The organism is Mesorhizobium sp. WSM4844, from assembly GCF_055811775.1.
The window spans coordinates 242,860-287,696 of record NZ_JBVVQB010000002.1 but is presented as its reverse complement, the minus strand read 5'-3'; the positions used below and the strand labels follow the sequence as shown (position 1 = coordinate 287,696).

Annotated in this window: 43 protein-coding genes (1 of these 43 running past the window's edge); 19 read left to right on the top strand and 24 right to left on the bottom strand. The window is 64.5% G+C overall.

Features of this window, described 5'->3' with window-relative positions; genetic code table 11:
- Positions 1 to 91: 91 nt before the first annotated feature.
- On the bottom strand, positions 92 to 328 hold the full coding sequence (locus tag AC0L2A_RS03520) for a hypothetical protein (RefSeq protein WP_091592244.1): 237 nt from the start codon (positions 326 to 328) through the stop codon (positions 92 to 94).
- Positions 329 to 492: 164 nt separating this feature from the next.
- Between AC0L2A_RS03520 and gcvA the strand changes: the two genes are divergently transcribed.
- Positions 493 to 1,428, top strand: a complete 936-nt coding sequence (gene gcvA / locus AC0L2A_RS03515; RefSeq protein WP_287218903.1) for a transcriptional regulator GcvA — start codon at positions 493 to 495, stop codon at positions 1,426 to 1,428.
- Between the two features lie 60 nt (positions 1,429 to 1,488).
- Here the strand turns inward: gcvA and AC0L2A_RS03510 are convergent, their stop codons facing one another.
- The 6 genes from AC0L2A_RS03510 to tsaD form a co-directional block, all read right to left on the bottom strand.
- Positions 1,489 to 1,911, bottom strand: a complete 423-nt coding sequence (locus AC0L2A_RS03510) for a DUF1761 domain-containing protein (protein WP_027154813.1) — start codon at positions 1,909 to 1,911, stop codon at positions 1,489 to 1,491.
- Between the two features lie 133 nt (positions 1,912 to 2,044).
- Entirely contained in the window at positions 2,045 to 2,644 is a 600-nt protein-coding gene (locus AC0L2A_RS03505; RefSeq protein ID WP_473607538.1) for a class I SAM-dependent methyltransferase, read from the bottom strand.
- A 53-nt stretch (positions 2,645 to 2,697) separates the two neighbouring features.
- Entirely contained in the window at positions 2,698 to 3,123 is a 426-nt protein-coding gene (locus AC0L2A_RS03500; protein ID WP_027154811.1) for an EVE domain-containing protein, read from the bottom strand.
- A 123-nt stretch (positions 3,124 to 3,246) separates the two neighbouring features.
- Positions 3,247 to 3,543, bottom strand: coding sequence for a YciI-like protein (locus AC0L2A_RS03495; RefSeq protein ID WP_473607528.1), 297 nt, complete (start codon positions 3,541 to 3,543; stop codon positions 3,247 to 3,249).
- Between the two features lie 25 nt (positions 3,544 to 3,568).
- Positions 3,569 to 4,579, bottom strand: a complete 1,011-nt coding sequence (locus AC0L2A_RS03490) for an NAD(P)H-dependent glycerol-3-phosphate dehydrogenase (protein WP_473607526.1) — start codon at positions 4,577 to 4,579, stop codon at positions 3,569 to 3,571.
- A complete protein-coding gene (gene tsaD, locus AC0L2A_RS03485; RefSeq protein ID WP_473607537.1) occupies positions 4,576 to 5,661 on the bottom strand; it encodes a tRNA (adenosine(37)-N6)-threonylcarbamoyltransferase complex transferase subunit TsaD in 1,086 nt (361 codons plus the stop codon). Before tsaD ends, AC0L2A_RS03490 begins: the two co-directional genes overlap by 4 nt.
- A gap of 232 nt (positions 5,662 to 5,893) precedes the next feature.
- Here tsaD and hemC point away from each other — a divergent pair, with 232 nt between their 5' ends.
- From hemC to AC0L2A_RS03455, 6 genes are all read left to right on the top strand, one after another.
- Positions 5,894 to 6,820: a hydroxymethylbilane synthase gene (gene hemC / locus AC0L2A_RS03480; RefSeq protein ID WP_473607525.1), complete on the top strand. Its 927-nt coding sequence runs from the start codon at positions 5,894 to 5,896 to the stop codon at positions 6,818 to 6,820.
- Between the two features lies 1 nt (position 6,821).
- Entirely contained in the window at positions 6,822 to 7,538 is a 717-nt protein-coding gene (locus tag AC0L2A_RS03475; RefSeq protein ID WP_473607524.1) for a uroporphyrinogen-III synthase, read from the top strand.
- A 91-nt stretch (positions 7,539 to 7,629) separates the two neighbouring features.
- Positions 7,630 to 9,123, top strand: a complete 1,494-nt coding sequence (locus AC0L2A_RS03470) for a COG4223 family protein (protein ID WP_473607522.1) — start codon at positions 7,630 to 7,632, stop codon at positions 9,121 to 9,123.
- A gap of 10 nt (positions 9,124 to 9,133) precedes the next feature.
- Positions 9,134 to 10,735 carry a heme biosynthesis HemY N-terminal domain-containing protein gene (locus tag AC0L2A_RS03465; RefSeq protein WP_473607521.1) on the top strand — a complete coding sequence of 534 codons (1,602 nt, stop codon included), beginning with the start codon at positions 9,134 to 9,136 and terminating at the stop codon, positions 10,733 to 10,735.
- Between the two features lie 65 nt (positions 10,736 to 10,800).
- Entirely contained in the window at positions 10,801 to 11,280 is a 480-nt protein-coding gene (locus AC0L2A_RS03460; RefSeq protein WP_473607520.1) for a tellurite resistance TerB family protein, read from the top strand.
- A gap of 12 nt (positions 11,281 to 11,292) precedes the next feature.
- Positions 11,293 to 12,009, top strand: coding sequence for a glutamine amidotransferase (locus AC0L2A_RS03455; RefSeq protein WP_473607518.1), 717 nt, complete (start codon positions 11,293 to 11,295; stop codon positions 12,007 to 12,009).
- A 37-nt stretch (positions 12,010 to 12,046) separates the two neighbouring features.
- Here AC0L2A_RS03455 and AC0L2A_RS03450 read toward each other — a convergent pair whose 3' ends face one another.
- From AC0L2A_RS03450 to AC0L2A_RS03425, 6 genes are all read right to left on the bottom strand, one after another.
- Positions 12,047 to 13,288: an MFS transporter gene (locus AC0L2A_RS03450; protein ID WP_473607517.1), complete on the bottom strand. Its 1,242-nt coding sequence runs from the start codon at positions 13,286 to 13,288 to the stop codon at positions 12,047 to 12,049.
- A 302-nt stretch (positions 13,289 to 13,590) separates the two neighbouring features.
- Positions 13,591 to 14,052, bottom strand: coding sequence for a Ros/MucR family transcriptional regulator (locus tag AC0L2A_RS03445; protein WP_023800548.1), 462 nt, complete (start codon positions 14,050 to 14,052; stop codon positions 13,591 to 13,593).
- 147 nt (positions 14,053 to 14,199) lie between these two features.
- Positions 14,200 to 14,904 (bottom strand): ROK family protein, encoded by a 705-nt coding sequence (locus tag AC0L2A_RS03440; RefSeq protein WP_473607516.1) that lies wholly within the window; start codon positions 14,902 to 14,904, stop codon positions 14,200 to 14,202.
- Between the two features lie 16 nt (positions 14,905 to 14,920).
- A complete protein-coding gene (gene zwf / locus AC0L2A_RS03435) occupies positions 14,921 to 16,297 on the bottom strand; it encodes a glucose-6-phosphate dehydrogenase (RefSeq protein ID WP_473607515.1) in 1,377 nt (458 codons plus the stop codon).
- A 16-nt stretch (positions 16,298 to 16,313) separates the two neighbouring features.
- The gene (gene gnd, locus AC0L2A_RS03430; protein ID WP_287225025.1) at positions 16,314 to 17,330 is read right to left on the bottom strand and encodes a phosphogluconate dehydrogenase (NAD(+)-dependent, decarboxylating); all 1,017 of its coding nucleotides are present in this window, start codon (positions 17,328 to 17,330) and stop codon (positions 16,314 to 16,316) included.
- Positions 17,331 to 17,450: 120 nt separating this feature from the next.
- Entirely contained in the window at positions 17,451 to 19,847 is a 2,397-nt protein-coding gene (locus AC0L2A_RS03425) for a glucan 1,4-alpha-glucosidase (protein ID WP_473607513.1), read from the bottom strand.
- 200 nt (positions 19,848 to 20,047) lie between these two features.
- On the opposite strand from AC0L2A_RS03425, the gene AC0L2A_RS03420 reads away from it, so the two are divergent.
- Genes AC0L2A_RS03420 through AC0L2A_RS03405 form a run of 4 tightly spaced genes read left to right on the top strand, consistent with a single transcriptional unit; the run spans position 20,048 to position 24,565 of the window.
- Entirely contained in the window at positions 20,048 to 21,061 is a 1,014-nt protein-coding gene (locus AC0L2A_RS03420) for a substrate-binding domain-containing protein (protein ID WP_473607512.1), read from the top strand.
- Between the two features lie 49 nt (positions 21,062 to 21,110).
- Complete coding sequence (locus AC0L2A_RS03415) at positions 21,111 to 22,631, top strand: ATP-binding cassette domain-containing protein (protein ID WP_473607511.1); 1,521 nt, start codon at positions 21,111 to 21,113, stop codon at positions 22,629 to 22,631.
- A 1-nt stretch (position 22,632) separates the two neighbouring features.
- Positions 22,633 to 23,613, top strand: a complete 981-nt coding sequence (locus AC0L2A_RS03410; protein ID WP_287059004.1) for an ABC transporter permease — start codon at positions 22,633 to 22,635, stop codon at positions 23,611 to 23,613.
- Positions 23,614 to 23,617: 4 nt separating this feature from the next.
- Entirely contained in the window at positions 23,618 to 24,565 is a 948-nt protein-coding gene (locus AC0L2A_RS03405; RefSeq protein ID WP_473607509.1) for an ABC transporter permease, read from the top strand.
- A gap of 37 nt (positions 24,566 to 24,602) precedes the next feature.
- On the opposite strand, the gene AC0L2A_RS03400 is transcribed toward AC0L2A_RS03405, so the two are convergent.
- From AC0L2A_RS03400 to AC0L2A_RS03365, 8 genes are all read right to left on the bottom strand, one after another.
- Complete coding sequence (locus AC0L2A_RS03400; protein ID WP_473607508.1) at positions 24,603 to 26,111, bottom strand: aldehyde dehydrogenase family protein; 1,509 nt, start codon at positions 26,109 to 26,111, stop codon at positions 24,603 to 24,605.
- 161 nt (positions 26,112 to 26,272) lie between these two features.
- Positions 26,273 to 26,617, bottom strand: a complete 345-nt coding sequence (locus tag AC0L2A_RS03395) for a cupin domain-containing protein (protein WP_023800538.1) — start codon at positions 26,615 to 26,617, stop codon at positions 26,273 to 26,275.
- A 24-nt stretch (positions 26,618 to 26,641) separates the two neighbouring features.
- A complete protein-coding gene (locus AC0L2A_RS03390; protein ID WP_473607536.1) occupies positions 26,642 to 26,992 on the bottom strand; it encodes a cupin domain-containing protein in 351 nt (116 codons plus the stop codon).
- Positions 26,993 to 27,074: 82 nt separating this feature from the next.
- Positions 27,075 to 28,349, bottom strand: a complete 1,275-nt coding sequence (locus AC0L2A_RS03385; protein ID WP_473607507.1) for a glycosyltransferase — start codon at positions 28,347 to 28,349, stop codon at positions 27,075 to 27,077.
- Positions 28,350 to 28,365: 16 nt separating this feature from the next.
- Positions 28,366 to 29,439 (bottom strand): ABC transporter ATP-binding protein, encoded by a 1,074-nt coding sequence (locus tag AC0L2A_RS03380; protein ID WP_473607505.1) that lies wholly within the window; start codon positions 29,437 to 29,439, stop codon positions 28,366 to 28,368.
- Positions 29,436 to 30,230 carry an ABC transporter permease gene (locus AC0L2A_RS03375; protein WP_128168656.1) on the bottom strand — a complete coding sequence of 265 codons (795 nt, stop codon included), beginning with the start codon at positions 30,228 to 30,230 and terminating at the stop codon, positions 29,436 to 29,438. Before AC0L2A_RS03375 ends, AC0L2A_RS03380 begins: the two co-directional genes overlap by 4 nt.
- Entirely contained in the window at positions 30,223 to 31,065 is an 843-nt protein-coding gene (locus AC0L2A_RS03370; RefSeq protein ID WP_036269997.1) for an ABC transporter permease, read from the bottom strand. Before AC0L2A_RS03370 ends, AC0L2A_RS03375 begins: the two co-directional genes overlap by 8 nt.
- Before the next feature lie 365 nt (positions 31,066 to 31,430).
- Positions 31,431 to 32,495, bottom strand: coding sequence for a polyamine ABC transporter substrate-binding protein (locus AC0L2A_RS03365; RefSeq protein ID WP_473517131.1), 1,065 nt, complete (start codon positions 32,493 to 32,495; stop codon positions 31,431 to 31,433).
- Between the two features lie 239 nt (positions 32,496 to 32,734).
- On the opposite strand from AC0L2A_RS03365, the gene AC0L2A_RS03360 reads away from it, so the two are divergent.
- From AC0L2A_RS03360 to AC0L2A_RS03325, 8 genes are all read left to right on the top strand, one after another.
- Positions 32,735 to 33,673, top strand: a complete 939-nt coding sequence (locus AC0L2A_RS03360; RefSeq protein ID WP_473607504.1) for a GntR family transcriptional regulator — start codon at positions 32,735 to 32,737, stop codon at positions 33,671 to 33,673.
- Positions 33,674 to 33,690: 17 nt separating this feature from the next.
- On the top strand, positions 33,691 to 34,974 hold the full coding sequence (locus AC0L2A_RS03355) for a glycosyltransferase (protein WP_473607502.1): 1,284 nt from the start codon (positions 33,691 to 33,693) through the stop codon (positions 34,972 to 34,974).
- Positions 34,975 to 35,011: 37 nt separating this feature from the next.
- Entirely contained in the window at positions 35,012 to 36,364 is a 1,353-nt protein-coding gene (locus AC0L2A_RS03350; RefSeq protein ID WP_473607501.1) for a glutamine synthetase family protein, read from the top strand.
- Between the two features lie 2 nt (positions 36,365 to 36,366).
- The gene (locus AC0L2A_RS03345; RefSeq protein WP_473607500.1) at positions 36,367 to 37,668 is read left to right on the top strand and encodes an NAD(P)/FAD-dependent oxidoreductase; all 1,302 of its coding nucleotides are present in this window, start codon (positions 36,367 to 36,369) and stop codon (positions 37,666 to 37,668) included.
- 163 nt (positions 37,669 to 37,831) lie between these two features.
- Positions 37,832 to 38,863, top strand: a complete 1,032-nt coding sequence (locus tag AC0L2A_RS03340; RefSeq protein WP_473607498.1) for a BMP family protein — start codon at positions 37,832 to 37,834, stop codon at positions 38,861 to 38,863.
- A 102-nt stretch (positions 38,864 to 38,965) separates the two neighbouring features.
- A complete protein-coding gene (locus tag AC0L2A_RS03335; RefSeq protein WP_473607497.1) occupies positions 38,966 to 40,477 on the top strand; it encodes an ABC transporter ATP-binding protein in 1,512 nt (503 codons plus the stop codon).
- Positions 40,477 to 41,529 (top strand): ABC transporter permease, encoded by a 1,053-nt coding sequence (locus tag AC0L2A_RS03330; RefSeq protein WP_473607495.1) that lies wholly within the window; start codon positions 40,477 to 40,479, stop codon positions 41,527 to 41,529. The genes AC0L2A_RS03335 and AC0L2A_RS03330 overlap by 1 nt, the downstream gene beginning before the upstream one ends.
- Positions 41,529 to 42,473: an ABC transporter permease gene (locus AC0L2A_RS03325; RefSeq protein ID WP_023800524.1), complete on the top strand. Its 945-nt coding sequence runs from the start codon at positions 41,529 to 41,531 to the stop codon at positions 42,471 to 42,473. Before AC0L2A_RS03330 ends, AC0L2A_RS03325 begins: the two co-directional genes overlap by 1 nt.
- Positions 42,474 to 42,493: 20 nt before the next feature.
- Here the strand turns inward: AC0L2A_RS03325 and AC0L2A_RS03320 are convergent, their stop codons facing one another.
- The 3 genes from AC0L2A_RS03320 to AC0L2A_RS03310 all read right to left on the bottom strand — a co-directional run.
- The gene (locus tag AC0L2A_RS03320) at positions 42,494 to 42,814 is read right to left on the bottom strand and encodes a hypothetical protein (RefSeq protein ID WP_091592307.1); all 321 of its coding nucleotides are present in this window, start codon (positions 42,812 to 42,814) and stop codon (positions 42,494 to 42,496) included.
- Positions 42,815 to 42,818: 4 nt separating this feature from the next.
- On the bottom strand, positions 42,819 to 43,127 hold the full coding sequence (locus tag AC0L2A_RS03315) for a YggT family protein (RefSeq protein ID WP_473607494.1): 309 nt from the start codon (positions 43,125 to 43,127) through the stop codon (positions 42,819 to 42,821).
- Between the two features lie 108 nt (positions 43,128 to 43,235).
- Positions 43,236 to 44,837, bottom strand: partial view of a sodium:solute symporter family protein gene (locus tag AC0L2A_RS03310; RefSeq protein WP_473607493.1) — the 3' portion only. Its footprint extends 264 nt past the window's final position; only the last 1,602 of its 1,866 coding nucleotides appear in the window; its start codon lies beyond the right edge, outside the window; it ends in the stop codon at positions 43,236 to 43,238.

Here is a 44,837-nt window from a genome sequence, read left to right as displayed (position 1 = left end):
GCCCTACTGCCCTACTGCCCTACTGCCCTACTGCCCTACTGCCCTACTGCCCTACTGCCCTACTCCCCTACTCCCCTACTCCCCTACTCCCCTACGTCCGCGGCCTCTGCCAGCCGATGTCGAGCAGACCCAACCGGCCGAGTTCCCGGTCCATCGCGCGCGCGACATCCTTGCGTTCGGCGCCGATGTCGCGCAATTGCCGGTCCGGAAGGTCGTCGACGTTCTCGGGCGGGAGGTTGACCGCCATTTTTGCATGGCGGAACCAATCAGACACCGCGCGCAGCCAGGCCGGGCGGATGGTAACAGGACTCAAGACGATGTGAGACATGGTGCAATCCGGCTTCTCCGGACATCAAGTCCGGTTTGATGTTTGTTCGATGGTCACATCATGACGGATTGAAATTAAAACGAGAAACGAGTAGTTTTCTCTGCATCTTCAAGTTTTGTTTGAGGATTGAAAATGCTCGACCGGCCTCTCCTCGTCCTATTCTGATGGCGCGCCTGCTGCCAGGAACCCGTGCACTGAGGACGCTGGAAGCAGCCGCCCGGCACCTCAATTTCACCCGCGCCGCGGACGAACTTGGCCTGACCCCGGCCGCGGTCAGCCACCAGATCAAGGAAATCGAGGATCAGCTCGGCATCGTGCTGTTCACGCGCACCAGCCGCACCATCCGGCTGACCGAGGCGGGCGCGGTGCTGTTCGAGGCCTCGACCGACGCGCTCGACCTGCTTGGCCGCGCCGTCTCACGGGCGCACAAGCTGGCGCGTGGAACGGCGTTGCTGAAAGTGACACTCGACGCCCAGTTTGCGACAAAATGGCTGATGCGACGCGTCGATGATTTTCGCAAGCAGCGACCGGGCATCGAGCTCCGCTTCGACATTGCCTCTGAATTGCGCGATTTCGACCTGGACGACGTCGATGTCGGCATCCGTTTCGGCGCGGGAAAATATCCCGGCCTTTGCACCCACCGGCTGTTCGACAACATCATCATCCCTGTGTGCAGCCCCAGCCTGCTGGCCTCCGGCCCGCCGCTGCGCGAGCCACGCGATCTCTTCCATCACACGCTCGCCCACATCGAGTGGGCGCGACAGGGCGTGACCTGGCCAAACTGGCGGATGTGGATGGCGGCGGCCGGCGTCGACGATTTCGACGACAGCCGGACGATCGTGTTCGGCACCTCGACCGACGCCGTTCAGGCCGCGCTCGACGGCAATGCCGTTGCGCTCGCCGATTTTGCCATGGTGGCGAGTGACCTTTCCGAGGGCCGGCTGATCCGGCCCTTCGAACTTGGCATCAAGGTTCCGCCGGACTTCGCCTACTTCCTGGTCTATCCCGTCGCATCCGCCAACGACCCCAGGATCGTGGCGTTCAGGGATTGGCTCCTCAACGAAGTTCACAACCCGCAGCCGGAGCCGACGCTTGGATGAGCTTCAGGTCGCCCTGAGTGATCAGCCGGCAGTCGTCGACCTATTTTCATGGCGGCAGCGTCAGCCCGCGACATCCGCCGCGCCGAACCAGCCGATCACCGCGCCGATGATAAGCAGCACGCCGAGCCAGTGGCCGCAGTCGATGATGGTCAGGTCCCAGTCGAACCCTTGGTAGCGATGATTGACGGATAGCGTCGTGGCGACGAATCCGAACCAGAGAACGAAGCCGAAGACGAGCCCGGCAACGAGGCTCGGTTCGCCACCGGTCATCGCTGCGACGATCAGAGACATGACGAGCGCCATGACAATTTCCGCGACGAAGCTGATTACGAAGGGCAGCGGCGATTTACTCATGGTCGCCGGATCAAGCCTGGTGGCCTTTAGCCACGGCTTGCTCAGGCCCATGTACCAGGCAGCGCCGAACAACCACGCCACCACCGCGGCGACGATCACCGCCAGCCAGTTCACTGCTGAAAAATCCATGATTTCCTCCCCGGAAGCATGTCGCTCAAAAGCATGCCTCCGGGCCCGAGCCGGGGGTGCCCAGCGGTTTTGGGACAACGGCATGCGTATTCTCAAAATCGAAGCGTGATGGAACGCCTGTTCGGCGATGCCGTCAAGAAAACCGCCAGACGGTGGTGCGTTTGACCAGCGCGTCTTCCAGCGCCCGGGTTACCGACACCTCGTAGACGGCGAGCGGCTCCAGTCCAGCTTTCGGCAGATAGGAGCGGCCGGGATCGCTGACGAGGATGTCGGCGCCACGCGCCTTGAGCGTCGCGAACCATGGCTTCAGCCGGTCGGCGAAGGATTTGTCGTAGAAGACGTCACCGGCCAGGACCACATCCCAGCCCGCATCGGTTCCGATGCAGTCGGTGCCAAGAAACATTATCCCGACGCCATTGGCCTCGGCGTTGAGGCGGATCGCGGTCGCGCAGAACGGGTCGATGTCGGCGGCGATCACCTCTGCCGCGCCGGCCTTCACCGCCGCAATGGCGACAAGGCCGGAACCGGAGGCAAAGTCGAGCACGCGCTTGCCCTGCACATCAGACGGATTGTCGAGGATGTAGCGGGCAAGGCCCTGGCCGCCGGCCCAGGCGAAGGCCCAGAAAGGCGGCTGCAGACCGATTTCGGCCAGTTCGTCCTCTGTCCGCTGCCACAGATCATGCGCCTCGTCGGCCAGATGCAGCAGCATCTCCGGCACATGCGGCGGTGCCATCAGCGCCGTGTTGTCGAGGATGAAGTTTCTCGCGCTATTTGGCGTCAGCGCCGTCACGGCGCCGGCGTCAGGTCGCCCATGCGGCAGACCTCTTTCCATTCGGCCGGCGTCACCGGCTGCACGGAAAGCCGTCCGAGTCGGACCAGCGCCATCTCGGCAAGCTTGGGGTTGGCCTTGACCTGCTCCAGCGTCACCGGCTTCGGCACATCCTTGACGGCGCGGATATCGACACATTCCCAGCGCGGATCGTCTGTGGTGGTGTCCTGATGGGCCAGCGCGCAGACCTCGACGATGCCGACCACGTCGAGCCCGTCGTTGGAATGGTAGAAGAAGCCGAGATCGCCGATCTGCATCGCCTTCATGTTGTTGCGCGCCGCATAGTTGCGCACGCCGTCCCATTGCGTGCCGGCCTTGCCCTTCGCCTTGAGGTCCTCGAAGGAGAAGACCGAGGGTTCGGATTTGAACAGCCAGTAGTTCATTTTTTGCTCCTCCGCGGCTGGAGATCAGCTACAGCGCCGCGCATCTTTCAGAAGCGCAAAGGACGCTGTAGCACTTTGATTTTGCGCATGATCCTTTCCGAAAATCGATTCCGATTTTCGGAGTCATGCATTCACCGGCTTGTTGAAGGTCCAATTCCAATGCCGAATTTCGACGCTTTCGAACAGCCCTGCCCTGGCAAAGGGGTCTGCCGCCGATAGCGCTTCTGCCGCCTCCAGATCGGGCGCCTCAACCACGACGAGGCTGCCGTTCGGCTTGCCGTCGGCGTCGAGGAACGGACCGGCGAAGGCCAGCTTGTTCTCGCCGTTCAGTCCCTCCAAAAAGGCAACATGCTCGGGCCGCGTATCGAGCCGCACCTGCAGGCTTCCAGGCTTATCCTTGCAAATCAGCGCAAACAGCATCTTTCCATCTCCGGATTGTTCAACATTACACGTCGGTTTCGGTCTTCAGCGGCCTTGTCATCAGCGCCGACACAGCCTGGCGGATGGTGATCGTACCGTCCAGTATGGCGGCGACGGCGGTGATGATCGGCGCGTCGATGTTGCGCTCGGTGGCGATGCGGGCTGCGATCGCCGCCGTCGGCACCCCTTCGGCCAGGGGCAGCCCGGCAAGAGGCTTGCCTTGCCCCAGCGCGAGTCCGTAGGCGAAATTGCGCGACTGGGCGGACGAGCAGGTGAGCAACAGGTCGCCGAGACCGGAAAGTCCCATCAGCGTTTCCGGCCTCGCGCCGAAGGCGGCGCCGATGCGGCGCAATTCGACAAAGCCGCGCGTCACCATGGCGGCCTGGGCGCTGGCGCCGAGCTCGGCGCCGGTGACCGCACCGGCGGCAATGGCGAAGACGTTCTTCAGCGCGCCGCCGATCTCGACGCCGATGAGGTCGTCGCTCGAATAGCAGCGCAAATTCTGCGCCGAAAAGCGCGCGGCCAGGTCGGCCGCCAGACCCTCATTGCCGGCGGCGACCACCACGGCCGTCGGCAGCCCCCTGGCGACGTCAGTGGCGAAGCTCGGCCCGGACAGGGCGGCGACCGGATTTTCACGCAGGATCTCTCCAGCGATCGCCGACAGCAATGCGCCGGTGTCGCGCTCGATGCCCTTGGCGCAGAGGACCAGCGGGACGTCTTTCGGCATATGGGCTTTCGCGGTGGCCAGCATGGCGCGCAGCGACTGCGCCGGCGCCACCGCCAGCACGCAGTCGGCGCCGTCGAGCGCAGCCTCGATATCACTCGTTGCCACGATGCCGGCCTGGAGCGCGATGCCAGGCAGATAGCGCGGATTTTCGCCACGGTCGATCGCGGCGACGGTCTCCAAGTCGCGCGCATAGAGGCGGACGAAATGGCCGGCGCGCAACATGGCCAGCGCCAGCGCCGTGCCCCAGGCACCGCCGCCGAGCACGGCAACGCGCCAGCCGCTTGGTACCTTGTGCCCGCTGCCGCTCATGCCTTGGCTCCGCGCCGGCCCGAGCCGACCATCGGAGCCGAGATGCTGTCCAGCGGCCAGCGCGAACGCGGCACGAAATCAGCGGTGTTTTCACCCGATATGCCGGCGCGCAGCCGCTCGATGCCGGCCCAGGCGATCATCGCCGCATTGTCGGTGCAGAGCTTGAGCGGCGGCGCGACGAAGGCAAAGCCGGCCTTCTCGCACAGGGCTTCGAGTGTGGTCTTGATCGTCCGGTTGGCGGCGACACCGCCTGCAACGACGAGCGCAGGCTTCAGCTCGCTCGGAAACTCCTGGCGGAAACGGTTCAGCGCCCTCGAAACACGGTCATCCAGCGCATCCGCAACCGCCGCCTGGAAGGAGGCGCAGATGTCGGCGACGTCCTGGTCGCTCAAAGGGGCAATGGCCGTCGCTGCCTGGCGCACGGCGGTCTTCAGCCCGGAAAAGGAAAAATCGGGCTGCGCCGAGCCCTTCATCGGCCGCGGGAAGGCGAAGCGCGCGGCGTCGCCGGTCGCCGCCGCCTTCTCGACATTCGGCCCGCCTGGATAGGGCAGGCCGAGCATCTTGGCCGTCTTATCAAAAGCTTCGCCGAGCGCATCGTCGATGGTCGTCGCCCAGCGCTGGTAGTCGCCAACGCCGCGCACCGCGACGATCTGCGTGTGGCCGCCGGACACCAGCAGCAACAGATAGGGAAAGTCGAGCCCGTCGGTCAGCCGCGCGGTCAGCGCATGGCCTTCGAGGTGGTTGATGGCAATCACCGGCTTGTTCGCCGCGGCTGCGATCGCCTTGGCCGTCATCAGTCCGACGATCAGACCGCCGACGAGGCCGGGGCCGGCGGTCGCAGCGATCGCGTCGATATCGGCGAGATCGACGCCTGAATCGGCAAGCGCGGCCTCGATGATGCCGTCCAGCGCCTCGACATGGGCGCGCGCGGCGATTTCCGGGACGACGCCGCCGAAGGCGGCATGCTCTTCGATCTGGCTGAGCACGATATCGGACAGGATTTTCGGCGCGCCGCCGCCGTCCAGCGCTACCACGCTGGCGGCGGTCTCGTCACAACTCGTCTCAATGCCCAGAACGCGGATCAATTCGTTGCCATCCCTGGAGATTGTGCAACCAGGCTTTCCCCGTTAGGAGAAAGCCCAAGGTCTGTTGATATTCAGGTGATGCCGGCCTGCAAATGGCGGGTTCCTGCGCTTCCGGTGCTCACGTACTCAAAGTACGCTCCGCTCCGGTTCTCGGAAACCACCATTTTCGGCTCGGCCTGACCTGAATCTCAACAGACCTCTATCTGCCGGTTATCACGGACAGCGCGCCATGCAAACAACCTTGAAAATCGGAACACGCGGCAGCCCGCTGGCGCTGGCGCAGGCGCATGAAACGCAGGCGCGGCTGATGGCCGCTCACGGCATGCCGGTTGAGGCATTCGAGGTGGTCGTCATCTCGACCAGCGGCGATCGCATCCAGGACCGGCCGCTGTCGGAAGCCGGCGGCAAGGGGCTGTTCACCAAGGAAATCGAGGAGGCGCTGCTGGCGCGCCGCATCGACATCGCCGTGCATTCGTCAAAGGACATGCCGACGGTGTTGCCCGACGGGCTGGAACTGTCTGCCTTCCTGCCGCGCGAGGATGCCCGCGACGCCTTCGTCGGCAAGGCGGCCAAAACGATCGCCGGATTGCCGCACGGCGCGAAGGTCGGTTCGTCGTCGCTCCGGCGTCAGGCGCTGATCCGGCGGATGCGGCCGGATCTCGACGTGGTGATGTTCCGCGGCAATGTGCAGACGCGGCTGCGCAAGCTCGACGAGGGCGTCGCCGACGGCACCATCCTTGCCTATGCCGGGCTGAAGCGGCTCGGGCTCGAAGATGTCATCACCGACCTGATGCCGCTCGACAGCTTTCCGCCGGCGCCGGGGCAAGGCGCGATCTGCATCGAAAGCCGCATCGGTGACCTCGATGTGGAAAGGATGCTGACGGCAGTCCATGACGTGCCGACCGGGCAGGCGCTGGCCTGCGAACGGGCTTTCCTGGCGGCGCTCGACGGTTCCTGCCGCACGCCGATTGCCGGCCATGCGACGATATCGGACGAAACGGTGTTCTTCGGCGGGCTGATCATCTCGCCGGACGGCGCGCAATCCCATGAGGTCAAGGCGGAAGGCCCGGCGCAGGATGCCGCGCGCATCGGCGACGAAGCTGCCAGGACCGTGCGGGCCAAGGCCGGCGAAAAATTCTTCGACGGCTGGGCCTGACATGCGTCGCGTCCTGGTGACGAGGCCGGAGCCGGGCGCCTCGCGCACGGCACAGCGGCTCGAGGGCCTGGGTTTTAAGCCGATCCTGCTGCCGCTGACCGAAACGGTGGCGCTGCCGGTTGATCCGGACAGGGTCGCAGCCAATGCCGCGGCCGTTGCCGTCACCAGCGCCAATGCCGTGCGCCATGCGCCGAAAGAAATCAGCGCGGCGCTCGCCGGTTTGCCTTGCCATGCCGTCGGCAGACGGACAGCGCAGGCCGCCCGTGCGGCCGGGGTTCTGTCGGTCAGCGAAGGGCCGGGCGATGCCGAGGCGCTGGCGGATGCGCTGGCCGGCGATTACGCCGGACAAACCATCGTCTATTTGTGCGGGCGGGTGCGTTATTCGGGTTTCGAGCAGCGGCTGCAGTCGGCAGGCGTTCAGGTTCGCGCCGTCGAGACCTATGACACTGTCGCGCTGGATTATTCCGATGGGGCCGTTCTTGCGCGCTTGTCCGGCCTGCCGGTCGAGGCAGTGCTGCTCTATTCGGCCAAGGCCGCCACAGCGCTGCAGGCACTGGCTGGGCGGCCGGCGCTGCGTGAGCTGTTTAAAAAGACATGTTTTTTTGCGCTGTCCGGACGTATCGCCGCAGCCTTGGAGACTGTTGCCTCAGAACAGCTCCGCGTTGCGCCGGAGCCCAGCGAGGAGGCGCTGCTGGAGCTTTTGCGGACGTCGCCTTGACCCCGTGTCATCACGCCGCCCCTTTTCACCGCTTGGTGATGTGCTAGACCCTTTCTGAACCATCCCGAAGCGAAATTTGCGGAGCCCAAGCATGGTCAAGACGCCGAAGATGCGGCATTCGAAAAGCCGTCGCGAGCCGGTGACCATCGAGCTCGAGCCCGGCGCTGTCTCGCGCGTTGCCGAAGAGGATGCCGCCAACGGGCGGACCGACGAGGCGAAGGCGGAGGAGGCGGCAAGCGCGTCGCAGCCGGAAGCGCCTGAAGAACCCGTCCATGCCGACCAGACCGACATCGAGCCGTGGGAACATGCCGAAGCGGCCCCGCCGCCCGGCTCGGAACAGCCGGCAGAGGGTGGCGCCAAAGCTCCTGAAGGGCCCAAACCGACTTATCCGGCCGGCTCGGAGGCATCGGCGAAGCGGGCCTTCGACTACAGTTTCGACGACGCATCGGCCAAGGACGCTTCGGCCAAGGCGGGCGCCGCTGACGCGGCGAAGGAAACCCAGACAGAGACTGAAGATATGGCAGCACAGCCGAAGCGTGGCGGCATCAACGGCATCGCCGCCGGCATTATCGGCGGCGTCATCGCGCTGGCTGCCGCCGGAGGGCTGCAGTATGCCGGCCTGCTCGGCGCGCCAGGGGCTGGCGATTTGTCCTCGGGCGGCGTGTCGCTCGATGGCGTCAATAGCGAAATCGCTGCGCTGAAGAGCGAGATTGCCGGGCTCAAGGATACAGCCGGCAACAATGACGCCTCGGCCAAGGTGGACGGGCTGTCGTCAGCGCTGGATCAGGTCAAGACGGATGTTGCGGCGCTGAAAACGGCCATCGAGCAGGGCGGAGCAGGCGACACCGCCGGGCTTGCAGCCCTCGGCGATAAAGTCAGGCAGATCGAGACGGCGGTTGCGGCGCTTGGCCAGACCGGCAACACGGCGCCGGTCGATCTCGGACCGCTCAACGAAAAGCTGGCCGGGCTCGACGCGGCGGTGAAATCCGCCGGCGAGACGGCGAAGGCACAGGACGGCCGGCTTGCGGCGCTGGAACAGTCGGTGTCGCAGCTTTCCGGCAAGGTCGAGGCACAGGCCGGGCAGCCCAAGGTTGCGCTCGCCATCGCCGCATCGGCGCTGAAGGCAGCACTCGACCGTGGTGCGCCATTCGCCGCCGAACTCGAAACCTTTTCGGCGATTTCGCCGGATGCTCCAGAGATCGCAGCCTTGCGTGCCTACGCCGAAAAGGGCGTTCCGACCCGGTCAGAGATCGCAACCGAAATGCCTGCCGCCGCCAATGCCATGGTCGCTGCCTCCGAGCCCGTCGACCAGAATGCCGGCTTCCTGCAAAACCTGCTGTCGAGCGCGCAATCGCTGGTCAGGGTCAGGCCGATCGGTGCAGTCGAAGGCGCTGGCGCTCCGGAAATCGTCGCCCGCATGGAGGTGGCGGTCAATCAGGGCGATTACGCCAAGGCGCTCAGCGAATACGATACACTGCCCGAGTCGGTGAAGGCCGCCGGCGCCGAATTTGCCGGCAAACTGAAGGCGCGAATCGAGGTCGAGAAGCAGGTCGACGCACTGATCGCCAGTGCGATGAAGGCGTGAGGACAACCCGATGATTCGCATTCTGCTTTTCCTCGTCGTGGTTTTCGCGCTCGCGCTGGGTTTCGGCTGGCTGGCCGACCGGCCGGGCGAGATGGTCGTCACCTTCAGCGGCTACCAATACCAGGTCAGCCTGATGGTGGCGGCGGTGGCGGTCGTTGCCGTGGTTGCCGCGGTGATGATCGCCTGGTGGCTGCTCAAGGCGCTGTGGAACAGCCCCTACACGATCTCGCGCTATTTCCGCGTGCGCCGTCGCGATCGTGGCTATCAGGCGCTGTCGACCGGCATGATTGCCGCCGGCGCCGGTGACGGAGCGCTCGCCCGCAAGAAGACCAAGGAGGCGGCAAAGCTGATCCGCTCCGACCAGGAGCCGCTGATCCAATTGCTGGAGGCGCAAGCCTCGCTGCTCGAAGGCGACCATGAGGGTGCCCGCGAAAAGTTCGAGACCATGCTCGACGATCCCGAAATGCGGCTGCTAGGCCTGCGCGGGCTTTATCTCGAGGCCGAACGCCTCGGCGACCGCAACGCGGCGCGGCACTACGCCGGCCGCGCCGCGGCGATGGCGCCGCAGTTAGCCTGGGCCGCCGAATCGACGCTGGAAGACCTGACCGGGCGCGGCAACTGGGACGGCGCGCTGAAACTGGTCGAGGCGCAGAAATCGACGCGGCAGATCGAGCGCGATGCCGCCAACCGGCGTCGCGCCGTGCTGCTCACCGCCAAGGCGCAGGCGCTGATCGACAGCGATCCCAATGCCGCCAAAACCGCTGCTCTGGAGGCCAACCGGCTGCGGCCGGATTTCGCGCCGGCGGCGGGGATCGCAGCCAAACTGCTGTTCAGACAAAATGATGTGCGCAAGGGCGCGAAGATCCTCGAAACGGCGTGGAAAGCCGAGCCGCATCCAGAGATCGCCGAGCTTTACACCCACGCCCGGCCAGGCGATGCCGTGCTCGACCGGCTGAACCGGGCGAAGAAGCTGCAGGAGATGAAGAAGAACCACGCCGAATCGTCGCTGGCGGTGGCGCGCGCCGCGCTCGACGCGCAGGACTTTTCAACCGCCCGCAAAGAGGCCGAGGCGGCTATCCGCATGGATCGCCGCGAAGGCGCCTATCTGCTTCTGGCCGACATCGAGGAGGCCGAGACCGGCGATCAGGGCAAGGTGCGGCAGCTTTTGTCCAAGGCAGTGCGTGCACCGCGCGATCCGGCCTGGGTCGCCGACGGCGTCGTTTCCGCACGCTGGGCGCCGGTGTCGCCGATCACCGGCAAGCTCGACGCCTTCGAGTGGCGTGCGCCGATGGAGCGGCTCGGCCAACTCATCGACAGTGACGAGGATGCGCCGGACGCCGCGGTGCCGACAATTGCAGCGCCAACGAAGCCGGAAAAGGAAAATGTGATCGAGCTGAACCCCGCTGGTTCGGCCGAAAGACCGACCGCCGTGGCGGCATCGGAAACTGACGAAGACGATGTTGCGCCGGTCACCGCCACGGCGTCTGCCGCAGTGCCGCCGGATGGCGACGCTGCCGAACCGGCGGAGGAAATGGCTCGGCTGCCCGACGATCCCGGCGTCGATCCGGACGACGAAGAGCAAAAATCACCACGCAGGTTTCGATTGTTTTGATTTGGCTTGAGCTTGAAAAGTTTGGCTGAGCTTGAAAGTTTTGGCGGATGGGAAGTAGGAATCACATGTTCGAACGCGTTCTGTCGTTTCTGAAGGACCTGCCGGGAGACGGCCGCGCCCGCAACAACGCCGATGATCCGCGCGTTGCCGCATCCGCCCTTCTCTACCATGTGATGAGTGCCGACGGCGTGCGTCAGGATGCCGAATGGGAGCGGTTCAAGGCGGTGCTGGCGGAAAGCTATTCGATCAGCGGCGACGAGCTCGACGCGCTTGCCGCTGCCGGCGAGCGGGCCGACAATGAGGCGATCGACCTCTACGCCTTCACCAGCGTTTTGAAGCGTCAGCTCGATCCGGACGCGCGAAAAGCCTTCATCGGCCTGATGTGGGAAATCGTCTATGCCGATGGCGAATTGCACGAGCTCGAGGACAATATCGTCTGGCGCGTCGCCGAGCTGATGGATGTCGAACGCCACGACCGCGTCGAGGCACGCCGCAAGGCGGCCGCCGAAGTGCCGGGCGCGGCTGGAATATCGAGCGACGAATAGACGGGATTCCGCATGCCATCCACGCCGAGGCCGAGACCAAAAATCCTGATCGTGCTGCATCAGGAGAGTTCGAGCCCCGGGCGCGTCGGCCACATGCTTATCGAAGAAGGCTTCGACCTCGATCTCCGCTGCCCGCCGCTCGGCGACGCCTTGCCGGAAACACTGGACGGTCATGCCGGAACCGTGGTGTTCGGCGGACCGATGAGCGCCAATGACGAGGACGACTTCGTCCGCCGTGAGACCGACTGGCTGAAAATTCCGCTCAGGGAGAACCGGCCGTTGCTCGGCATCTGCCTCGGCGCGCAGATGCTGGTCAACCATCTTGGCGGCAAGGTCGAGGGTCATGGCGAGGGGCTGGTCGAGATCGGCTGGTATCCGCTGACAGCGACCGAGGACGGCAAGAAGCTGATGCGCTGGCCCGAGATGGTCTATCAGTTTCACCGCGAGGGCTTTTCGCTGCCGAAGGACGCGACGCTGCTGGCGACGGCCGAAACCTATCCAAACCAAGCCTTTCGTTATGGCGACAATGCCTGGGGCATCCAGTTCCATGGCGAATTGACAAGGGCGATGATGCAGCGCTGGGTCGTTCGCGGCGCGCATCGCTTCGAGTTGCCCGGCGCGCAGCCCGGTCGCGATCATCTCGGCGGCCGGCTGATCTGGGACATGCATCTCAAGCGCTGGCTCGGCGAATTCCTGCAGACGATCTTCGGCAAGCCGGGGCTGTCCTGATCTGATCTAGTTTTGCCCGGATCTGTGCGCCCTGGGATCAGTTTCGCCCGTTGAGATGGCGCACCTTGCGCAGCTGCGGGAACAGCACCGCCCACAGCCCGGCGACAACGACTGCGCCGACGCCGCCGATCACCACCGCGGGCACGGTGCCGATCAATGCCGCCATGGTGCCGGCGCGGAATTCGCCGAGCTCGTTGGAGGCGCCGACGAAAACCTGATTGACGGCGTTGACGCGGCCGCGAACCTTGTCCGGCGTCCACAGCTGGATCAGCGTCTCTCTGATGTAGACGCTGAACATGTCGGCGGCGCCGAGCAAGGCGAGCGCTGCGATCGACAGCCAGGTGATGGTGGAAAGGCCGAACAGCACCGTGAAGGCGCCGAACAGCGCGACGAAGCCGAGCATGACCACGCCGGCATGGTTGCGGATCGGATGTCCGGCCAGCCAGATGGCAACGCAGATGGCGCCGATGCCCGGCGCCGAACGCAACAGTCCCAGGCCCCAAGGGCCGAGTACGAGGATGTCGCGCGCATAGACCGGCAGCAGCGCCGTGGCGCCGGACAAAAGCACGGCGAATAAATCGAGCGAAATGGCGCCGAGCACGATCTTCTCGCTCCAGATATAGCCGAAGCCGGCAAACAGGGTCTGCATCGTCGGCCTGTCGGTCTCGCTGCGCTGGGCAGGCTTTGGGATGGTGAAGACCAGCACCGCGGCGACAAACATCAGAACGGCAGCGGTGCCGTATGCCGCTTGCGCCGAGAGCCCGTAGAGCAGGCCGCCGGCGACCGGTCCGACGATGGTCGCCGTCTGCCAGGCGGACGAATTCCAGGCGATCGCGTTGCCGAAATCCTCCGGCGGCACGAGGTTGGCGAACAGCGACGCTGCTGCCGGTCCGAAGAAGGCGCGCGCGATGCCGAACATGGCGAGCACGCCGAAGATCAATCCCGGTCCGCTAAGGCCGCGCAGCGTCAGCAGCAGCAGGGCCAGCGCGCAGATCGCCTCCAGCAGCACCATCAGCGCCATGATCAGACGGCGGCCGAAACGGTCAGCGACCACCCCGGTGATCAGCACCAGCAGCAGCGAAGGCAGGAACTGGGCAATGCCGACAAGGCCGAGATCGAACGGATCGCGGGTCAGGTCGTAGACCTGCCAGCCGACGGCGACGGATACGATCTGGGTGGCGAATGTGGCGAGGAAGCGTGCCGCCCAATAGCTCAGGAAGGGTTTGTGCCGGAAGGCGGCATAGCGCCGGTCGGGCGGTGCGTGAGGTTCGGGTGTCATGGATCAGGCCCCGTGGCAAGGAAGTCGGCCGGCGGGGCACTTCCACGAGGGCGCTGGTCCGACCGCAGCGCTTTTAACGCAGTTCGGTGCGAGGCGCGCGTAAAAATCGGCTCTGGATCAAGGATTTCCGGCTACCATGCTAATTGCACAGCGAGGCGGAGGCGGAGGGTTATTTTGGCGCGCAGGTCGAGTTCTCCCGCGCCGCCCCCTCTGTCCTGCCGGACATCTCCCCCTCAAGGGGGGAGATTGGACGTCGCGGCGGCTTTCGCCAATCTCGAGCGTGAAAGGCGGCTTCGAGCGCGTCAGACCGTGGCCTTTGGCTTCCTGGTCTTCTTGACCGGCGCCGGCGGGGCGGCCTTGCGGCCAAGGCCGATCGCCTTCGCCAACTGCGAGCGCGAGGCCGCATAGGTCGGGGCGACCATCGGATAGTCAGCCGGCAAGCCCCATTTGGCGCGGTAGGCATCCGGCGTCAGTCCGAAATGAACGCCGATATGGCGTTTCAGGGATTTGAACTTCTTGCCGTCTTCGAGGCAGATGATGTAATCCGGCGTCACCGATTTCTTGGGATTGACCGCCGGGATCAGCGGTGCTGCGACCGGAACGGCGGGCTGGCCGAGCCCACCTATCGACGCGCTGACGCTGGCGATGAGATCGCCGAGGCCGGAAGCGGGCAAGCGGTTCTTCTCGACGTAAGCGGACACGATGTGAGCGGTCAGCTCGAGAAGGTCGATGTCCTTGCGGGCTTTGTTGCTGTCGTCGGTCAATCTATTTTCTCCGTTAGTGGGGTCGCAGAATTCCTAGTCGGCAAATCTGCATAACGCAATGACGCCGCACCACGCTACACATTATTTTGAATAACAATACTAACGGCCGGGCCAGATCAACAGGTTTGGCCTCGAACCGCTATAATATCAGACAATCAGGGATTTGTCGCGCCACAGTCGAAATCCCCCTTCGAAGGCGCGTGTGTTGTCGCCACGCTCGCAACCGGCAGGCAATTCGTCGAGTTTGTCGACATTGCCGCCGCCGATGATCACATAGTCAGGCTGAAGGGCGGCGCGCAGCCGCTCGACGACGTCGAAAACGTGTTTGCGCCATTTCTTCTTGCCGCGCTTTTCAAGGCCGCGTTCGCCAACATAGTCCTCGAAGCTGCTGCCCTTCTTGTAGGGAAGATGCGCGAGTTCCATCGGCTGGGCGACGTTGTCGAGGATCATCGCAGCACCGAGTCCGGTTCCGAGACCCAGGAACAGCATGCGCCCGCCTTCATAGCTGCCGACGGCCTGCATCAGCGCGTCGTTGACCAGCTTCACCGGCTTCCCGAACTGCGTTGCGAAGTCAAATCCGACCCAACCCTTGCCGAGATTGGCGGGGTCGGCCAGTGGCCTGTTGTGGTGCACCGGGCCGGGATAACCGATCGAGACGACATCGTAGGGCAAGCCATCGGCGAGCGTCTGCACGACGGCGATCATTTGCTGCGGCGTCAGGCCAGGCCCGGAATCGGCTCTGCGCTCCTCGCCGCCGGCGCTGGTGAGGATCTTGACATGGGAGCCGCCGATATCGATCGCAAGCACGATCTTTTCGCTGTCCGGTGCTTGCTTTTTCGCCGCCTTGGCCATTGCGTCGCCTCCGAGTTCATTTCGCCGGGTTGATCCAGCCGTTCGGCGGTCCGAACCCGGCCATCGCCTCGGCGGGCCCCCATGCTCCCGGCTCATAGAGGTGTGGCGGTGTGGTGTCGCCGAGCACCGGGCCGACGATCCGCCAGGCAAGCTCGCTGGCATCCTGGCGAGTGAACAACTGGCCGTTGCCGTTCATGGCGTCGCCGATCAGCCGCTCATAGGGCGGCATGTCGCCCTTGCTGTCGTCGAGCGCGGTGAGTTCGACCTGCTCGCCGATCATGTCGTCACCAGCGGCCTTGCGCTGGGCGCCGATCGAGATCGCCACCTGCGGGTCGATGCGGAAACGGACGTGATTCGCATCTCCGGGTTTGATCGGGTCGAAGACGTCGAGCGGCGGCCGCTTCAGCCGCACGATGACCTCGGTGGCGTGCACCGGCATGCATTTGCCGGCGCGGATGAAGAAGGGCACGTCCCGCCAACGCCAGGTGTCGACGAGGAAACGCACCGCCGCGAAGGTCTCGACCGGCGAATTCGGCGCGACGCCCGGCTCGCTGAGATAGCCTTTGAACTGGCCGCGCACGACATCGTCACTGGTCAGCGTCCGGATCGCCCGCAGCACCTGCACCTTCTCGTCGATCAGATCGTCGGCCGAGCGGCCAACGGGCGGCTCCATGGCCAGCAGCAGCAGGATGTTGAGCAGATGGTTCTCGATGACGTCGCGGATGCAGCCGACCTCGTCGTAGAAGCGGCCGCGGCCTTCGACGCCGAAATCCTCGGCCATGGTGATCTGCACGCTCTCGACGAAATTGCGGTTCCAGATCGGCTCGAGAAAGGAATTGGCGAAGCGGAAATAGAGCAGGTTCTGGATCGCCTCCTTGCCGAGATAATGGTCGATGCGAAAGATCGACTGCTCGTCGAACACCAGGTGAAGGACCCGGTTCAGCCAGCGCGCCGATTGCAGATCGTGACCGAACGGCTTTTCCACCATCAGGCGCGCGCCCTGGGCTGCGCCCGACTGTTCCAGGCCCTGGATGACCGTCTCGAACATGGTCGGCGGCACCGCCAGATAGTGCAGCGGGTGCTGCGCGGTCCCGAGCGCGCTTTTCAGCTTCTCGAATGTCGCGGCGCTGCGGTAGTCGCCGCTGACATAGCGAAGCAGCGAGGCAAGTTTCGCGAATATCTTCTCGTCGACCTTGCCGATGGCCTTGACGATGCCGTCGTGGGCCCGCGCCTGCAACTGCTTCAGGTCCCAGGCGTCGAAAGCGACGCCGATCACCGGTTCGGTGAGCGTTCCCTTGGCGACCATGGCGTAAAGTGCCGGGAAGATTTTTTTGTGGGCGAGGTCGCCGGTCGCCCCGAAAAGCACCAGCGTGTCGGACCGTTCCTGGTTCATGAGCGTGTCTTCCCCGTCACGAGCCGGTCTTCGGCTTTTCGACATGGCCGCCAAAGGCATAGCGCATGGCGGACAGCAGCTTGTCGGCGAATTCGGATTCGCCTTGCGAGGCGAACCGGTCGAACAGGGCCGAGGACAGAACCGGCGCCGGCACGCCGGTGTCGATCGCCGCCTTCAGCGTCCAGCGGCCTTCGCCGGAATCCGAAACCCGTCCGCCGAACTGCGTCAGCCCCGAATCGGCCTTCAATACGCCCGCCGTGAGGTCGAGCAGCCAGGAGCCGATGACGCTGCCATGCCGCCAGACTTCGGCTACCTCGGCGGTATCGATGTCGAACTGGTAATATTGCGGGTTTTCCAATGGACTGGTTTCGGCGTCGGCCGTCCGCTGTCGCTTGCCGGCATTCGCCGACTTCAGGATGTTCATGCCCTCGGCATAGGCGGCCATGACGCCGTATTCGATGCCGTTGTGGACCATCTTGACGAAATGGCCGGCGCCGCTCGGTCCGCAGTGGAGATAGCCGAACGGGGCGGTTCCGGCATCCTTGCCGGGGGCGGGTACCCCGGCATCGGCGCCTGGAGCTAGGGTGGCGAAGACCGGGTCGAGATGCTGGACCGCGCTGTCGGGGCCGCCGATCATCAGGCAATAGCCGCGCTCGAGGCCCCAGACGCCGCCGCTGGTGCCGACATCGACATAGTTCAAGCCTTTCAATGCCAGGCGCGCGGCATGGTCGACAGCCTCGTGATAATAGGAATTGCCGCCGTCGACGATGATGTCGCCCGGCTCCATCAGGTCGGCCACCTGATCGACGATCCGGCTGGTGATCGCCGCCGGCAGCATCAGCCAGGCGCTGCGCGGCTTGGTCAGCTTGCCGACGAAATCCTCCATCGAAGCGGCTCCGATCGCGCCAGCCGACACAAGGGCTTCAACGCTGGCCGGGTTGATGTCGTAGACCACGCATTCATGGCCATCGCGCAGCAGGCGCCGCACCATGTTGGCGCCCATCCTGCCCAGTCCCATCATTCCGATCTGCATGTTTTTCGTCCTGCTTCTTGAGGGATAGAAGATCTACTGGCTCTATTGTTGGAGCATGATCTTTTCCGAAAACCGGTTTCCACTTTTTGCTAACGCGGACCTTCGGTTCGGGATCATGCTCTAGTCCGGCTTGTCGATACCGACGGAAAAGTCGACATTCTCCCAACGGCCGGCATCGGGCCAGAAAAAAGTAAAGACGATCATATTGCCCGGCGGGAGATCGGCAACGGGCAGGTCCATGAGATGGATGCCGAAGGCGTTCTCGATCGTCGCGGCGTCACGGATGGTTGCCCAATCGTCGTTGCTCCAATGGACCACCGCCCGGGCCAGCAGTTCGACGCGCAGCAGCTTGCCGGCGGGCATGGCGCGGAGCTTGTGATTGAAGCGCCATGTCCGGCGCGGCGCCACGGTCCTGTCCTCGATGTAGCGCTTCACGCCTTGCGGCGGCATGTCGAAGACGGCGCCGTCATTGAGCGAGCGCAGCAGCTTGATATGCTCCGAATGCGCCCAGACCAGAGGCATGGCGCTGCCCGACGGTCCGCCGTGCCGCAGTTCGTGTTCGGCGATGTCGGGACCATCCCAGACCTGCTCCGGCAGCAGGCCGCCAAACCCGGCCGAATCCTCCAGGGTCTTTAACAGGCTCGCTGCCTTGTCCTTGCGGCCCGCCGCCAGTTCGTAATGGGCGCGCTCGCCGACCAGCAGCGGCCAGGGCCGGCCCTGGCCGGACCCGTCGAAGGGCGCGCCGTCGGCGTGCTCGCCATAGCCGTCGCTGGTATAGCGATACCAGACGGGCCCCTGCGGCAGGTCGCAGCGCAGCCGCGCATCGATGACCCTGACCGTGTCGACGATGCGCGGATCGTCGGCGGCCCTGAGGCCGAAGCGGACGAGCGCCAGCGCATCCGGGCTGACGATCGCCTCGGCCGGCCGGTCGCTATCGCCCGGCGGCCGGTTCTTGATCGGCACATAGCCGTCCTTCGGCGACGCCGCGCCGGCGGTGTCGGGCGGCGCGATGCGGACGTAATAGCCCTCGACGCCGACCTCTTCGCCGAGTGGAGTGCCGGTGACATAGGTCCAGCGCTCGATCTGGTCGTTCCAGACATCGGCGGTTTCCCGCAGATAATTTGCCGGCTCTGCTTTGCCGCAAGTTTCGAACAGGTCGGCCGCGGCCAGCAGGGCGGCGATCTCGACGGCCAGCGTGAACGGGCTGTAGCCGGCATCCTCTTCCCAGCGGTCTTCGCCGGTGACCGGACCGTTGCGCACGACGTAGGAAGCGGCGCGCTCGATCGTCGGCATGAAGGAGCGCAACACGGCGTCTGCCAGATGCCCAGCCCGGCGCAGCGCGTCTGCGAGCAGCAGCGGAAACGCGCATTCGTCCATCTGGATGCCCGGCCAATAGGCAGATCCGTCGAGCCAGGCGTTCTGCGGCCAATGCCCATCCGGCTGCTGGATCGAACGGAGATAGGCGAGGATCTCAAGCGCTTGCGCCGGATCGCCGGCGGCGAGAAAGCCGCCCGCGGTTTCGACCAGGTCGCGCGGCCAGACCAGATGATAGCCGCCGATATCGTCGTCGCCCTTGCTGAAGCCCCACGGGATCGACAGGCTGGCGACGGCCGCTCCGGTGGATGAGCGGTGCGTTGCCAGAATCGCCGTGCTGACACGATAGGTGTTGATCGCCGCACCGGGCCGGTCCAGCGGCAGCAAGCCAGCCTGCCATTTCCGCCATTTTTCGATAAAGGATTTGGCCGCGGGCGCAAAACCTCGCTTCAGGCTGGCCGAGGCATTTTCCGCCGCCTCTTGCGGCGTCGTTCCGAAACCCAGCGCGAGCAACGCCGTCGGGTTCGCAGCCGAAAAGCCAATCTCGCCGGTCAGCGCGACATTGCCGTCCTCGGCCCTGCGGCAAGCCGGGTCGAGCCGGCCGTCACGACGGAGTTGCTGCCAGCCGTCGGAGACACCGACATAGCCGGCCGAGCATGCTCCCCAGGGCAGCGACGAGGCGAGCGCCAGGCAAACGCCACGTCCCGATGCAAACAGGACAGGCCTTCCCTCGTGGTCGCCGACCCAGGCGGTGTTGGCCATGCCGGCGTTGACCAGATGCGGCGCCAGCAACGCGTAGACGCGGTGATCGGCAACTGTGCCGCTCAGCGGCGTGAAGCTGATTTCCTGCAGCAAAACAGGATGTTCTGGATCCGTAACGATGCGCTTTTCGATCCGGTAGGTGGCGGCGGTGTTGACCAGCCTGTAGGCGGGCACCCCATCCTCGAACGGCTCGAGGCTGTGCACGGCATCGCGCTTTTCTTCCGAGAAATAGAAGCCGGGGCCGGTGACGACCAGTCCCATGTCTCGCGTGCAGGCGCTGTCGAGGCGGGGATAATAGACCTCGTTGAGGATGCCGTGGCTGATCGTGAACCAGACAGGGCAGGCCGGCGAAAGCGCGGTTCCGACGCCGCTCTTGGTGCTCGACGTCCAGCGCGCCGGAATTCCGGGTGCGCCCAGCGCATCAGTCGGCGTCGCTGCCATCTTGATTTTGGTCTCCTGCCCATCCCTAGACCAGGAGCCGAAGCCTTTTCAATCATTGCACCGCAAGTTGATCGTCAAACCGTCATCGATCGCTGTTGACAAGTGCGCCCATCTAAATTTGTCTGACAATATTGAAACGAGGGTCGTCATAACAGCCGCCAGCAGCCAACAACGACCATCAATCCATGGGAGGATAACAGATGAAGAAGATACTCGTCCTGAGTGCGATTGCGGCGATGCTCGCGTCAGGCGCCGCGTTTGCCGACACCAGCGACAAGAAGATCGCCTTTTCCAACAATTATGCCGGCAATTCGTGGCGACAGGCGATGCTCGACAGCTATGCCATCGTCACCAAGAAGGCGGTCGCCGACGGGGTGGTCGCTGCCGCGGACATCTTCACGACGGCCGACAAGGAAGTGCCGACCCAGGCAGCCCAGGTGCAGAACCTGATCCTGCAAGGCTATGACGCCATCGTCATCAACGCCGCCTCGCCGGACGCGCTCAACGGCGCCGTCAAGCAGGCCTGCGATGCCGGCATCGTCGTCGTCTCCTTCGACGGCATCGTCACCGAGCCCTGCGCCTACCGCGTCGTCGTCGACTTCAAGGACATGGGCAGGCAGGAAGTCGAGCAGATGGCCAAGTTCCATCCCGAGGGCGGCAATCTGCTGGAAATCCGCGGCCTTGCCGGCACCTCGATCGACGACGCCATCCACGCCGGGATTCTGGAGGGCGTCGCCGCCCATCCCGAGTTCAAGATCGTCGGTTCGGTGACCGGCGACTGGGACCAGACCACAGCGCAGAAGGCGGTCGCGACGATCCTGCCGTCGCTGCCGGAAATCGTCGGCGTCGTCGATCAGGGCGGCGACGGCTATGGCGCGGCACAAGCCTTCGCCGCCGCCGGCAAACCGCGCCCGACCATCATCATGGGCAACCGCCAGGACGAATTGCAGTGGTGGAAGGAACAGAAGGAAAAGGATGGCTACCAGACCTGGTCGGCGTCGATTGCGCCGGGCGTGTCGTCGCTGGCCTTCTGGGTGGCGCAGCAGGTGCTCGACGGCCGCACCGATGTGCCGCATGACCTGTTGGTGCCATACCTCGCCTTCACCCAGGATAATTTCGAGGCCGAGCTGCCGAACATCCCCAAGGGCGGCGTCGCCAGCCACGAATACACGCAGGAAGACGCCATCGCGGCGATCAAAGCCAACATCAAGTGAGCGTGGCACATCCAATGCCGCGCGCGTCGTCTTCCGGATTTCGCTAGGGATGCCCGAGGCCGGTGTAGACATCATCAGACTGGACGGCGCCGAAGAACATTTCGGCGCCGCCACTGTCGACATCATCAGGCTGGACGGAGCCGAAAAACATTTCGGCGCCGTCCGGGCGCTCGCCGGGGTGGATTTCCACGTCGGCGCCGGCGAATGCGTCGGTCTCGTCGGCCACAATGGCGCGGGCAAGTCGACGCTCATGCATATGGTGGCGGGCACGCTCGTGCCCGACAGCGGTCGGATCGCGGTGCGTGGCGGCATCGAGGACAATTATTCGGTGCCGCGCGCCCAACAACTGGGCATACGCTGCGTATTCCAGGAACTATCGCTGTGCCCGAACCTCAGCGTTGCCGAGAACACCCGAATCAACCACCCGGCGCTGCGCGGCCTCGGCTGGCGGCGCAAGGCGGCCGATCTGATCGCCGCCAAGCTCGACGAGATATTTCCGGGCCACAGCATCTCCGCCGCCGATATCGCCAGCGACCTTTCCATCGGCAGGCGGCAGATGGTCGAGGTGGCGCGCGCCTTCACGGTGACGCAGGATCCGCTCGAATTGGTCATCCTCGACGAGCCGACATCCTCGCTCGACGCGCACACGGCCGGCCAGTTGCTGGGTTTCGTCCGGCGCTTTGTCGCCGGGGGCAAGAGCTGCATTCTGATCTCGCATGTTCTGGGCGAGGTGCTCGGGAATGCCGACCGCATCGTGGTGATGCGCGACGGCAAGGTCGTCGCGTCGGATGCGGCTAAGGCTTTCGATCGCGGCAGGCTGGTGACGACCATGGGCGGAGCGGCAGCGCGTGAGAAGATCGCGGCCGAAATCGCGACCCAAAAGCCGGAGACCGGCCCGTTGCGGGTCCGGGCCCGCCCGGCGCGGCAAGAGGACGGCAACGAACTTGTGGCGCATGCCGGCGAGATCATCGGCCTTGCCGGGCTTGCCGGTCACGGCCAGACCGACCTGCTGCTGGCGATTTTCGCCGCTGCGGCACGCACTAAAACCGGCATCGAGGTCACAGCACCGGTGGCGCTGGTGGCCGGCGACCGCCAGTCTGACGGGATCTTTCCGCAATGGTCGATTGCGCAAAACATCGGCATCCGCTCGCTGGCGCGATTGCGCAACGGCCTGCTGATCTCGCCGCGGCGCGAAGCCGAGCTCGCCGACTTCTGGCAAAAGAAAATCGGCATCCGCACCCCCGACATGAACAACAACATCTTCTCGCTGTCCGGCGGCAACCAGCAGAAGGCCCTGTTTGCCCGGGCGCTCGGTTCCGACGCCAAGATCGTGCTGATGGACGACCCGATGCGCGGCGTCGACATCGGCACCAAGCTCGAGGTCTACGACCTTGTGCGCGAAGAGGCCGGCCGCGGCCGTACCTTCCTCTGGTACACCACGGAAACCGAAGAGCTCGACAATTGCCACCACGTCTATGTCTTCAAGAACGGCCGGATCGTCGCCAAGCTTGGTCGCGACGAGCTGACCGAGGAAAAGATCATCCAGTCCTCGTTCGGCGATGCGGCCTGAGATGACGGCAGCACCCGTCGAGACCGGTCCCAAGAGTTCTTCCGAGCGAAGCGCGCTGGCGCGGGCGCGTCTGCTGCGCGGGCTTCTGCCTGCGATGTCGCTGATGCTGGTGCTGCTGGCGATCGCCTGGCTCAACCCGCGCGCCATCAGCTATTTCGGCTTCAGCCTGATGCTCAACCTGGCGGTCCCGATTGCCCTGGCCACGATCGCGCAGATGTTCGTCATCGCCGGCAACGAGCTGGACCTGTCGATCGGCACCTTCGTCGGTTTCGTCGGCTGCGTCACGGCGACGTGGCTGAAGGACGCGCCGCTGGTCGGCGTCTTGATCCTGCTCGGGTCGATCGGCGTCTATGCGCTGCTCGGCGCGCTGATCCATCTGCGCAACCTGCCTTCAATCGTGGTGACGCTCGGCATGAGCTTTGTCTGGCAGGGTCTGGCCATCCTCATCCTGCCGAAGCCCGGCGGCAAGGCGCCGGACTGGCTGCTGTCGCTCATGGCCTTCAAGCCGCCCTTCGTCCCGTTCCCGATCATTGCGGCGCTGCTGATTGCCGCGGTCGTCCACTTCGGGCTGATGCGCACCTCGTATGGCGTGATCCTGCGCGGCTCCGGTGGCAATGCCGCGGCCCTCAGCCGTGCCGGCTGGTCGCTGCTCAAGACCAAGGTCGTGCTGTTCGCATTGACCGGCCTGTTCGGCGTTTTATCCGGCATGGCCCTGATTGGCATCACCACCTCGGCCGATGCCAATATCGGCAATGGCTACACGCTGCTGTCGATCGCCGGCGTCATCCTCGGTGGCGGCGAATTCGTCGGCGGCCGGGTATCGCCGATCGGCGCGGTGATCGGCGCGCTGACGCTGGCGCTCGCCGCGTCGCCGCTACTGACCTTCATGCACATCCCGCCCGATTGGCAGGTGGCCGCCAACGGCGCCATCCTCATAATCGTGCTGGCGGCCCGGGTGCTGATCAGCCGCAGGGAGAGGTGAGGGGATGGCATCGTTGCGATTGCTGCTCGCAAAACCCTGGATATGGTCCTTCATCGGCGCGCTGCTGGTGTGGCTGGCGACGATCACCTTCACCGGCGGATATGGCGGCGGCGGCATGATCACGGCGGCACTTTCGCTCGCCGTCTTCACCGTCATCGTCGGTGTCGGCCAGATGTTCGTGATCACGCTCGGTCCCGGCAATGTCGACTTGTCGCTGCCCGCCAATATCGGCCTCGCCAGCGCCGTCGCCATGAAGGTGATGGACGGCAATGATTCAATGATCGCGGTCGGGCTGCTGGCGGCGCTGGCCTGCGGCATGGCGATCGGCGCCGCCAATTATCTGTTGATCTGGGCGCTGCGCATTCCACCGATCATCGCCACGCTGTCGGCGAGCTTCATCATCCAGTCGATCGACATCAGCTATGGCCGCGGCTTGCAGATCAAGCCGCCGCCGGGCTTTGCCAGTTTCACCAACTGGCAGATTCTTGGCATTCCGGTGCTGGCGATCCTCACCGTGCTGTTCTCCATCGGCGCTGCGTTCGCGCTGCAGCGCATGATCTATGGCCGTTCGGTGCTGGCGATCGGCCAGAACATCCGCGCGGCGTGGCTGGCCGGCGTCAATGTCGGCCGCATCCGCTTTCTTACCTACACGCTGTCGGGCGCGCTCGGCGGCCTCGACGGGGCGCTGCTCGCCGGCTATTTCCGCGGCGCCAACGTCGATATCGGCAATGAGTACCTGCTGGCCTCGATCGCCGTCGTCGTCATCGGCGGCACGTCGGTAGCCGGCGGCAAGGCCAATGTGCCGGGTGTATGGGGCGCGGCCCTGTTCCTGGTGCTGCTTTTGACCATGCTCAACACGTTCGGCGTCAGCGCCGGCGTCCGTCTGTTGCTGACCGGGCTGATCATCGTCGGCGTCATCACTGCCGCCGGCGGGCAGAAAGCGCTACGCTAGCAAGCGGCGGCCCTTGGCGGCGCTGACCTGTGTCATCTCATACGTGCTTGCGCCCGCCAGATTCGCGGAACCAGCTGTCGGGATAGGGATACCACCAGTCCTGGATCGCTGGCCTGTGGTCGATGATGACCATCTTCGAGCGGCGGAAGGCATCCAGCCCCTGGCGACCAAGTTCGCGGCCGAGGCCCGACGCCTTCCAGCCGCCGAACGGCAGTGCGTCATTGTCGATCAGCGGATTGTTGACCCAGACCATCCCTGCCTCAAGCCGCTCCGCAGCCTCATGCGCCTCGGCAAGATCGGTGGTGAACACCGAGGCGCCGAGCCCGAACGGGCTGTCATTGGCAAGTTCTATCGCCTCGTCGAAATCCTTGACCCGGCAGATCGCGGCGACTGGCCCGAAACATTCTTCGCGCACGATCGCCATGTCGGGGGTGACGCCGGTGAGGATCGTCGGCTCGTAGAACCAGCCGACATTGTGCGCCGGCGGAATACGCCCGCCGGTGATCGCCTTGGCACCATTGCGCACGGCATCGTCGACCAGCCGCATGACTTTCGCCCGCGCCGCCTCGCTGACCAGCGGCCCGATCTCGGTCTTGTCGAGGCCGTTGCCGATGCGCAGCGCCCGTGTCTTCTGCGCAAACAGCTCGACAAAGCGGTCATGAACGGCATCGACGACGAAAAACCGTTCGGCCGAGGTGCAGACCTGGCCGGTGAGATGGAACGCGGCGGTGACGCTGCCGGCGGCCGCCACGTCGAGCGGGGCGTGTCGGCTGATGATCAGCGGATCGCTGCCGCCGGCCTCGATGACGCATGGCTTCATGCGCTCGGCGCAAGCGACGGCGACAGCCTTGCCGGCGGCGACCGAACCGGTGAAGGCAACCGCATGGGTGCGATCGGAGGCGATCAAAGCCTGCGCCGTGGCCGCCGCGCCGGGCAGGCAGGAAACCAGGCCCTCCGGCAGTGAGCGGAACACGGTCATGTAATCCAGCGTCGACAGTGTCGTCGCTTCGGCCGGCTTGATGACGCAGGCATTGCCGGCGGCAAGCGAGGCGGCAACGGTCCAGCACATCAACAGGATCGGGAAATTGTAGGGCATGATGTGCACAGACGTGCCGTAGGGCTCGTAGCGCGCATACTGGAACGAACCCGCCTGCGTCGTGCCGGCGATCTTGCCGGCATCGTCGCGCGCCATTTCGGCGTAGTAGCGGAAGATCGGCGCGCAATTGGCGATCTCGCCGATTGCTTCCGGATAGGGCTTGCCCATCTCGCGCACCATCAGCTCGGCGCAGCAGGTGAAGTCGGCCGCCTCGATGGCGTTGGCGACTGCATGCAGATGCCTGGCGCGGCTCTTGGCGTCGAGCTTTTTCCAGGCAGCTTGCGCCCTGGCCGCAGCAGTGAGCACGGCGTCGATCTCGCCGTCGGTTGCAGTCGCGATGGCGCCGACGGTTTCCAGTGTCGCCGGATCGATCACCGGTTTTGCCGCGCCGGTCATCGGCCGATAATCCGGATTGACGAAGAAGGCCGGCCGGTCAGGTGAAAAGTCCATGCTGTCCTCTCGTGTGTGCAGAGCCTTTTTGAGAATTCGCCCTGCCGAGACAGATGGCGTGGTTTTCGAGAACCGAAGCGGAGCGGACGTTGGAGTCCGTGAGCATCGGAAGCGGAGAAAACCGCGTCAGGTGTCCGGCAGGGTAGAATTATCGAGAAGGCTCAGCGGATCATGTAGACCTTCTTGATCGTCTCGTGGACGGTGCAGACGCCCTTCCAGTCCTGCGGAAAGAACGCCGCGGTGTCGGGTTCGATCTCGATCACCTCGCCGGATTCGTGGACATAGGTGCAGCGGCCCTCTAGGAAATGGCAGAATTCGTCGCGGGTGACGTGGCAGTGCCATTTGCCTGGGGTGCAGACCCACAGCCCGCATTCGGAGCGGCCTTCCGGCCCCTTGTGCAGCAATTTGCCGGAGGTACGGGATTCGCCCTCGATCATCGTGGGGATGACGCCCCAGTCGACGAGGTCGGTGAGGGCAAGCGGCGATTTCATGATCGGTGTCGGCATGTCGTGAAGCTCCAGTGGCTGGCTTCAGGCCAGCATGTAAATGTTGCGGATGGTCTCGTGGACGGTGCATTCGCCGGTCCAGCCGGTCGGGAACATGACCACCGTGGCAGGGGAGACTTCTATCACCTCGCCGTTGTCCGATCGGTAGGTCGCGCGGCCGGCAACGAAATGGCACAGTTCGTCGCGCGGGATCGCCAGCCGCCAGCGGCCGGGCGTGCAGACCCAGATGCCGGATTCCGGCTGGTTGTCCGGCCCCTTGTGGACCAGCCTGCCGGTGGAGTGCGAAGCACCTTCCAGCGCATCGGGCTGGGCGCCCCAGTCGATCAGGTCGGTGCGGCTGGAGGCTTGGTGGAGGTGTGGGGCGGAGGAGGTTATGTGGGAGCTCCGCCATGCTTGTGCTTGACGTGCCCGCGCTCTACGGCGGGGGCGCAAAGGAATGCCATACCCATCAGCCCGGTCACAGCAGTTTCTCCAGCAGCCCCGCTGCCTTCTCCGGGCCGTTCTGCGCCTGCATCTGCGCCGACGTCTTCGCCAGCTTGGCCCTGATTGCCGGGTCGGTCAGGCAGGTTTCGATCTTGGCGATCAGCTCGGCGTCGCTCCAGTCGTAGCGCGGCATGCCGAAGCCGTGGCTGGTCTCCTCGACCCGGGTCGCGTTGTCGTGGCCATCCCAGACATAGGGCATGATGATCGCCGGCTTGCCGAAGTAGAGACACTCGGTGAAAGAGTTGTTGCCGCCATGGTGGATCACTGCATCGACCTGCGGGATCACCGAGGGCTGCGGAAACCAGCTCTCGACGATGACATTGCCGGGCACTTGCGCGTATTGGTCCTTGTAGCCGCCGACATTGACCAGCGCCCGGTAGCGAGTCTCGGCCAGCGTCGCGATGATGCGCTTCAAGAGATCGACATCGCCGGCGCCAAGGCTGCCGAACGAGACGTAGAGCAGCGGCCCGTCATTATTCTCAGCAAAGGTCGGCACGGTGTAGGGCTTCTCCTGCCGCACGCAGCCTTCCAGATACTGGAATTTTGCCGGGTCGAGCGGATGGCGGCGCTTGAACTTTGCCGCCTCGGGATAAAGCAACAGGTTGAGGTAAGGCGAGGCCTCGAAGAACTGGCCGATCGGATACGGCGCTTCGTTGTTGGCTTTCAAAAACGCGTTGAAGTCGTCATGAATCGGCTTGATGACCGCGTTGAAATGGTCGCGGTAGTGCTGATGGCAGGCGTGGTCGTTCTCGCCGCAGCCGGACAGGTGCGGCGGGATGTCCTCGTCCTCCATCTCGTTTTCCGAGCAGGAGATGACGCGCACCCACGGCTTGCCATACTGCTTGATCGCCGGGAACAGGATGACGTTGTCGACGCAGATGACGTCGGGCTTGATCGTCGCAAGCACGCCGGGCAGGTCCTTCTCAGCCCATTTGGCGCTGTCGACGATCGCCGTCCAGCAGTCCTTCACGTAATTGTCGACCTGGTCGTAGGGCGATTTGCGAAAATTCGGGATGTGGCCGTTGATGAAATCTTCCCAGAACTTGGCCATCTGCTCGGGCGGCATCGGCTCGGACAGGTTCACCGGATGCGCCTCGAAGCCGTAGCCCTTGTAGACGTCGACGAAGCCGGGGTCCGACAGGAACACCGCTCTGTGGCCGCGCGCCTCGACCGCCTGGGCGATACCGACGGAGTTGAGCGCCGGGCCGTAGGCCGCTTCCGGAAAAAACGCGATGGTCTTCTGCGCCATGAAAGTTCTCCTTCAATCAATCTGCGAAAATTCTGACGTCGGCGGCATCCCAGCCGAGTTCGACCGCATCGCCCGACGCGACCGGGCGGCGGTCGGCGGCGTCGGCGGTGACGCGCACCAGGAACGGTTTTTGTGACAGAGCGGTGCGGACATGCAGCTGCAGGTCGAGCCCGTGATAGGCGAGCGCCTCGACGATGCCGGCAACACGGTTGGCCGTCTCTGGCGGCGGGAACAGCCGGATGCGCTCGGGCCGCACCGAAGCGACCACCGCAGCGCCGGGCGAAAGTATTTCGGGAACCATGCCTGATATCCGCGCACCATTGGCTGCCAGCACGCCATCGTTGGCGGCTTTGCCCGGCACGAAATTCATGACGCCAATGAAGTCGGCGACGAAACGGTCGGCCGGATGTTCGTAGACCGCATGCGGCGTGTCGCATTGCAGCAGCTTGCCGTCCCTCAGCACCGCCATGCGGTCGGCCATGACGAGCGATTCCTCCTGGTCATGGGTGACGATGACGAAGGTGATGCCGACTTCGTGCTGCAGCCGCTTCAGCTCCAGTTGCATGGCGCCGCGCAATTTCTTGTCGAGCGCACCGAGCGGCTCGTCGAGCAGCAGCAGCCGCGGCCGCTTGACCAGCGCCCGGGCAAGCGCGACGCGCTGCTTCTGGCCGCCCGACAATTGCTCCGGCTTGCGGTCGGCGAAGGCGACAAGCTCGGTCGTCGCCAGGATGGCGTCGACGCGGGAGCGGATTTCGTTTGCCGGCAAGCGCTCCATTTCAAGGCCGTAGGAAACATTGGCCCGGACGCTCATATGCGGAAACAGCGCGTAGGACTGGAACATCAGGTTGACCGGCCGCCTGTTGGGCGGGGTTTTGGCGATGTCGCGGCCGTCGAGCAGGATGCGCCCCTCATTGGGCGTCTCGAAACCGGCCAGCATGCGCAGCAGCGTGGTCTTGCCGCAGCCGGAAGGTCCGAGCAAGGCGAAGAACTCGTTCTCGCGGATATCGAGCGAGATGCCGTCGACGGCCGTCACCCGGCCGAAGTTCTTCGACACCTTGTCGATCGCCAGCAGCGTGCGGGGCTCGCTCATTGGCCGATGACTCCGCGGTTGAGCCGCTGCGACAGGGTCAGCGCGGTGATTGAGACCGCCATGACGATGGTCGCCAATGCATTGATCTCCGGCGTGATGCCGAAGCGGATCATCGAATAGATCTGCATCGGCAGCGTAGTCGAGGCGCGGCCGGCGCCGGCGGTGAAGAAGGCGATGATGAACTCGTCGACCGAAAGGGTGAAGGCGAGCAGCGCGCCGGCGACGACCGCCGGCAGGATGACCGGCAATGTCACCCGCCTGAAGGTGGTGAGCGCGGAAGCGCCGAGATCGGCGGAGGCCTCGACGATCGACCAGTCGAAGCTTTTTAGCCGCGCGCGCACCACCGAGCAGACGAAGGCGAGGTTGAAGACGACATGGGCGAGGATGATGGTGTGCAGGCCGAGCGTGAAATCGAGCATAGAAAAGAAGCTGAGCAGCGCCACCGCCAGCACGATGTCGGGAATGATCATCGGCGCAAAGATCAGCGCCTCGAGGCCGCTTCCGTACTGCCGGCGCATTTCGACGCCGATGGCCAGCAAGGTGCCGAGCAGCGTGGCGATGGCTGTCGAGACCAGCGCCACGATCAGCGTGTTGAGGGCGGCGGAAAGGATCGCGGCGTTTCCGGCGAGCGAGGCATACCATTTCAGCGAAAAGCCCGACCAGACGGTCGGCAGCCCGCCTTGGTTGAACGACAGCGCCACCAGTACGGCGATCGGAATGTAGAGGAAGGCGAAGACCAGCGTCAGCACGAGCCAGAGAGTACGCCGTGTGGCGGGCGAGCGCTCAGTCATCGGCGCCTCCTTTCGCTTCGGCGATACGGCCGGCGGCGCGATCGGCAGCCAGGGCCTGCGCCGTCAGCACCAAAAGCATGATGGCGATCAGCGCCATCGCCAGCGCTGCGCCGAACGGCCAGTCATTGGCGGTCAGGAACTGGTCGTAGACAAGATTGCCGATCATCTGGAAGCGGCCGCCGCCGAGCAGTGCCGGCGTGACAAAATTGCCGATCGACAGCACGAAGACGAAAACCGCCCCGGCGGCGATGCCCGGCACCGTCAGCGGCAGTATAACCCGGCGAAATGTGGTCATGGCCGAAGCGCCGAGATCGCGCGAGGCCTCGGCCAGCTCCGGATTGAGCCGCGACAGCGGCGCGTAGCAGGCGAGGATGACGAAAGGCAGGTAATTGTAGACCAGACCGGCGATGACGGCGCCTTCGGTATAGAGCATCGACGGCGGCTCGCCGGTATAGCCGAACCAGCGCAAGAGCTGGGTGATCAGGCCTTCGCGGTTGAGCAGCACGATCCATGCATAGGTGCGGATCAGGTAATTGGACCAGAAAGGCAAGACGGCGAAGAACAGGAACACCGGCTGCCACCGGCGCGGTGCTGCCGCGATCGCATAGGCGGCGGCATAGCCGATCACCACCGCGATCAGCGTTGCCGTGCCGGCGATGCGCGCCGAATTGAGGAAGATGCCGGCATAGAGCGGGTCGAGCACCAGCCCGAAATTCTCCAGCGTGAAGCTGTATTCGATGCCGCCATAAATGCCGCGCCGGAAGAAGGCGAGCGCCAGCACCAGCGCGCATGGCACCACCATCAAGGCGGTGAGCCAGGCCAGCGCCGGCGCCATCAGCAAGGAGGAGCGGGAAGGTGTGAACGATCTCATGTCGCACCCTCCTCTGGCCTTGAGGCCATCTCAAAGGCATCGAAATTGTGTTTGGACAAGCGCCCCCTCACCCGGATTGCCAACCGAATTGCGAAGGGCAATTCGGGGCAATCCGACCTCTCCCCGAGGGGAGAGGAGGTCGCCGACCTTGGCGTCAGCCTCTTCTCCCCAGCGGGGAGAAGGTGGCCGCGAAGCGGCCGGATGAGGGGGTGCTGCGCCGGAGCTTGGCGACAGGTCGCAATCCAGCCGATCTCCCCCCTTGAGGGGGAGATGGCCGGCAGGCCAGAGGGGGGCGTGAAGGAACGCAAGCCTGATTCCAGATGCCGAAACTACTGCGCCGCCTTGATCTCGCTGACGATCTTCGAATAGTCGCGCTGGGCGTCGCCGACGTCGCGCAACTGCTCGAACTTGACCAGTTCGGCCACAGGCATGTTCATATTTGGGAATTTGGCGAGGAAATCCGCCGGCAGGCTTTCCATAGCCGGCTTGTTCGGCACCTTGTAATCGATGTTCTGAGCCGCCCAGGCGTGGTTCTTGGCGTCCAGCATGAAGTTGATGAACTGGAAGGCGGCGTCCTTGTTGGCCGATGCCTTCATCACCACCATCGTATCGACCCACAGGTCCGAGCCTTCCTTGGGTATGGTGTATTTAATCTGCGGATTCTCGGCGATGCCATAGTTGCACCAGCCATCCCATGCCTGCACCATCAGCGCCTCGCCCGAAACCAGCTTCGAATAGAAGGTGGTGTCGTCATAGGCGAGCAAGGTCTTCTTGGCCGAGATCAGCAGGTCCTTGACCTCGGCGAGCTTGGCCGGATCGGTTTCGTTGACCGAATAGCCCTTGGCGAGCTGCCCGGCGGCAAGCAGCCAGCGGTCGGTCGCCAGCATCGTGGTCTTGCCCTTGAGCGCCTCGGACGGGGCGAGAAGATCGTTCCAGCTGGCCGGCTCGGTCTTCACCAGATCCGAGCGGTAGCAGAGGCCGGTGGTGCCCCAGGTGTAAGGCACGGAAAAATTGTTGCCGACATCGTGCGGCAGCTTGGCCGCCTCAGGATAGAGATTGGCGAGATTGGGGATCTTGGCGTGGTCGATCGTCTCGATCAGGCCGAGATTGTTCAGCACTTCTGCGAACGGCGAGGAAACGAAGACCACGTCATAGCCCTTGCCGCCCGAAGCAACGAGCTTGCCCATGATCTCCTCATTGGTGGCGTGAACGACGACCTCGCCGGAAACGCCGGTCGCTGCTTTGAAGGCGGCCATGGCGTCCGGCGCCATGTAGCCGTCCCAGTTGGAAATGACGAGGTCGGCGGCGGCCGCCGGCGCCGACAGCGCCATAGCGAGGCCAAGCGCGATCGCGGAAGTTTTTAACGAACGGTGCCGCAGGGTGGTGGCGGTCATGACAGACTCCCATTCTGGTTGATCGTCGAATTCAATCAATCGTCGGACCAGCGCTTGCGACCATGCCGCCGCTTCGATCCTGTTCCCCGGTCTTTTTATTGCCGATTGAACCCACAGTACTATTGCAGAAAAAAGTACGTCAATCCATAATTTGGAAAATCGCCGCGAAATCCAGCCGATTGCGCCCGCAAGGGCAATCGGTCAAACCGCAGCGGTCGAGCCCGTTCACGAGAAACGCCATGCAAGCCGTTGCCAGACGCCCGCGCACCAATCATCTTGATCTCGCGCAGCGCATTCTCGACGTGGCCCGGCAGCGCGGCTTCGAGGCTGGCGCCCATCTCCCGGAACAGCAGATCGCCTCGCTCTGCAACGTCTCGCGGACCCCGGTGCGGGCGGCGCTGCGCCTGCTCACCGAAAAAGGCCTCGTGGGCTGGGAAGCTGATTCCGGCTATCGGCTGGCCGTTGACCTCACCAAGCAGGCGACCCTTGCCACTGACCTGCCAAGCGCCGAGGAGGACGAACTCGCGGAGATGATCCTGCGCGATCGGTCGGCGCGCCGGCTGGATCAGACGGTGACCGTCGGCGCGTTGATGCGGCGCTACAGTGCCGAACGAAAGACAGTACTAAAAGCGCTAAAGAAACTGACAGACGAAAATCTTCTGGATCGCGCACCGGGACAGGCCTGGCTGTTCAGGCGGGCGCCTGACGATCCGGAGGCGCAAGGGGAAAGCTACGAGTTCCGCCTGATGCTGGAACCCGCCGCCATTCTGGCGCCTGGCTTTCGGCTGGACGGGACCCGCGCGGCAGCCTTGCGCCAGGGCATGGAGGCGCTGCTGGCGCTGCCCGACGCCACATTCGATATCAGAGAGTTCCAGCGGCTGGACATCGACTTTCACGGCATGATCGCCGACGGCTCCAGCAACCGCTTCGTCACCGACGCGCTGTCCGATCATCTCAGGCTGCGCCGGCTGCCGGGGACCTATGCCGGCGTCAACGTCTTCCGGCTGAAGCAATCGCTGCGCGAGCACCTGACCATACTCGACCAACTGGAAAGCCGGCAGTATGAGGTTGCAGCCGATCTGCTTCGCGTCCATCTGCGATTGTCCCGCAGCCAGCGACCGCAGGCGGCCAGTCGCGGCGCCCCCGCATTGTTCGGCATGATCAGCCGGCCGGATTGACGAGGACCACGAGAACAGTGACGCGCAAAACCAGCCCGACTATCGCGTTGTTTCCCGAAGCGAGCTTCGGTGCCGCGCTCAATTGCGTCGGCATCGCGCAGGCCTTGCGCGCAAGGGGCGCGCGGCCGGTGTTCATCTGTCACGCCGGCTTTTCCGGTGTGTTCGCCGACTACGGGTTTCAGGAATATCAGTTGCCGACCGACGATCCGCTGACCGACAGCGAACGCCAGAGCTATTGGCAGGCTTTCGTGCGCCGGCATCTGCCGCATTTCAGGCTGAGCCCGATCGACCAGCTCGAAACCTATGTCGCCCCGACCTGGGAAGCGATCGTCGATACCGCGCTCAATGCCGAGGCGCCGCTGCGCCAATTGCTGACCCGGTTGAAGCCGGACGCCGTGGTGCTCGACAATGTCATCATGTTTCCAGCACTTGCTGCCGCCGGCTGCCCATGGGTGCGCGTCGTCTCCTGCGCCGAGACCGAGCTGCCCGACGCCGATGTACCGCCATATCTGTCCGGTCTCGCCGCCGACGACCCCAGCCGCGCGGCCTTCGAGGCGCGCTACCTGGCAGCCGTCGCTCCGGCTCATGACCGGTTCAACCGGCTTCGGACCGACGCCGGTCTTGCACCCTTGCCGAGGGGACTTTTTCTCGAAGCTTCGCTCGATCTCAATCTGCTGCTGACCCCAACCATCGTGCGCAGGCAGCGCGCCGAGCCGCTCGACCCGGCCCGCTTCGTCTATCTCGAAGGCTGCGTCCGTTCGGAAGGGCCGTTCGACGTGCCGGTCTTTCCACGCAATGACGGGCCGCTGGTCTATCTCAGCTTCGGCAGCCTGGGCGCGATGGATGTCGGCCTGATCGAGCGCATGCTCGCCGTGTTCGACCGGCTTCCGGCCCGCTTCATCGTCAATGTCGGCGGTCTGCGCGACAGCTATCGCGCGGTTCCGGACAATGTCTATCTCGACGCCTGGTTTCCGCAGCCGTCGGTTGTCGCCAAGTCCGATCTCTTCATCCATCACGGCGGCAACAACAGCTTTTGCGAAGCGCTGCGTTTCGGCGTGCCGTCGCTGATCATGCCCTATTGCTGGGACGGGCACGACAATGCGCAACGCGCCGAGGAAACCGGCGTTGGCCGCCACCTCAGCCGCGATGGCTGGAGCGACGACGAACTGGAAAACGCCATCCTTGGCCTAATGGCCGATGGCGAGATGCGCTTTCGTCTCAAGGAGAATGCAGCCACCATGGCACGGGCGCCGGGAACCGAAATCGCCGCCGAATCCATTCTCGCCCTCGTAAGGACGTGACCTGATGCTCAACACCACGACAACGGATGCACCGCAAATGACCCCAACGGACGATCCGAAGCGATGGCTGGAGCAGCAGGGGATCAGGGAAGTCGAATGCCTGGTGCCGGACGTGAATGGCGTGTTGCGCGGCAAGGCGTTGCCAACGGCCAAGTTCCTGAAGTCGCTCGAAGACCGCGCGCTCTACCTGCCGAGCAGCGCCTTCCTGGTCTGCATCGACGGCCGCTATTCCGGTTCCAACGACGAGGGCTTCGCCTATCAGGATCCCGACATGCGGATGGTGCCGGATGTCGCGACGCTCTGCCTTGCGCCCGGCGCTGGAGCTGAAAAGGCCTATGTCTTCGCCGATGCGTTTCACATGGACGACCGGCCGTGGATGGCCTCGCCACGTCATGTGCTGAGGGCCGTGCTCGATCTCTATCACCAGCGCGGCTGGCGGGCAGTGGTGGCGCCGGAGCTCGAATTCTACCTGACCGCGCCCAATCCCGATCCCGATCGGCCGTTGATCGCGCCGGTCGGGCGCAATGGCCGCTCCGAAACCGTGCAGCACCCCTATGACATGGCGGCGCTGGAGGAATTCGAGCCGGTGATCCAGCGGCTCTACGACTATGCCGCAAAGGCCGGGCTGCCGCTCGATACGCTGATCCACGAGTCAGGCACGGCGCAGTTGGAGATCAATTTCCTGCATGGCGACGCGCTGCCGCTGGCCGACAAGGTGCTGCTGTTCAAGCGGATGACGCGCCAGGCCGCGCAGCAATACGGCATGCATGCGACCTTCATGGCTAAGCCGATCGCCGCACAAGCCGGCAGCTCGATGCATCTCCACATGTCGGTCGTCGACGAGGCGGGGAATAGTCTGTTCGCCGGGCGCGACGATGCCGACACCGAGATGTTCGGGCATTTCATCGGCGGCCTGCAGAAATACATTCCCGAGGTGATGCCGCTGTTTGCGCCGAACGTGAATTCGTTCCGCCGCATCCGGCCGAACCACAGCGCCCCCGCCAACATCGAGTGGTCGCATGACAATCGCTCCTGCGGCCTGCGCGTGCCGGCCGGCGGGCGGGCCGCGCGGCGGGTGGAAAACCGGCTGCCCGGCGCCGATGCCAACCCCTATCTGGCGATGGCCGGCTCGCTGCTCTGCGGCTATCTCGGCGTCGAGGAAAAGCTCTCGCGTTCGCCCGAGGCATCGGGCAACGCCTATCGCAGCAAGGGCACGCTGCCGAAAACCATGGAGGAGGCGCTCGACCGTTTCGCCGCCTGCAGTCCGGTTCGGGACCTGCTCGGCGAGGATTTCGTCCAGACCTATCTGCGCGTCAAGAGCGTCGAGCTCGACCTGTTCCAGAGCGTCGTCACCAGTTGGGAACGCGACCACCTGCTGCTCAAGGTCTGACTATGAGCTTGGATTCTGGGGGCTTCAATTCCGGCCTGGACATCGGCAAATCCTACTATGTCGCAACCGCCAATCCGGCGCCGGAGCATCCGGCCCTGCAGGGCGACGTCGACGCCGATCTGGTGGTGGTCGGCGGCGGCTGCACCGGCCTGTCCACAGCCCTTCATGCCGCCGAGCGCGGGCTGAAGGTGGTTCTCCTCGAAGGCGGCAAGATCGGCTGGGGGGCGTCGGGGCGCAATGGCGGCCAGATCATCCCCGGCCTGCGCAAGGGCGCCAAGGGCCTGGTCAAGCTTTATGGGCCCGAACGGGCGCGGGCGCTTTTCGCTCTCGCCCTTGAGGCGCGCGGGCTGGTGCTCGACCTCATCGAGCGCCATGCCATCGATTGCGACCTCCGGCTCACCGGCCATCTGGCCGGTGCGATAAACGGCTCCGACCTCCGCGACCTCGAGGAAGAGGCCGAGTGCCTTGCCGTCGTGATGAACTTTCATGACGTCGAGATGCTGTCTGCAGCGCAGGCGCGTGAAATGGTGAACACGCCCTATCACGGCGCCATGTACGAGAAGCTCGGCGGCCATATGCATCCGCTGAACTACACGCTGGGTCTTGCCCGCGCCACGGCAGCGGCAGGCGTCACCATCCACGAGAATTCGGTGGCGCTGCGGCTGGAGCGGGAACCTTCCATCCGGGTTTCCACGGCCAAGGGCACGGTCCGGGCCCGGCATGTCGTGTTGGCCGGCGACGCCCTGCTTCAGGGGCTCGAACCGCGCGTCAACAGCCGCATCATGCCGGTCGGCAACTACATCATCGCCACCGAGCCGCTTGACGACACCAGCGGCGTCATCCCAAGCAATGCCGCCGTTTCCGACACACGCTTCGTCGTCAACTACTACCGGCTGTCGGCCGACGGCCGCCTGCTGTTCGGCGGTGGCGAGCGCTACACGCCGTCGCCGCCCGCCGACATTGCCGGCTTCGTGCGGCCGCATATGGAAAAGACCTTTCCGCAATTGCGCGGCCGCCGCATCGAGCATGCCTGGGGCGGGCTGGTCTCGGTGACGACATCGCGCCTGCCGGATGTCGGCCACTATGGCGAGGTCTATTTTGCGCATGGCTATTCAGGCAAGGGCGTGATCCTGTCGACGCTGTCGGGAAAGCTGCTTGCCGAGGCGATCACCGGCGATGCGTCGCGGCTCGATCTGTTTTCGACGCTGAGGCCAATGCCGTTTCCCGGCGGTACCGCACTGCGCGGCCCGCTCTATGTCCTCGGCATGCTCTGGTACGCCATGCGCGACCGCATCAAGCATTGAGCAAGCGATCCACTGCCGCCGTGGTCTTGCGACGGAGGGCGGCAACGCAGCTTCGCGACAAATTTGACCATGTGGACAAAGGTCGGACGCCGTTCCATAGTTCCCTCGCCTGATATCCAAAGAAACAGCCGGCACGACACGGCGCCAATCAGAGGGGCATGCAATGGACAACGGGAAGAGCAAAATCCAGTCGAAACGCGAAGGACTTTCGCGACGCAATTTGCTGGAACTCGGCGCGCTCGGCCTGGCGGCAGCCATGCTGCCGGGCAGTGCCTTGGCGCAGGACAAGAAGCTGAAGGTGGCGGCGATCTTCGCCACGCCGACCGAGGAGCCATGGGTCCACCAGATCCATGTCGCCCTGCAGAGGGCCGAGAAGGAACTCGGCATCGAGTACAAATGGTCGGAGAAGGTGCAGACGGCTGATTTCAGCCGTGTGATGCGCGAATATGCGCAAGGCGGCTATGAGCTGGTGCTGGGCGATGCGTTCGCTGCCGAACGCGAATCCCGCCGCACCGCCAAGCAATTTCCGAAGGTCGCCTTCCTGTTCGGCTCCGGCGCCGGGCCGGCCGAGCCGAATTTCGCTGTCTTCGACAACTGGATCCACGAGCCCGCCTATCTCTCCGGCCTGATCGCCGGAAAGATGTCGAAATCAGGCACGATCGGCGCCGTTGCGGCGATGGGCATTCCGGAAGTGAACCGGCTGGTCAATGCCTTCTTTGCCGGCGCCCGCGAGGTCAATCCTGACATCAAGAGGAAGGTCGCATTCATCGGCTCCTTCTTCGACCCGCCCAAGGCCAAGGAAGCGGCTATCGCCCAGATCGACGCCGGCGTCGACGTGATCTATGCCGAACGTTTCGGCGTCATCGAAGCGGCGGTCGAGAGGAAGATCCTCGCCATCTCCAATATGTCCGACCAGTCCAACCTCGGCCCGGACACGGTGATCACGGGTCCGGTCTGGGATATGTATCCGACGGTCGAGCATGCGATCAAACTGGTCAAGGCCGGCGTCTTCACCGCGCAGGATTACGGCGATTTCTCGCGCATGGCCAAGGGCGGATCCTTTCTGGCGCCCTATCACAAATTCGACAAGACGCTGCCCGCCGACGTCAAGGAGCTGGTCGAGAAGAAAAAGGCCGAAATCCTCGACGGCAATTTCCGTGTCGTCGTCGACGAGAACACGCCGGTTTCGGATTGAGCGCAGTTTTTTTGGGGTTGGCGCTGCACCCCCCTCTGGCCTGCCAGAGGGGGGTGCAGCGCATCCCTCAAATCATAAGCCAATTCAGGAGCACCCTCGCCTTTGCCCCCCCCTCTCATCGAAATGCGCGGCATCTCCAAGAGCTTCGGCGCCGTCATGGCGAACGAGGCCGTCGATCTCAGCGTCGCGCCGGGCGAGATTCTCGGGCTGCTCGGTGAAAACGGCGCCGGCAAGACGACGCTGATGAACGTGCTGTTCGGCGCCTATGCATCCGACGCCGGCGAGATCCTGGTTCAGGGCCGGCCGGTGACGATCAACAGCTCGGCCGATGCGCTCGCCGCCGGCATCGGCATGGTGCACCAGCATTTTCACCTGGCGCCGCGGCTTTCGGTGCTGGAAAACCTGCTGATCGGCATTCCCGGCAAATCGGGCCGGATCGACCGCGCCGGCGGGCTGGCGCGACTGGCGGATATCGGCCGCCAGCATGGCCTCACGCTCGATCCGGATCGTCCCGTCTCGGCGCTGTCGATCGGCGAGCAGCAGCGGCTCGAAATCGTCAAGGCGCTGTTTCGCGGTGCAAGGCTGCTGATCCTCGACGAGCCGACGGCGGTGCTGGCGCCGACAGAGGTCGACGGGCTGTTTTCGGCGCTGCGATCGATGACGGCCCAGGGTCTCGGCATCATCTTCATCTCGCACAAGCTCAACGAGGTCAGGGCGTTGACCCATCGCTGCGTCGTGCTGCGGCACGGCCGCGTAACCGGGCGCGTCGATGCACCTGCCAGCACGACATCCCAGGACATCGCGCGGCTGATGTGCGGCCACGAGATCGTTCCGCCGGCCAGGGGACCGTCGACACCGGGTGCCGCGGTGCTGACCCTGGACGGCATCTCGACGTCGCGCCATTCCGGCATGGCGCTGCGCAATGTCTCGCTTTCGGTGCGCGCCGGCGAGATCCTCGGCATTGCCGGTGTCTCGGGCAACGGCCAGCGGGCGCTTGCCGAGGTGATCTCCGGCGTTCGCGCGCCCGATGCCGGGCGGATGACGATAGCCGGCAAAGCTGTCTCGCGGTTCTCGCCGCGCGAGGTGCAGGCGCTCGGTCTCGGGCGCATCCCGGAAGACCGCATGACGACGGGACTGGTCACCAACCTGCCGCTTGCCGATTCGATGGTGCTGCCGCGCATCGGCACCGGGGCGTTCAGCCGCAACGGTCTGCTCAGGCCCGATGCGATCCGCGCCTTCGCCGAAGAACAGATCAAGGCCTATGACATACGCTGCCCCGGACCGATGACGCGGGCCGGAGCGCTGTCCGGCGGCAATCTGCAAAAGGCGCTGCTGGCGCGTGAGCTCGCGTTCGACCCCAAGGTGCTGATCGTGTCGCAGCCGACGCGCGGCCTCGACATTGGTGCGGCGCGCTTCATCCACGAAAAGTTCCTCGACATGCGTGCCAGGGGCTGCGGCATCGTCGTCATCGGCGAAGACCTCGAAGAGCTGCTGATGCTCTGCGACCGCATCGCGGTGATGTATGAGGGGCGCATTGCCGGCACGCTGGCCAGCGCCGACGCTACCATCGCGCGGCTCGGCCTGATGATGACCGGAGCGGGGGGCCATGGTTGATGTTTCGCCTCGAAGCCCGCACCTCAACGCCCGCCTGGTTCAACCTGGCTCTGCCGTTGCTGGCCATCGGCGCGACATTGGTGCTATGCAGCGGCCTCATTGCGCTGGCCGGCGCCGGGGTGATCGAGGCCTATGGCGTGATGTTCTCGGCGTCGCTGGGCGACAGCTACGCGATCACCGAAACGCTGGTGCGCGCAACACCGATGATCTTCACCGGCCTTGCCGTAGCGGTTGCCTTCCGCGCCAAATTCTGGAATATCGGCGCCGAGGGGCAGTTGCTTGCCGGTGCGGTGGCGAGCTGTGCGGTCGGCGCCATCCCGATGCCGGGGCCGCTCGCCATGCTGCTGATGGCGCTCGCCGGCGCCGCCGCAGGCGCTGCGGTCGCCCTGGTCCCGGCGACGCTGCGGATGAAATTCAAAGTCGATGATGTCGTTAGTTCACTGCTGCTCAACTCGGTCATCTTCTATGCGTTGATGGCGCTGATCGAAGGCCCTTGGAAAGACAGTTTCAGCGGCTACCCGATCTCGCCGCCGATCGAGGATTCAGCGAATTTCCCGGTGCTGCTCGAAGGCACGCGGCTGCATCTCGGCGTCGTGGCGGCGTTCGTGGCCGCACCGGTCATCTGGTTCCTGATCATGCGCACGACGCTCGGATTCAGGATCAGGGTCATCGGCGAAAATCCCGAGGCCGCGCGCTATGGCGGCGTCCATGTCGAACGGGTGCTGATCTCGACGGCGCTGCTGTCCGGCGCACTCGCCGGGCTTGCTGGCGTCAGCGAAGTCGGCGGCGTGCATTTCCAGGTGATGAGCGACATCTCGCCGGGCTATGGCTATTCCGGCATCGTCGTCGCCATGCTGGCGAGGCTCAACCCGCTTGGCGTGATGCCGGCGGCGCTGTTCCTCGCCGCCGTCATGACCGGCGCCGAGGCGATGTCGCGGGCCACCGGCGTTCCGGCCTTCCTCAGCGACGTCATCCAGGGCACCGCGCTGCTCGCCATGCTGGTGGCGCTGCTGTTCACGGCCTATCGCATCCGCCGCGTCGGAGCCGCATGATGAGCGTCGTGCTCGAACAGATTTTTCAGGTCGGCTTCCTCGCCGCGATCATCCGCATCGCCACGCCTTTGGCTTTCGCGACGCTGGGCGAGATGTTTTCGGAGCGGGCCGGCGTGCTCAATCTCGGCATCGAAGGCATCATGCTGTTGTCGGCGATGACCGGCTTCACCGCGACCAGCCTCAGCGGCAGCCTGTGGCTCGGCGTGCTTGCGGCGGTGCTGACCGGTGCGCTGATGGGTGCCGTGCATGCGCTGTTCACGGTGGCTCTCGGTCTAAGCCAGCATGTCTGCGGCATCGGCGTGACGCTGTTCTCGTCGGGCCTCGCCTATTTCCTTTACCGGCTGATCTTCGGCCAGCAATCGGTGCCGCCCAGCATCAAGAGTTTCGAAACGCTGCCGATCCCTGTTCTCTCCGACATCCCGGTGCTCGGACCAGCCGTGTTCAACCAGTTTTCGCTGGTCTACATGGCGATGGCAGCCGTTCCCCTTGCCGCCTTCGTGCTCTATCGGACTCCGTGGGGCCTGTCGGTGCGCATGGTCGGCGAAAATCCGCGCGCCGCCGATTCGGCCGGCGTCGGCGTCATCGCCACTCGCTTCCAGGCGGTGATCCTTGGCGGTGCCCTGATGGGGCTGGCCGGGGCTTTCCTGTCGATGGTGCAGTTCAACGCCTTCACCTTCGGCCTCGTCTCCGGGCGTGGCTGGGTGGCGATCGCGCTCGTCGTCTTCGGCCGCTGGGATCCCTGGCGTTCGGCAGGGGCCGCCCTGCTGTTCGCCTTCGTCGATGCCCTGCAACTGCGCATGCAGGCGAGCGGGCTCGGCCATATCCCCTATGAGGCGTTCCTGATGCTGCCCTTCATCTTCACCATCGTCGCCATGGCGGTGATGTCACGCAATGCCGTCGCGCCTTCGGCGCTCCTCAAGCCGTTCCGCCGCGAAGAACGCTGACAGGGCGGGGAAGGGAATTCTCAGCCACCGCTTAGCGCCCGCATCACATTCGGCAGCGCCGGCAGCGTCAGCAAAACCGTGCCGGCAAGCCAGATCGACGCGACGACGATGCTCCTGGGGCGCGCCGACCAGCGCTCATAGAGAGCGGCCGGCACGCCGGCGAGCATGATGGTCATCGTCGACAGGATCAGCGCACTTGCCATGTAGACGATCTGGCTCAGGGGAGGCGCCCAGCCCGGATACCAGATCGGATAGAACAGGAACACCATCAGCACCCACGGCGAAAAGATGCCGTTGACGATGGCGACCGCCATGACCGGGACAAGACCGTTTCTGTCCATTGCCTCAACCCCCCTGCGAAGCCATCGGCGCAATGCCGAAATTGATCAGAAAGACGAGGTAGAACACGCGCAAGGCCATAAGCCAGAGCACGCTGAAGACGATCACCACCGGCTGGGTCAGGATCGACGGCGTAATGCTCCGCACGGCCCGCAGGAACGGGTCCGTGACACTCTTGAAGAAGCGCCAGATGTAGTTGTCCCAGCTTTCGGGCACGAAGAAACCGAGCGCGAGGCGACCGATCAGCGTGTACATCACCGCGGCAAGGACGAAATTCGGGATGTGGAAATACCAATAGGACCAGAAATCGTTCATGGGGGAGTTTCCAAGCAGCGGCGGCGCCGCGTTATGCCAGCGACGCCCCCGAAATGAAAGCGGGGTCCGTCACCGGACCCCGCCTTGAGCGCCGATCGCTATGCGCGATCAGGCAGTCTTTTCTTCCATCATCTGCTTGCCGCGCGGCACGCGGATTTCCTCGATGAAATCCTGCATATCCCGGGACGGCGCCCTGGTGAGAAGGCTGACGATGATCATCACGGCGAAGCCAACCGGCAGTCCGAAGGCCGCCGACGAAATGTTCTTCACGCCCCACCACAGTTCCATATTCGGCGTCGCCTTGTCGAAGTCGGCGCCGTACTGGGTCATGACAAGGTAGAAGATGGTGATGCCGAAGCCCGCGATCATGCCGGCGACCGCACCGGCCGAGTTGGCGCGCTTCCACCAGACGCCGAGCACCAGCGCCGGGAACAGCCCGCCGGCGGCAAGCGAAAACGCCCACGACACCATCGACAGGATGTCCGACGGCTTGGTCGACGCGACGTAGGCGGCCAGCACGGCGACCATAACCAGCAAGATGCGGGACACGATCAGGCGCCGCGACGTAGGCGCATTCTGGTCGATCATCCTGTAGTAGATGTCGTGGCTGAGCGCGTTGGCGATGGCTAGCAGCAGGCCGTCCGCCGTCGACAGCGCGGCGGCAAGACCGCCGGCGGCGACGAGGCCCGAGATGACGTAAGGCATGCCGGCCATTTCCGGCGTCGCCAGCACGATCATGTCGGCGTTGAGGTTGATGTCGGCAAACGAAAGTGCCGTCACGCCCTTTTCGGCGCAGGCCGCGACGATCGCCGCGGAGTCTGTCGCCGCCTTGCCGCAGATCTGCACGAGCGTATTGTCGGCAGCGGCCCAGCGCATCATCCATCCGGCTTTCTCGGCGATGTTCTCGGGCGTCAGACCCGACGCCACCAGGTCGAGCATCGTCCACTTGGCGAACGCCGCATAGGCAGGCGCGGTGAAGTAGAGGATGAAGATGAACAGCAGCGACCAGGCGACCGAGACACGCGCTTCACGCACCGACGGGGTGGTGAAGTAGCGCATCAGGACATGCGGCAATGACGCCGTTCCGACCATCAGGCAGAGGATGAGCAGGAAGTAGTTCTTGGCATCGTAGCCGCCATGCACGAATGGGGTGATGTGATGCACGGTGATGCCCTGCGCCGTCTCAAGCGCGGTGATGTTCGCCAGCGCCTGGCCTTGCATCAATTGTGGGATCGGCACGCCGGTTTTCACCGTCGACATCCAGATGACAGGGATGAGATAGGCGATGATCAGCACGATGTACTGGGCGACCTGCGTCCAGGTGACGGCGCGCATGCCGCCCAACATGGAGCACACCAGGATGCCGGCCAGTCCGACATAGACCGCGACGTTGAAGTCGATGCCAAGGAAGCGGGCCGAGATCAGCCCGGTGCCGAAAATCTGCGCGACGACATAGGTGAACGAGCAGGAGAACAGAACGATCACGCCGATGAAGCGGGCAAGATTGCCGCCGTAGCGCGCCGACAGGAAGTCGGGAACCGTGTAGGCGCCGAACTTGCGCAGATAGGGCGCAACGAGGATGGCCACGAGCACGTAGCCGCCGGTCCAGCCGAGCACGAAGCCGAGCCCGTCGTAGCCGAGCAGGTAGAGCGAACCGGCCATGCCGATGAAGGAAGCCGCTGACATCCAGTCGGCGCCGGTCGCCATACC

What these genes read in the sequence shown, in the direction of transcription:
- AC0L2A_RS03440 (WP_473607516.1), bottom strand. Translation starts at nt 14,904, where the DNA reads ATGGCCAAGGCGGCGAAAAAGCAAGCACCGGACAGCGAAAAGATCGTG.
- AC0L2A_RS03520 (WP_091592244.1), bottom strand. Translation starts at nt 328, where the DNA reads ATGTCTCACATCGTCTTGAGTCCTGTTACCATCCGCCCGGCCTGGCTG.
- AC0L2A_RS03395 (WP_023800538.1), bottom strand. Translation starts at nt 26,617, where the DNA reads ATGCCGACACCGATCATGAAATCGCCGCTTGCCCTCACCGACCTCGTC.
- AC0L2A_RS03465 (WP_473607521.1), top strand. Translation starts at nt 9,134, where the DNA reads ATGATTCGCATTCTGCTTTTCCTCGTCGTGGTTTTCGCGCTCGCGCTG.
- AC0L2A_RS03325 (WP_023800524.1), top strand. Translation starts at nt 41,529, where the DNA reads ATGAGCGTCGTGCTCGAACAGATTTTTCAGGTCGGCTTCCTCGCCGCG.
- AC0L2A_RS03380 (WP_473607505.1), bottom strand. Translation starts at nt 29,439, where the DNA reads ATGAGCGAGCCCCGCACGCTGCTGGCGATCGACAAGGTGTCGAAGAAC.
- gnd (WP_287225025.1), bottom strand. Translation starts at nt 17,330, where the DNA reads ATGCAGATCGGAATGATGGGACTGGGCAGGATGGGCGCCAACATGGTG.
- AC0L2A_RS03505 (WP_473607538.1), bottom strand. Translation starts at nt 2,644, where the DNA reads ATGGCACCGCCGCATGTGCCGGAGATGCTGCTGCATCTGGCCGACGAG.
- AC0L2A_RS03330 (WP_473607495.1), top strand. Translation starts at nt 40,477, where the DNA reads ATGTTTCGCCTCGAAGCCCGCACCTCAACGCCCGCCTGGTTCAACCTG.
- AC0L2A_RS03405 (WP_473607509.1), top strand. Translation starts at nt 23,618, where the DNA reads ATGGCATCGTTGCGATTGCTGCTCGCAAAACCCTGGATATGGTCCTTC.
- AC0L2A_RS03365 (WP_473517131.1), bottom strand. Translation starts at nt 32,495, where the DNA reads ATGACCGCCACCACCCTGCGGCACCGTTCGTTAAAAACTTCCGCGATC.
- AC0L2A_RS03385 (WP_473607507.1), bottom strand. Translation starts at nt 28,349, where the DNA reads ATGGCGCAGAAGACCATCGCGTTTTTTCCGGAAGCGGCCTACGGCCCG.
- AC0L2A_RS03510 (WP_027154813.1), bottom strand. Translation starts at nt 1,911, where the DNA reads ATGGATTTTTCAGCAGTGAACTGGCTGGCGGTGATCGTCGCCGCGGTG.
- AC0L2A_RS03400 (WP_473607508.1), bottom strand. Translation starts at nt 26,111, where the DNA reads ATGGACTTTTCACCTGACCGGCCGGCCTTCTTCGTCAATCCGGATTAT.
- AC0L2A_RS03500 (WP_027154811.1), bottom strand. Translation starts at nt 3,123, where the DNA reads ATGAACTACTGGCTGTTCAAATCCGAACCCTCGGTCTTCTCCTTCGAG.
- AC0L2A_RS03425 (WP_473607513.1), bottom strand. Translation starts at nt 19,847, where the DNA reads ATGGCAGCGACGCCGACTGATGCGCTGGGCGCACCCGGAATTCCGGCG.
- AC0L2A_RS03450 (WP_473607517.1), bottom strand. Translation starts at nt 13,288, where the DNA reads ATGACACCCGAACCTCACGCACCGCCCGACCGGCGCTATGCCGCCTTC.
- AC0L2A_RS03350 (WP_473607501.1), top strand. Translation starts at nt 35,012, where the DNA reads ATGACCCCAACGGACGATCCGAAGCGATGGCTGGAGCAGCAGGGGATC.
- AC0L2A_RS03320 (WP_091592307.1), bottom strand. Translation starts at nt 42,814, where the DNA reads ATGGACAGAAACGGTCTTGTCCCGGTCATGGCGGTCGCCATCGTCAAC.
- AC0L2A_RS03370 (WP_036269997.1), bottom strand. Translation starts at nt 31,065, where the DNA reads ATGGCGCCGGCGCTGGCCTGGCTCACCGCCTTGATGGTGGTGCCATGC.
- AC0L2A_RS03345 (WP_473607500.1), top strand. Translation starts at nt 36,367, where the DNA reads ATGAGCTTGGATTCTGGGGGCTTCAATTCCGGCCTGGACATCGGCAAA.
- gcvA (WP_287218903.1), top strand. Translation starts at nt 493, where the DNA reads ATGGCGCGCCTGCTGCCAGGAACCCGTGCACTGAGGACGCTGGAAGCA.
- AC0L2A_RS03315 (WP_473607494.1), bottom strand. Translation starts at nt 43,127, where the DNA reads ATGAACGATTTCTGGTCCTATTGGTATTTCCACATCCCGAATTTCGTC.
- AC0L2A_RS03475 (WP_473607524.1), top strand. Translation starts at nt 6,822, where the DNA reads ATGCGTCGCGTCCTGGTGACGAGGCCGGAGCCGGGCGCCTCGCGCACG.
- zwf (WP_473607515.1), bottom strand. Translation starts at nt 16,297, where the DNA reads ATGAACCAGGAACGGTCCGACACGCTGGTGCTTTTCGGGGCGACCGGC.
- AC0L2A_RS03415 (WP_473607511.1), top strand. Translation starts at nt 21,111, where the DNA reads ATGCCCGAGGCCGGTGTAGACATCATCAGACTGGACGGCGCCGAAGAA.
- AC0L2A_RS03470 (WP_473607522.1), top strand. Translation starts at nt 7,630, where the DNA reads ATGGTCAAGACGCCGAAGATGCGGCATTCGAAAAGCCGTCGCGAGCCG.
- AC0L2A_RS03340 (WP_473607498.1), top strand. Translation starts at nt 37,832, where the DNA reads ATGGACAACGGGAAGAGCAAAATCCAGTCGAAACGCGAAGGACTTTCG.
- AC0L2A_RS03375 (WP_128168656.1), bottom strand. Translation starts at nt 30,230, where the DNA reads ATGACTGAGCGCTCGCCCGCCACACGGCGTACTCTCTGGCTCGTGCTG.
- AC0L2A_RS03460 (WP_473607520.1), top strand. Translation starts at nt 10,801, where the DNA reads ATGTTCGAACGCGTTCTGTCGTTTCTGAAGGACCTGCCGGGAGACGGC.
- AC0L2A_RS03420 (WP_473607512.1), top strand. Translation starts at nt 20,048, where the DNA reads ATGAAGAAGATACTCGTCCTGAGTGCGATTGCGGCGATGCTCGCGTCA.
- AC0L2A_RS03455 (WP_473607518.1), top strand. Translation starts at nt 11,293, where the DNA reads ATGCCATCCACGCCGAGGCCGAGACCAAAAATCCTGATCGTGCTGCAT.
- AC0L2A_RS03490 (WP_473607526.1), bottom strand. Translation starts at nt 4,579, where the DNA reads ATGAGCGGCAGCGGGCACAAGGTACCAAGCGGCTGGCGCGTTGCCGTG.
- AC0L2A_RS03410 (WP_287059004.1), top strand. Translation starts at nt 22,633, where the DNA reads ATGACGGCAGCACCCGTCGAGACCGGTCCCAAGAGTTCTTCCGAGCGA.
- hemC (WP_473607525.1), top strand. Translation starts at nt 5,894, where the DNA reads ATGCAAACAACCTTGAAAATCGGAACACGCGGCAGCCCGCTGGCGCTG.
- AC0L2A_RS03495 (WP_473607528.1), bottom strand. Translation starts at nt 3,543, where the DNA reads ATGCTGTTTGCGCTGATTTGCAAGGATAAGCCTGGAAGCCTGCAGGTG.
- AC0L2A_RS03360 (WP_473607504.1), top strand. Translation starts at nt 32,735, where the DNA reads ATGCAAGCCGTTGCCAGACGCCCGCGCACCAATCATCTTGATCTCGCG.